The sequence below is a fragment of the Streptomyces sp. CB02058 genome (genome assembly GCF_001905505.1).
Taxonomy (GTDB): domain Bacteria; phylum Actinomycetota; class Actinomycetes; order Streptomycetales; family Streptomycetaceae; genus Streptomyces.
Genome location: NZ_LIPG01000001.1, coordinates 1,186,513 through 1,244,183, shown reverse-complemented (window position 1 = coordinate 1,244,183; position 57,671 = coordinate 1,186,513). Strand labels below are relative to the sequence as shown.

At 71.6% G+C, this 57,671-nt stretch carries 41 protein-coding genes and 1 pseudogene (2 of these 42 only partly in view); 19 read left to right on the top strand and 23 right to left on the bottom strand.

Going from position 1 to position 57,671, the window contains the following annotated elements; genetic code table 11:
- On the bottom strand, positions 1-1,075 hold the 5' portion of the coding sequence (locus AMK10_RS05785; protein WP_073745391.1) for a L,D-transpeptidase. Its footprint begins 146 nt before the window's first position; the window shows 1,075 of its 1,221 coding nt (coding positions 1-1,075); the start codon lies at positions 1,073-1,075; the stop codon falls past the left edge of the window.
- A gap of 268 nt (positions 1,076-1,343) precedes the next feature.
- On the opposite strand from AMK10_RS05785, the gene glgX reads away from it, so the two are divergent.
- A complete protein-coding gene (gene glgX / locus AMK10_RS05780; protein WP_107428373.1) occupies positions 1,344-3,464 on the top strand; it encodes a glycogen debranching protein GlgX in 2,121 nt (706 codons plus the stop codon).
- Between the two features lie 15 nt (positions 3,465-3,479).
- On the opposite strand, the gene AMK10_RS05775 is transcribed toward glgX, so the two are convergent.
- Genes AMK10_RS05775 through AMK10_RS05760 form a run of 4 tightly spaced genes read right to left on the bottom strand, consistent with a single transcriptional unit; the run spans position 3,480 to position 7,154 of the window.
- Positions 3,480-4,133, bottom strand: a complete 654-nt coding sequence (locus tag AMK10_RS05775) for a response regulator (RefSeq protein WP_073745387.1) — start codon at positions 4,131-4,133, stop codon at positions 3,480-3,482.
- Between the two features lie 22 nt (positions 4,134-4,155).
- Entirely contained in the window at positions 4,156-5,409 is a 1,254-nt protein-coding gene (locus AMK10_RS05770; protein ID WP_073745385.1) for a sensor histidine kinase, read from the bottom strand.
- A 49-nt stretch (positions 5,410-5,458) separates the two neighbouring features.
- Positions 5,459-6,241, bottom strand: coding sequence for an ABC transporter permease (locus AMK10_RS05765; RefSeq protein ID WP_073745383.1), 783 nt, complete (start codon positions 6,239-6,241; stop codon positions 5,459-5,461).
- A 1-nt stretch (position 6,242) separates the two neighbouring features.
- Entirely contained in the window at positions 6,243-7,154 is a 912-nt protein-coding gene (locus AMK10_RS05760) for an ABC transporter ATP-binding protein (protein ID WP_073745381.1), read from the bottom strand.
- Positions 7,155-7,307: 153 nt separating this feature from the next.
- Between AMK10_RS05760 and AMK10_RS05755 the strand changes: the two genes are divergently transcribed.
- From AMK10_RS05755 to AMK10_RS05745, 3 genes are all read left to right on the top strand, one after another.
- On the top strand, positions 7,308-9,110 hold the full coding sequence (locus AMK10_RS05755; protein WP_073745379.1) for an ABC transporter ATP-binding protein: 1,803 nt from the start codon (positions 7,308-7,310) through the stop codon (positions 9,108-9,110).
- Entirely contained in the window at positions 9,107-10,978 is a 1,872-nt protein-coding gene (locus tag AMK10_RS05750; protein ID WP_073745377.1) for an ABC transporter ATP-binding protein, read from the top strand. Before AMK10_RS05755 ends, AMK10_RS05750 begins: the two co-directional genes overlap by 4 nt.
- Positions 10,979-11,490: 512 nt before the next feature.
- Positions 11,491-13,539 (top strand): M4 family metallopeptidase, encoded by a 2,049-nt coding sequence (locus AMK10_RS05745; RefSeq protein ID WP_073745375.1) that lies wholly within the window; start codon positions 11,491-11,493, stop codon positions 13,537-13,539.
- A 122-nt stretch (positions 13,540-13,661) separates the two neighbouring features.
- Here the strand turns inward: AMK10_RS05745 and AMK10_RS05740 are convergent, their stop codons facing one another.
- A complete protein-coding gene (locus AMK10_RS05740) occupies positions 13,662-15,449 on the bottom strand; it encodes a SpoIIE family protein phosphatase (RefSeq protein WP_382563709.1) in 1,788 nt (595 codons plus the stop codon).
- Positions 15,450-15,640: 191 nt separating this feature from the next.
- Complete coding sequence (gene glgP / locus AMK10_RS05735; protein ID WP_073745371.1) at positions 15,641-18,319, bottom strand: alpha-glucan family phosphorylase; 2,679 nt, start codon at positions 18,317-18,319, stop codon at positions 15,641-15,643.
- A gap of 709 nt (positions 18,320-19,028) precedes the next feature.
- Between glgP and AMK10_RS05730 the strand changes: the two genes are divergently transcribed.
- The 6 genes from AMK10_RS05730 to AMK10_RS05705 all read left to right on the top strand — a co-directional run bounded on the left by AMK10_RS05730 (position 19,029) and on the right by AMK10_RS05705 (position 29,728).
- Positions 19,029-21,134: an alpha-1,4-glucan--maltose-1-phosphate maltosyltransferase gene (locus AMK10_RS05730; protein ID WP_073745369.1), complete on the top strand. Its 2,106-nt coding sequence runs from the start codon at positions 19,029-19,031 to the stop codon at positions 21,132-21,134.
- Positions 21,131-22,837 carry a maltose alpha-D-glucosyltransferase gene (gene treS / locus AMK10_RS05725; protein WP_073745367.1) on the top strand — a complete coding sequence of 569 codons (1,707 nt, stop codon included), beginning with the start codon at positions 21,131-21,133 and terminating at the stop codon, positions 22,835-22,837. The genes AMK10_RS05730 and treS overlap by 4 nt, the downstream gene beginning before the upstream one ends.
- 271 nt (positions 22,838-23,108) lie before the next feature.
- Positions 23,109-24,551 carry a maltokinase N-terminal cap-like domain-containing protein gene (locus tag AMK10_RS05720; protein WP_073745365.1) on the top strand — a complete coding sequence of 481 codons (1,443 nt, stop codon included), beginning with the start codon at positions 23,109-23,111 and terminating at the stop codon, positions 24,549-24,551.
- Between the two features lie 47 nt (positions 24,552-24,598).
- Positions 24,599-27,016: a 1,4-alpha-glucan branching enzyme gene (gene glgB / locus AMK10_RS05715; RefSeq protein ID WP_073745363.1), complete on the top strand. Its 2,418-nt coding sequence runs from the start codon at positions 24,599-24,601 to the stop codon at positions 27,014-27,016.
- A 182-nt stretch (positions 27,017-27,198) separates the two neighbouring features.
- On the top strand, positions 27,199-27,948 hold the full coding sequence (locus AMK10_RS05710) for a hypothetical protein (protein ID WP_241839479.1): 750 nt from the start codon (positions 27,199-27,201) through the stop codon (positions 27,946-27,948).
- Positions 27,949-28,048: 100 nt separating this feature from the next.
- Positions 28,049-29,728 carry a sel1 repeat family protein gene (locus tag AMK10_RS05705; protein ID WP_241839478.1) on the top strand — a complete coding sequence of 560 codons (1,680 nt, stop codon included), beginning with the start codon at positions 28,049-28,051 and terminating at the stop codon, positions 29,726-29,728.
- A 572-nt stretch (positions 29,729-30,300) separates the two neighbouring features.
- Here AMK10_RS05705 and trxA read toward each other — a convergent pair.
- Both trxA and AMK10_RS05695 read right to left on the bottom strand, forming a co-directional pair.
- Entirely contained in the window at positions 30,301-30,645 is a 345-nt protein-coding gene (gene trxA / locus AMK10_RS05700) for a thioredoxin (RefSeq protein ID WP_073745359.1), read from the bottom strand.
- Positions 30,642-31,061: a MerR family transcriptional regulator gene (locus tag AMK10_RS05695; protein ID WP_073745357.1), complete on the bottom strand. Its 420-nt coding sequence runs from the start codon at positions 31,059-31,061 to the stop codon at positions 30,642-30,644. Before AMK10_RS05695 ends, trxA begins: the two co-directional genes overlap by 4 nt.
- Positions 31,062-31,301: 240 nt before the next feature.
- On the opposite strand from AMK10_RS05695, the gene AMK10_RS05690 reads away from it, so the two are divergent.
- A complete protein-coding gene (locus AMK10_RS05690; RefSeq protein ID WP_073745355.1) occupies positions 31,302-32,762 on the top strand; it encodes a family 16 glycosylhydrolase in 1,461 nt (486 codons plus the stop codon).
- Positions 32,763-32,769: 7 nt separating this feature from the next.
- Here AMK10_RS05690 and AMK10_RS05685 read toward each other — a convergent pair whose 3' ends face one another.
- Together AMK10_RS05685 and AMK10_RS05680 are read right to left on the bottom strand one after the other, a co-directional pair.
- The gene (locus AMK10_RS05685) at positions 32,770-33,972 is read right to left on the bottom strand and encodes a hypothetical protein (RefSeq protein WP_241839477.1); all 1,203 of its coding nucleotides are present in this window, start codon (positions 33,970-33,972) and stop codon (positions 32,770-32,772) included.
- A 290-nt stretch (positions 33,973-34,262) separates the two neighbouring features.
- Positions 34,263-35,630, bottom strand: a complete 1,368-nt coding sequence (locus AMK10_RS05680) for a cation:dicarboxylate symporter family transporter (protein WP_073745351.1) — start codon at positions 35,628-35,630, stop codon at positions 34,263-34,265.
- Between the two features lie 154 nt (positions 35,631-35,784).
- On the opposite strand from AMK10_RS05680, the gene AMK10_RS05675 reads away from it, so the two are divergent.
- The 3 genes from AMK10_RS05675 to AMK10_RS05665 all read left to right on the top strand — a co-directional run bounded on the left by AMK10_RS05675 (position 35,785) and on the right by AMK10_RS05665 (position 38,923).
- Positions 35,785-37,437, top strand: coding sequence for a sensor histidine kinase (locus AMK10_RS05675; RefSeq protein WP_073745349.1), 1,653 nt, complete (start codon positions 35,785-35,787; stop codon positions 37,435-37,437).
- Between the two features lie 23 nt (positions 37,438-37,460).
- A complete protein-coding gene (locus AMK10_RS05670; protein ID WP_073745347.1) occupies positions 37,461-38,135 on the top strand; it encodes a response regulator in 675 nt (224 codons plus the stop codon).
- Positions 38,136-38,299: 164 nt separating this feature from the next.
- Entirely contained in the window at positions 38,300-38,923 is a 624-nt protein-coding gene (locus AMK10_RS05665; RefSeq protein ID WP_241839495.1) for a helix-turn-helix domain-containing protein, read from the top strand.
- Positions 38,924-39,032: 109 nt separating this feature from the next.
- Here the strand turns inward: AMK10_RS05665 and AMK10_RS05660 are convergent, their stop codons facing one another.
- Positions 39,033-40,058, bottom strand: a complete 1,026-nt coding sequence (locus AMK10_RS05660) for an ATP-dependent 6-phosphofructokinase (RefSeq protein ID WP_073745343.1) — start codon at positions 40,056-40,058, stop codon at positions 39,033-39,035.
- A 242-nt stretch (positions 40,059-40,300) separates the two neighbouring features.
- On the opposite strand from AMK10_RS05660, the gene pta reads away from it, so the two are divergent.
- The 3 genes from pta (at position 40,301) to pyk (ending at position 45,122) form a co-directional block, all read left to right on the top strand.
- The gene (gene pta / locus AMK10_RS05655; RefSeq protein WP_073745341.1) at positions 40,301-42,373 is read left to right on the top strand and encodes a phosphate acetyltransferase; all 2,073 of its coding nucleotides are present in this window, start codon (positions 40,301-40,303) and stop codon (positions 42,371-42,373) included.
- Positions 42,370-43,620, top strand: coding sequence for an acetate kinase (locus AMK10_RS05650; RefSeq protein WP_107428372.1), 1,251 nt, complete (start codon positions 42,370-42,372; stop codon positions 43,618-43,620). Before pta ends, AMK10_RS05650 begins: the two co-directional genes overlap by 4 nt.
- Before the next feature lie 74 nt (positions 43,621-43,694).
- Positions 43,695-45,122, top strand: coding sequence for a pyruvate kinase (gene pyk, locus AMK10_RS05645; protein WP_073745337.1), 1,428 nt, complete (start codon positions 43,695-43,697; stop codon positions 45,120-45,122).
- Between the two features lie 93 nt (positions 45,123-45,215).
- Here pyk and AMK10_RS05640 read toward each other — a convergent pair whose 3' ends face one another.
- The 4 genes from AMK10_RS05640 to AMK10_RS05620 all read right to left on the bottom strand — a co-directional run bounded on the left by AMK10_RS05640 (position 45,216) and on the right by AMK10_RS05620 (position 49,373).
- Positions 45,216-46,517, bottom strand: a complete 1,302-nt coding sequence (locus AMK10_RS05640; protein WP_073745335.1) for a hypothetical protein — start codon at positions 46,515-46,517, stop codon at positions 45,216-45,218.
- A complete protein-coding gene (locus AMK10_RS05635; protein ID WP_073745333.1) occupies positions 46,507-47,064 on the bottom strand; it encodes a DUF6114 domain-containing protein in 558 nt (185 codons plus the stop codon). Before AMK10_RS05635 ends, AMK10_RS05640 begins: the two co-directional genes overlap by 11 nt.
- A 96-nt stretch (positions 47,065-47,160) precedes the next feature.
- Complete coding sequence (locus tag AMK10_RS05630; protein WP_073745331.1) at positions 47,161-47,805, bottom strand: DUF6230 family protein; 645 nt, start codon at positions 47,803-47,805, stop codon at positions 47,161-47,163.
- 599 nt (positions 47,806-48,404) lie between these two features.
- Entirely contained in the window at positions 48,405-49,373 is a 969-nt protein-coding gene (locus tag AMK10_RS05620) for a tetratricopeptide repeat protein (protein ID WP_073745329.1), read from the bottom strand.
- A 317-nt stretch (positions 49,374-49,690) separates the two neighbouring features.
- On the opposite strand from AMK10_RS05620, the gene AMK10_RS05615 reads away from it, so the two are divergent.
- Positions 49,691-50,326, top strand: a complete 636-nt coding sequence (locus tag AMK10_RS05615) for a TetR/AcrR family transcriptional regulator (protein WP_073745327.1) — start codon at positions 49,691-49,693, stop codon at positions 50,324-50,326.
- A 14-nt stretch (positions 50,327-50,340) separates the two neighbouring features.
- Here AMK10_RS05615 and AMK10_RS05610 read toward each other — a convergent pair whose 3' ends face one another.
- The 4 genes and pseudogenes from AMK10_RS05610 to AMK10_RS05595 all read right to left on the bottom strand — a co-directional run bounded on the left by AMK10_RS05610 (position 50,341) and on the right by AMK10_RS05595 (position 54,462).
- Positions 50,341-52,041, bottom strand: coding sequence for an acyl-CoA mutase large subunit family protein (locus tag AMK10_RS05610; RefSeq protein ID WP_073745325.1), 1,701 nt, complete (start codon positions 52,039-52,041; stop codon positions 50,341-50,343).
- A gap of 105 nt (positions 52,042-52,146) precedes the next feature.
- On the bottom strand, positions 52,147-52,479 hold the full coding sequence (locus tag AMK10_RS05605) for a DUF3817 domain-containing protein (RefSeq protein ID WP_073745323.1): 333 nt from the start codon (positions 52,477-52,479) through the stop codon (positions 52,147-52,149).
- 89 nt (positions 52,480-52,568) lie between these two features.
- A complete protein-coding gene (locus AMK10_RS05600; RefSeq protein ID WP_073745321.1) occupies positions 52,569-53,081 on the bottom strand; it encodes a MarR family winged helix-turn-helix transcriptional regulator in 513 nt (170 codons plus the stop codon).
- A gap of 9 nt (positions 53,082-53,090) precedes the next feature.
- Positions 53,091-54,462 (bottom strand): annotated as a pseudogene (locus AMK10_RS05595) (MFS transporter).
- Between the two features lie 69 nt (positions 54,463-54,531).
- On the opposite strand from AMK10_RS05595, the gene AMK10_RS05590 reads away from it, so the two are divergent.
- Positions 54,532-55,518: an ArsR/SmtB family transcription factor gene (locus AMK10_RS05590; RefSeq protein ID WP_073745318.1), complete on the top strand. Its 987-nt coding sequence runs from the start codon at positions 54,532-54,534 to the stop codon at positions 55,516-55,518.
- A gap of 5 nt (positions 55,519-55,523) precedes the next feature.
- Here the strand turns inward: AMK10_RS05590 and AMK10_RS05585 are convergent, their stop codons facing one another.
- The 3 genes from AMK10_RS05585 to AMK10_RS05575 all read right to left on the bottom strand — a co-directional run.
- Entirely contained in the window at positions 55,524-56,831 is a 1,308-nt protein-coding gene (locus AMK10_RS05585; protein WP_073745317.1) for a hypothetical protein, read from the bottom strand.
- 255 nt (positions 56,832-57,086) lie between these two features.
- A complete protein-coding gene (locus tag AMK10_RS05580) occupies positions 57,087-57,380 on the bottom strand; it encodes an MTH1187 family thiamine-binding protein (protein WP_073745316.1) in 294 nt (97 codons plus the stop codon).
- Positions 57,377-57,671 carry the 3' portion of a DUF3817 domain-containing protein gene (locus AMK10_RS05575; protein WP_073745315.1) on the bottom strand. Its footprint extends 56 nt past the window's final position, so only the last 295 of its 351 coding nucleotides appear in the window; its start codon lies beyond the right edge, outside the window; it ends in the stop codon at positions 57,377-57,379. Before AMK10_RS05575 ends, AMK10_RS05580 begins: the two co-directional genes overlap by 4 nt.

The window sequence follows — 57,671 nt, the reverse complement described above, 5'->3', positions numbered from 1 at the left end:
GGGTGTCCGAGCTTCCGCCCTTCACGTCACGCAGCCCGATGCAGCCGTGGCTGGTGTTCTCCGAACCGAAGATGTCCGGGGACTCCCAGTAGTTGCCGTGCAGGAAGGTGCCGGACCTGGTCAGCCTGATGGCGTGCGGCACGTCCTTGATGTCGTACTCACCGCCGAAGCCGACGGTGTCGCCGTTCATCCGGGTCACCTCGTGCAGCTCGGAGACCACCATCTTCCCGTTGTACGTGGTCCTCTTCTCGGCGCCCGCCGAGATCGGCACGGTGCTGACGAGCTCGCCGTCCCGCCGTACCTCCATGGTGTGCGCCCTGGCGTCGACCAGTGACGTCTGGGAGCGCCCGACGCGGAAGGTCACCTTCTTGCGCTGGCTGCCGTAGACCCCGGGGGCGCCCTCCACATCGCGCAGGCCCACCTCGACGGTGACCTCGGTGCCCGGCTCCCAGTAGGTGGCGGGGCGGAAGTCGAGCCGGTCCGCGCCGAACCAGTGGCCGACCACCTCCACCTCGGGTTCCGTGGTGATCCTGATGGCCTTCTCGACGGCGGCACGCTTGGTCACCGGCCGGTTGAAGTCGAAGGAGACGATCATGCCGGTGCCCACCGTGGAGCGGTTCTCCGGCTTGAAGTAGCCGATGAAGCGGTCCTTGGGGACCAGCGTGGTGAAGGTGGTGCTGCGGGCCGAGCGATGGCCGTCGCCGTCGACCGCGACCGCCTCGACGGTGTACCTCCCGGCCAGCCCGAGCCGGTACCCGCTGTCCCGGGGGGCCCACGACCGGCCGTCCTGTGCGATCCGGCCCGGCACCTCCTGGTGTTCCGCGTCCTCGATCCGTGTGACCTTCACCCGTTCGAGCCGTCCGTCGGGGACGGTCACGCCCAGCCGGGTGCCGGCGCCCACGTTCTCGGCGCCGTCCTCGGGGACGATCCGGATCGCGTCCCCGGGTGCGCGGTCGTCCCCGAAGAACGGTGTCGTCCCGGTGCAGCCCGTCAGTACGGCAAGCACGGTGAACAGTCCTGCCCATGTCCGCACGGCGGCCGAACCCGCCCGTGCTCTCTTCGCTACGTGGTTCACGCTCCCCCAACGATGCCGTCGCCCCGGGGAAACGTGAGTGCGGGGCCCGCCGTGGGCAGAACAAAGGGGGAGGACCACACCAGGAAGGCCGCGGCCGGGACGCCGTACGCCCTCTCTCCGGGTACCGGTCCGAAGAGCCGCAGGAGGCCGAGAGGTGTCGAGCACAGCCGAGCAGGAGGAAGCGCCACGCACCGCGGGGCGGGTGGGGGCGTCCGGACCGGCCCCCGGGAACGATTCCGGCAGACCACCCGTATGGCCGGGTGCACCGATGCCGCTGGGTGCCCGCTTCCGGGTCGGCCCGGACGGTGTGGCAGGCACCAACTTCGCCCTCTGGGCGGGCGGGGCCGAGGCCGTCGAGCTCTGTCTCTTCGACGAGCACGGCGCCGAGACCCGGCTGCCGCTGACCGAACTCACCCATGAGATCTGGCACGGCTTCGTCCCCGGCGTACGCCCGGGGCAGCGGTACGGCTACCGCGTGCACGGCCGCTGGGACCCCTGGACCGGCGCCCGCTGGAACGCGGCGAAGCTGCTCCTCGACCCGTACGCCCGCGCGGTGGACGGTTCGTTCACCCTGCCGCCCGAGGTGTACGGCCATATGAGGGACTGGCCCGACCAGCACGTCGCGGACACCGTGCGCGACGACCGCGACTCCGCGCCCTTCGTGCCCAAGGCCGTCGTCGTCCATGACGACGACGACTGGGCCGAGGACCGCAGGCCCAAGACGCCGTGGGCGGACTCGGTCATCTACGAACTGCATGTGCGCGGCTTCACCAAGCTCCACCCGGACATCCCCCCGGAGCTGCGGGGCACCTACGCCGGGCTCGCCCATCCCGCGGCCGTCGGCCATCTCCGGCGCCTCGGGGTGACGGCCGTCGAGCTGCTCCCGGTCCACCAGTTCGCCCACGAGGACCATCTGCTCAGGCGCGGGCTGCACAACTACTGGGGCTACAACTCCATCGGCTACTTCGCCCCGCACGCCGACTACGCCGCGAACGGCACGGCGGGGGCGCAGGTCGGCGAGTTCAAGCAGATGGTGCGCGCCCTGCACGACGCCGGGATCGAGGTGATCCTCGACGTGGTCTACAACCACACGGCGGAGGCCGGTGAGCTCGGCCCGATGCTGTCCCTGCGCGGCATCGACAACCGGGGCTACTACCGCCTCCAGCCGGACGCCCGCCGCTACGCGGACTACACGGGCTGCGGCAACACCCTGCACGTGGTGCAGCCGCAGGTGCTGAGGCTGATCACGGACTCGCTGCGCTACTGGGTGACGGAGATGGGAGTCGACGGCTTCCGCTTCGACCTGGCGGCGGCGCTCGCCCGCTCCATGCACGACGTCGACATGCTCTCCCCCTTCCTCGCGGTGATCGCCCAGGACCCGGTGCTGCGCCGGGTCAAGCTGATCGCCGAGCCGTGGGACGTGGGCAACGGCGGCTACCAGGTGGGCGCGTTCCCGCCGCTGTGGACCGAGTGGAACGACCGCTACCGCGACGCCGTGCGCGACTTCTGGCGCGGCGCGCTGCCGGACGTGCGCGACATCGGCTACCGGCTCACGGGGTCGAGCGATCTGTACGCCTGGGGCGGCAGACGACCGTACGCCTCCGTCAACTTCGTCACGGCGCACGACGGTTTCACCCTCCGCGACCTGGTCAGTTACGAGCACAAGCACAACGAGGCCAACGGCGAGGGCAACCGCGACGGCACCGACGACAACCGCTCCTGGAACGGCGGCGCCGAGGGCGAGACCGACGACCCGGACGTCAACGCCCTGCGCCGCAGGCAGCTGCGCAACCTCCTGACCACGCTGCTCCTGTCGACCGGCGTGCCGATGCTGGTGGCGGGCGACGAGATGGGCCGTACGCAGGGCGGCAACAACAACGCCTACTGCCAGGACAACGAGGTCAGCTGGCTGGACTGGTCGCTCCTGGAGGACCCCGGGTGGCGGGAGCTGACCGAGCTGACCGCGCGGGTGCTGGCGCTGCGCCACCGCCACCCGGTGCTGCGCCGCCGCGCGTTCTTCGCCGGGACACCGCAGGCCCCGGACGGTCTGCGGGACCTCGCGTGGTTCACCTCGCAGGGCGCGGAGATGACCGAGGGCGACTGGTACGCCCCCGCGGCGACCCTCGGCCTCTATCTGTCGGGGCGCGACATCCCGGGACGCGACGCCCGGGGCGGGCAGATCACCGACGACAGCTTCCTGGCCGTCCTGCACGCGGACCACCGGCCCTGCGACTTCCGGCTGCCGGGCCCGCCCTGGGCCCAGTCCTACGAACTGGTGCTGGACACCTCGCGCGAGGACCAGTCCGAGGCACCGGGCAGCGTCCACCAGGGTGGTGCGACACTCGCGGTGCCCGGAAGGTCGGTGCTGCTGCTGCGTGTGACGGGGTGACGGGACGGCGGGGGCTCAGCCGAGGATGCCGCGCTGGTAGGCGACGGCGACGGCCGCCGCGCGGTCCTTCGCGCCGAGCTTGGCGAAGACATGGGTGAGGTGGGTCTTCACGGTCGCCTCGCTGATGAAGAGCTCGGCGGCGATCTCGCGGTTGGAGGTCCCCCGGGCGACGAGTCCGAGCACCTCGCGCTCGCGCGCGGAGAGCGGTTCGTGGCCCGGAGCCGGGGCGCGCACCCGCGAGACGAGGCGTGAGGCGACGGCGGGTGACAGCACGGTGCGGCCGTCGGCCGCCGCGCGTACGGCGGTGAAGAGCTCGTCGCGGGGCGCGTCCTTGAGGAGGTATCCGGTCGCGCCCGCCTCGATGGCGGGCAGCGTGTCGGAGTCCGTGTCGTACGTGGTGAGGACGAGCACCCTGGACCGGGCACCGAGCCTGGCGAGTTCGGCGATGGCGGCCACTCCCCCGCCGCCCGGCATCCGCAGGTCCATCAGGACGACGTCGGGGTCGAGCCGGGTCGTGAGCTCCACGGCGGCGACACCGTCCGCCGCCTCGCCCAGCACCTCGAATCCGGGCGCCGCCGCGAACATCCCGCGCAGACCGTCCCGTACGACCGGGTGGTCGTCGACGACGAGCAGGGTGATGACGCGCGCGCTTCCGGTGGCCTCAGTCATGTCCGGGCCAGGTTACTGCCCGTCAGGCGCGCCGGACCAGCGGCACCCGTGCGGAGACGGCCGTGCCCAGGCCGGGTTCCGACTCCACCTCGACCGTGCCCGCGATCCGTTCGGCTCGGGCCCTCATCCCGCCGAGCCCGAAGCCGCCCCTGCCGCTGTGCGGGGGGAGGGCGGCCGGGTCGAAGCCGCGGCCGTCGTCGCGGACGTCCAGGGTGATCTCGTCGCCCATGTACGAGAGGGTGACGCCCGCCCGGGCCGCGTCCGCGTGCCGCGCGGCGTTGGCGAGGGCCTCCTCGGCGATGCGGAGCAGGGTGGCGCCGACCTCGTCGTGGAGCGGCTCGACGGTGCCGGTGACGGTGAACTCCGCCCGTACGCCGGTGCGTTCGGACCATCCGGCGACCGTCTTCTTCAGCGCGCCCGGCAGGTCGTCGTCCTCCAGGGCGGCGGGCACCAGGTTGTGGACCGAGCGGCGGGCCTCGCCGAGGCTGTGCCGGGCGAGCGCCGCCGCCCGGTCGACGTGCTCGCGGGCCCGGGCGGGGTCGGCGGTGGAGGTGTGGGCCTGGAGCTGGGCGATGATCCCGGTCAGGCCCTGGGCGAGGGTGTCGTGGATCTCGGCGGCGAGGCGTCGGCGCTCGTCGGCGACCCCCGCCTCCCTCGCCTGGAGCAGGAGCTGGGCCTGGAGGGCGGCGTTCTCGGCGAGGGCCTGCTCCAGCCGGGTGTTGGCGCGTTCCAGCTCGGAGATGGTCTCCGTCTGCCGCTCGGTCCGCTCGGCCTCCCGGGCGCTGATGTTGCCGAAGAGGAGGGCGAGGGAGAAGTGCAGGACGAACAGAGCGCCGAAGGCTGCCCAGTTGGTGGGTGAGGCGGGCGGCATGCCGCTCCCGGACTGCGAACCGGCCATCGTGACGGCGGTGCAGAGCAGACCCACGCGGAAGAGGCGTTTCGGCAGCAGTTCCCCGACGTCGAAGTAGCCCATGATCGCGTAGATGGAGAAGAACGGGTTGGCCCAGCACAGGGCGAAGGCGGTCAGGGTCCGCAGCAAGTAGTAGACCTGCCCGGCCGGCGTCCCCGGGGCGAGCCCGGGCCGGGTCCGGTCCCACCACAGCTGGAGGGCGCAGGCCACGCCGACGAGGGCCGCCGCCGCGTACTTCTCGCCGCCGGTCATCCCGATGAGGTCGGCGGAGAGGACGGCCATCACGACGGAGATGCCGAGCAGGGTGAACGGGCCGTACCTGAAGAACGCCTGCCAGCGCTGTTCGACCGTCATGCCGTCGCTCATCGTGCCCCTCCCCGTCCCGGCCCCAGTCTCCCCTGCCCCGGCGCCCGGGTCACTCCCAGCGGAAGAGCCGGGTCGATCCGACGCCCAGCGCGGCCGTCCACACCACCATGACCGCGAGGTGCGTCCATTCCGGCCAGCCGCCCGACGCGGCCTGGTCGAGCGCCTGGGAGGCGGCGCCGAGCGGGGTGAACTCCACGATCCCGCGCAGCAGGCCGGGCATGGTCTGGACGGGCACCCAGACCCCGGCGGTGAACATCATCAGCAGGTACACCACGGAGCCGACGGCGGTCGCGATCTTGGCGGTCCTGGACAGCGCGCAGATGGTGGCGCCCAGGGCCAGGACGCAGACGACCGCCAGGACCAGGGCCAGCAGGTAGCCGGCCGCCTGCTCCGGCAGCGGTACGCCGAAGGCGGTCCTCCCCACGGCGATGACGAGCAGGGCGGAGCCCAGGGACGCCGCGCCGTGCAGCACGATCTGCGCGGCGAGCAGGGCGGACGGGCGCACGGGGGTCGCCGACATCCTGCGCAGGATGCCGCGTTCGCGGTAGCCGGTGAGGACGGGCGGCATGGCCTGGAGCCCGGCCATGATCATGGAGAGCAGTACGGCGACCGGCACGTACAGGTCGATGACGCTGCGCCCGCCGAGGGCCTCGTCGTCCTCCCGGAAGGAGGGGATCAGGCCGAGGATCGTCAGGAGGACGGCCGGGAAGACGAGGATCCAGAAGAGACTGCCCGGTTCACGGAGGAAGAGGCGGGTCTCGGCCCTGAGTACGGCGGTGAGCGGGCCGTTCGCCCTGGTGGCCGGGGCCGGGGTCGCTGCGGTCGTGGTCATCTCAGGCGTCCTGCTCCGTGAGGTCGAGGAAGGCGTCGTCCAGGCTGGTCTCCAGGACGCGCAGATGGCGGGCGGTGATGTCGAGTCCGGCGAGCAGGGAGATCACGGCCACGGCGGTGTCGTCGTCGCCGTGGACGGTGATCCTGCCGTCCGCCTCCTCGGCCGAGACGGACACGGCCCCCGGCAGCCGGGCGAGTTCGCCCAGGTCCGGGAGGGGTCTCGACGGGGTGAAGGCGATCACCGTGGAGCCGGCGGACCGGTCGATCAGGCCCGCCGGGGTGTCGAGCGCGGCGACGCGGCCCTTGTCGATCACGGCGACCCGGTCGCAGAGCCGCTGGGCCTCCTCCATGAAGTGGGTGACGAGCAGGACGGTCACCCCGCTGTCCCGGATCTCCTCGATGAGGCGCCAGGTGTCCCTGCGGGCGCGCGGGTCGAGGCCGGTGGTGAGTTCGTCCAGCACGACGATCCGTGGATTGCCGATGAGCGCCAGGGCGATGAACAGCCGCTGCTTCTGGCCGCCCGACAGCTTCGCGAAGCGGCGGTCGAGGTGCGCGTCGAGGCCGAGCCGTTCGGCGAGGGCGTACGGGTCGGCGGGGTCGGGGTAGAAGGCGCTGTAGAGCTCCAGCGCCTCGCGGACGGTCAGCTTGGGCTGGAGCTCGCTCTCCTGGAGCTGCGCGCCGAGCAGCCGGGTGACCTGGTCGCGGTCGGCGGCGGGGTCGAATCCGGCGACGCGGACGGTGCCCGCGTCGGGGACCCGCAGTCCTTCGACGCATTCGACGGTGGTGGTCTTGCCCGCTCCGTTGGGGCCGAGAATCCCGAAGATCTCCCCCTCGTCGACGGTGAAGCTCACCCCGTCGACCGCGGGGCGGCCGCCGTAGGCCTTGTGGACCCCGTGTACTTCGATGATTGCCATGCCCGCAAGGATTCCGGCGGGCGGGCGGCGCCGGTATCCGCCGTCACGCTCGGAACGGCATCAGCCGATCGGTTGATGGCGTACTCCGACCCAGGGCTCCCGGCCGGAAAACCACGTGAGCGATGTCAGTGGTGAACCTTAGGCTCGGTCCTGATGCCCGAAGAACCTGCAGAGCCCACGGACCGGTCCGCCGTGCGCTCCCTTCTGCGACTGTGGCCCTATGTCAGACCGGTGCGCGCGCGCTGGATCGGCGCAGCCCTCGTGGCGATACTCGCCTCCTGCCTCGCCCTCGTGATCCCCCTCGTACTGAAGTGGATGGTGGACGGGCCGGTCGCGGACCGCGATCCGGGCGGGGTCTGGCTGGGTGCGGTCTATCTGCTGCTCCTGGGAATCGCCGAGGCGCTGCTCTTCGGGCTCAGGCGCTGGCTGGTGGCACGGCCGCTGGCCGGGGTGGAGGCGTCGATGCGCGCCGACCTCTACCGCCATCTCCAGCGGCTGCCCGTGGCGTTCCACGACCGCTGGCCCTCGGGCCAGCTGCTCTCGCGCGGGACCACCGACCTGATGCTGCTGCGGATGTTCCTGGCCTTCCCCCTGACCTTCCTGCTGGTCAACGGGACGACGATCCTGGTCGGTTTCGTCATCCTCTTCGCCCAGGAGTGGTCGCTCGGGCTGGTGCTCCTGGCGCCCGCTCTCCCGCTGATGATCCTGTGCTCCCTCTTCGAGACGAAGTACTCGCTGGTGGCGCGCCGGGCCCAGGACCAGGTCGGTGATCTGACGACGGTCGTCGAGGAGAGCGTGCTCGGCATCCGCATCGTCAAGGGCTTCGGCCGCCACCGCAGCCAGGCCCTCGCCTTCCGCGCGCTCGCCCGGCGGCTGCGGGCCACGGAGCTCGGCAAGGCCCGGCTGCTCGCGGGGATCTGGGCGCTCATCACCGCCATTCCGGAGCTGGCGATCGGCGCGGCGCTGGTGCTCGGCACGATCGAGGTCGCGGACGGGAACCTGTCGGCCGGGACGCTCGTCGCGTTCCTCTCGACGGCCCTGGCGCTGCGCTGGCCCGTCGAGTCGATCGGCTTCCTGCTGGCGATGAGCCAGGAGTCCGCGACGGCCGCCGACCGCTACTTCGAGGTGATGGACGCCGCCGAGGAGCCGGAGCCCGAAGCGGCTGGAGAGGCGGCCCGGGAGGGCGACCGGGGCATCCTCCTCGACGGGGTGGAGTTCCGCTATCCCGACGCCGATCCCGGCTCCCCGCCGGTGCTCGCCGGGATCGATCTGCACATCCGTCCGGGCGAGACCCTGGCCCTGGTGGGGGCCACGGGTTCCGGGAAGACGACGCTGACGGCGCTCCTGCCCCGGCTGCACGATCTGACCGGCGGCCGGATCCTGCTGGACGGCGAGGACATCGCCGCCATGGAGCGGCCCCGGCTGCGCGAGCTGGTGTCGGTGGCCTTCGAGGAGCCGACGCTGTTCTCGGCGAGCGTCGGCGAGAACGTGCTGATGGGCGCGGAGGGCGCGAGCGCGCAGCAGCTGCGCCGGGCGCTGTCGGTCGCGCAGGCCGACTTCGTGCACGACCTTCCGCAGGGCGTGGACACCCAGGTGGGCGAGCAGGGCCTGAGCCTCTCGGGCGGCCAGCGGCAGCGTCTGGCGCTGGCCCGTGCCGTCGTGGGCGAGCCCCGCTTCCTGGTGCTCGACGACCCGCTCTCGGCCCTGGACGTGCACACGGAGGCACTGGTGGAGGCGGCCCTGCGGCGTGTGCTGGAGGGGACGACGGCCCTGGTCGTCGCCCACCGGCCGTCCACGGTGATGCTGGCCGACCGGGTGGCTCTGCTGTCCGGCGGCCGGATCAGCGCCGTGGGAACCCATCAGGAACTCCTGCGCACCGACGCCGAGTACGCCTGGCTGATGTCCGGTGACCGGGGCGCCGGCGCCCTGGTCCCCGAGGAGGGCAGCACCCGATGACCAGTACGACTGCCGACGGACCCGCCCTGGCCGACGACGACCTGCCGGAAGGCGGGGCGGGGCGGGCGCCGGCCGACGGGGACGCGTTCGACCACGACGACCTGCCCACCCCGCGCGGAGCGACCTGGGCCCTGCTGACCTCCCTGCTCGCCCCGATGCGGGCCAGGGTGGTCGTGGCCTCCCTCGTCCTGCTGCTCCAGCAGGCCGCCGTGCAGGCGGGACCACTGCTGGTCGCGTACGCCATCGACAGCGGTGTGCCCGCGTTCCGGGACCACGACTACGGTCCGCTGGCCGCCGTGGGCATCGGGTACGCGGTGTGCTCGGTGGGGGCGGGGCTCCTCCAGTACGTCTTCATCCGGGCCGCCGCGCGGATCAACCAGGACGTGCTGCTGGATCTGCGCGGCCGGATCTTCCGGCACGCGCAGGCGCTGAGCGTGGACTTCCACGAGCGCTACACCTCGGGCCGGCTGATCTCCCGCTCGACCACGGATGTGGAGTCCCTGCGCGAGCTGCTGAGCGAGGGGCTCCAGGAACTGATCGGCGTGGTCCTGTCCTTCGTGTCGATCTCCCTGATGCTGCTCTGGCTCGACCTCGGCATCGGCGCCATCGCCGTGGCCTCGTTCGTGCCGCTCTACGTCCTGGTACGCACCTACCGGCGGCGTGCGGCGACGGCCTATTCGGCGCGTTCCTCGGCGATCGCCTCGGTCATCGTGAAGTTCGCCGAGACGATGAACGGGATCCGGCCGGTGCAGGCGTTCCGCCGGGAGCGCGCCAACGACGAGGGCTTCGCGGTGCTCAACCACCGCCACGAGCGGACGAACGGCGACGCCCTGCTGGAGATGGCCCGCTATGTCGTCGGCTCCCGCCTCGTCGCCAACACGGCGGTCGCCGCGATGGTGCTCTGGGGCGCCCACAGGGTGGCGTCGGACACGCTGGCACTGGGTGTGCTGGCCGCGGCGGTGCTGTATCTGCGCCGGCTGTACGACCCGATCGACCGGCTCGCGATGTTCCTCAACTCCTACCAGTCGGCGGCCGCTTCGCTGGAGAAGATCGCCGGACTGCTGGCCCAGACGCCGACCGTGCCCGAGCCGGCCGCGCCGAAGGAGCTGCCGGCCCTGACCGGTGACCACCCGGGCCGCGAGGTCACCTTCGACAAGGTCCGGTTCGCGTACCGGACGGGCGGCGAGGTCCTCCCCCGCTTCGCCCTGACGATCCCGGCGGGCCAGACCGTGGCCGTGGTCGGCTCGACCGGCGCGGGGAAGTCGACGCTCGCCAAGCTGCTGGCGCGCTTCTACGACCCGACGGAGGGCCGGGTCCTGCTGGACGGCACCGATCTGCGCGATCTGGCCACGCCCGAGCTGCGCCGGGGTGTGGTGATGGTGACCCAGGAGGCGTTCCTGTTCTCGGGGACGATCGCCGAGAACATCGCGATCGGCCGGCCCGAGGCGACACCCGAGGAGATCGAGCACGCCGCGAAGGCCATCGGAGCGCACGACTTCATCAGCGCGCTGCCGGACGGGTACGACACGGACGTCCGCAAACGGGGCGGCCGGATCTCCGCCGGTCAGCGCCAGCTCGTCGCGTTCGCACGGGCGTTGCTCGCGGACCCGGCCGTGCTGATCCTCGACGAGGCGACCAGCTCGCTCGACATCCCCGGCGAGCGGGCGGTGCAGCGGGCCATGGACACCGTCCTGCACGGGCGCACGGCGGTGGTCATCGCCCACCGGCTGTCCACGGTCGAGATCGCGGACCGGGTCCTGGTGATGGAGCACGGCCGGATCGTGGAGGACGGCACCCCGGCCGAACTCATCAGCGGCGAGGGCAGGTTCGCGGGCCTGCACCGCGCCTGGCGGGAGAGCCTGGCCTGAGCGGACGGGACACCGTACGGCGAAGGCTCCCCGCACGGCGCGGGGAGCCTTCGCCGTGCGGGGGCAGCCGTTCCGCAGGCGGGAGCCGCGCCCGTCCGGTCGGCCGGCGCCTCGCCGAGCCGCCCCTGGACACGGGCCCGCACGGTCTCGATCGGTGCGAACGGGACGGCGCGGAACTGGCCACAGTTCCGCGCCGTCTCAGCACGTGGTCCACCGCCGCCCCGCGTCTGCCGGTTCGAACGCCTTACATTCGAACGGAATCTCAACTCACCCTGCGACGCAAGGCCCGACGGCCTCTCGGCACGCCCCGCACGGCGTCCGGATGACACACGGTGAAACGTCCGCTTAACGAACACGGCTCTTCCGGCAACGGACGACTTCCGGCCAATGTGTTGACGCGGTCCTGACATAGCCGTGCTCCGGCTGGCACTCTTCCCCCGTTCCGCGCACCGCCTGCTCTGCCCGGCCGGCTCACCCAGTCGGCCGTCGCCCCCCTCGCAGAAGGAGTCCGCGTGAGACCCACGCCCAGCCGTCGTGCCACCGCGACCGGCGCTCTGATTGCCGCAGCAGCCCTCCTCGCCGTCGGAATCCAGGGCGGTGCCGCATCGGCCGCCCCCGAAGGCTCCACCGCGGCACCGGCCGCGGCGGTGAAGGGAGCCGACCCCGGCGCCCTCCCCGCGAAGCTCTCCCCGGCGCAGCGCGCCGAGTTGCTCAAGGAGGCCAACGCCACCAAGGCGGCGACCGCCGAGGAGCTCGGACTGGGAGCCACGGAGGCACTCGTCGTCCGCGACGTCACCAAGGACGTCGACGGCACGACCCACACCCGCTACGAGCGCACGCTGGGCGGCCTGCCCGTCCTCGGCGGCGACCTGGTCGTCTCCGAGACGAAGGCCGGGACGACCGAAGGCGTCACCAAGGCGTCCAAGGCGACCGGCGCGCAGCTGAAGGCGGTCGGCACCTCGGCCGACGTGGCCCCGGCCACCGCCGAGAAGCAGGCGCTCACCGCGGCCCGCGCCGACGGCTCGAAGAGCACAGAGGCGAGCAAGGCCCCGCGCAAGGTCGTCTGGGCGGCGAGCGGCACCCCGCAGCTCGCGTACGAGACCGTCGTCGGCGGCCTCCAGCACGACGGCACCCCGAACGAGCTGCACGTCATCACGGACGCCTCGTCGGGTGCCAAGCTCTACGAGTGGCAGGCCATCGAGAACGGCACCGGCAACACCCAGTACAACGGCACGGTGACACTGGGAACCTCCGGCTCCGGGACCTCGTACAACCTGACGGACACCGCGCGCGGCAACCACAAGACGTACAACCTCAACCGGGGTACGTCCGGCACGGGCACGCTCTTCTCCGGCACCGACGACGTCTGGGGCAACGGCAGCGCGTCGAACCTGGAGACCGCCGCGGCCGACGCGCACTACGGCGCCGCGGAGACCTGGGACTTCTACAAGAACGTCATGGGCCGCTCCGGCATCAAGGGCGACGGCGTGGGCGCGTACTCCCGTGTCCACTACGGCAACAACTACGTCAACGCCTTCTGGTCCGACAGCTGCTTCTGCATGACCTACGGCGACGGCAGCGGCAACCTCAAGCCCCTGACCTCGCTGGACGTGGCGGCCCACGAGATGACGCACGGCGTCACCTCCAACACCGCCGGCCTGGTCTACAGCGGTGAGTCCGGCGGCCTCAACGAGGCGACCTCGGACATCTTCGCGGCGGGCGTGGAGTTCTACTCCAACACCGCCCAGGACCCGGGCGACTACCTCGTCGGCGAGAAGATCGACATCAACGGCGACGGCACACCGCTGCGTTACATGGACCAGCCGAGCAAGGACGGCGCGTCCAAGGACTACTGGTACTCGGGCATCGGCTCGGTCGACGTCCACTACTCCTCGGGCCCGGCGAACCACTTCTTCTACCTGCTCTCCGAGGGCAGCGGCGCCAAGACCGTCAACGGGGTGTCCTACAACTCCCCGACCTCCGACGGGCTCCCGGTGACCGGCATCGGCCGGGACAAGGCGCTGCAGATCTGGTTCAAGGCGCTCACCACGAAGTTCACCTCCACCACGAACTACGCCGCCGCCCGCACCGGCACCCTCGCCGTGGCCGGTGAGCTGTACGGCACGACCAGCGCCGAGTACACCGCGGTGGCCAACGCGTGGGCGGGCATCGCCGTGGGCTCCCGCCCCGGCGGCGGCACCGACCCGGACCCGGGCGGCACGGTCTTCCAGAACACGACCGTCAGGGCACTGGCCGACCGGAGCACCACGAACATCCCGGTCGTCGTCAGCGGCGTCACCGGCAACGCGCCCAGCGACCTGTCGGTGGCCGTCAACATCACCCACACCTACCGCGGTGACCTCGTCATCGACCTGGTGGCCCCGGACGGTACGGCGTACCGGCTGAAGAACTCCTCGTCGAGCGACTCCGCGGACAACGTGGTGGCGACCTACACGGTCAACGCCTCGTCCGAGGTGGCCAACGGCACATGGAACCTGAGGGTCCAGGACGCCTACTCGGGCGACACGGGCACCTTCAACAGCGTCAAGCTCACCTTCTGAGGACGGTGTCCGGACGCTGAGCGAAAGGCCCGGGGGAGCAACCCTCCCCCGGGCCTTTGCGGCGTTCCGGCGCTCGGGCCTCTCCGGCGCCTCGCGGCCACCGCCGGGCCGGCGCGCGCCGCTCAGCCCGGGATGTTCTGCTCGGCCCAGACGACCTTGCCGGTCGCCGTGCGGCACGAACCCCACCTGCGGCAGAGCAGGTTGATGAGCTGGAGTCCCCGGCCGCCCTCGTCGCTGACGTCGGCGTGCTGGATCTGCGGCAGGTCGGGCCCGGTGTCGGCGAGCTCCACCTGGAGCCGCTCGTCGTACAGCAGCCGGAGCCGGCCGGGGCCGCCGCCGTAGCGCAGGGCGTTGCCGACGAGCTCGCTGACGACCAGTTCCGTCACGTCCGCGAGCTCTTCGAGGCCCCACCGGGTGAGCTGCTCGGTGACCAGCTTGCGCGCGGTCGAGGCGGGGTTGCCCTCCGTGGGCAGGTCCCACTCCGTCAACCTCACGTCGTCGGCGAGCTCATGGCCGGCCGCGACCAGCAGCACCGCCTCGTCGAACCGGCCGTCGTCCCGGCGCGGCGCGGTGAGCGGACCTCCGGCGTCGAGCTGCTCGGGCTCCATCGCGGCCACGGCGGCACGCAGCCCCTCCAGCTGTACGTCCACGTCGTCGGCCCTGGTCTTGATCAGCCCGTCGGTGTAGAACACCAGCCGCCCGCCCGCCGGGCCGCGCAGCCTCAGCGGGTCGTACGGGATGACCCCGGCGCCCAGCGGCGCCCCGACCGGCACGTCCGGATAGCGGGCGGTGCCGTCAGCCTCGACCAGCAGCGGTGGCGGGTGACCGGCGCTCGCGATGGTGTAGCTGGAGTCCGCCGGGTCGTAGACCGCGCAGAGGCAGGTGGCGACCTGGTCGTCCTCGAGGTCGCGGGTCGCGAGGTCCAGCCGGGCGAGCACCCGGTCGGGCGCGATGTCCAGGGTCATGAGCGTCCGGGCGACGGTCCGCAGCCGGCCCATCGTCGCGGCGGCGGGCAGGCCGTGTCCCGTGACGTCACCGACGACCAGCGCCGTGCGCCCGCTGGGCAGCGCCACCACGTCGTACCAGTCGCCGCCCACCCCGTGCGCGTCGACGGCGGGAGCGTAGTGGGCGTGCACCCGCAGGCCCGGGGTGTGGGGTGTGGCACGCGGGAGCAGGGACCGCTGCAAGGAAACGACATGCTCGCGCTCGCGCCCGTAGAGCCGGGCGTTGTCGATGAACACCGCTGCTATGGAGGCGAGTTGACCCGCGAGATCCAGATCGGCGCGGTTGAAGGGCGGGCTGTTCCCGGCGCGTACGAAGTCGGCGGAGCCCAGCAGGACGCCACGGGCGATCAGCGGCACCGCCATGTAGCTGTGCACGCCCTGGCGCCGCATCGCCCGCGCCGCGCTCTCGGTGGGCGTGACGCGCTCGTAGTCCTCCAGGGTCATCCGGCTGACCAGCACGGGCCTTCCGTTGCGCAGGCACTCGGTGGTCAGCAGCGTCTCCCGGCGCTCCCTGCGGTCGACCACCTCGCCGACCGGAGCGGGTTCGAGGCCGCTGAGCGCGGCGATGGCCCGGACCGCCATGGCGCGGGTGACGGGGACGGCCGAGCCGGTGACGCGCTCGCCCTCCTCGCCTCGCAGCACGGACTCCAGTACGTCGACGGCGGCGCCGTCGGCCAGTCTCGGGACGCTGAACCCGGCCAGTTCCTCGGCCGTGCGCTCCAGGTCGAGGGTGGTGCCGATCCGGGTGCTCGCGGCGTGGAGCCAGCGCATCCGGGCCGCGGTGGTGAAGCGGTCGGGCTTCGGCGGGTCGGTTTCCGGCCGCCGGATGTGCAGCGGGCGGGAGGTGCCGTTCCGCGCGGCCAGCCGACGCGTCAGGCGTCTTGCTCGGCCACCGCCGCCGTTCACCGTGCTGACCTCCACTCGCGCCCCGGGGAACGCCTCGCCGTCACATCGGCGCTGCTGGGCAGCACCGGCACGGCTGTCATGTTAGCGAGATCACGGCGAAAACACCCCTGCCGGTTCTCACGGGCGGGACCGGTGGGCACGGCAGTGGGCCCGGCGCCGCACACGCGCCGGGCCCACCGGTGGCCGTGGTCTCAGCGCAGGACCACCCCGCCGCCCTCGACCGTGGCCGCGTTCGGCACCGCGACCAGGCCGAGTTCCGCGCCCGAGGCGAGCAGCGGATGGGCGGGCAGCACGCGCACGGTGTAGCCGTAGGGGCCCGTGCGGTCCAGGGCGAGCGGGCCCTCGTACAGCCAGCGGTCCTCCAGGTCGTGTCCGCCGGCCGGCTTCAGCGGGAACGTCTGCGCCTCCGCGATGGCGTCGCCGGAGTCGACGCGCCCGGCGACCACCTGCACCTCGACGTCGTCCGGGTCGAGTCCGCCCAGGGCGATCCGGACCCGGAGCGCCAGGGTGGACCCCAGCTCGGCCGAGCCCCCGACGACCGTGTCGGCCGTGGCCTCCACATGGTCGACGGCCACCTGCGGCCAGGCCGCGCGGATCCTGGCCTTCCAGGCGGCGAGCTCACGGGCCGTGCCCGGCTCCAGGGCACGGCGGGCCAGTGCGGCGGGGGCGTAGAGCCGCTCGACGTACTCCCGGACCATGCGGCCCGCGAGGACCTTGGGGCCGAGGGTGACCAGGGTGCGGCGGACCATCTCGATCCAGCGCTCGGGCAGGTCCTCGGCGTTGCGGTCGTAGAAGCGCGGAGCGACCCGGTCCTCGATCAGCGAGTAGAGCGCGCCGGCCTCCAGCTCGTCGCGCCGCTCCTCGTCGGTGGCGGAGCCGTCGGCGGTGGGGATCGCCCAGCCGAAGTCCGGCTCGAACCACTCGTCCCACCAGCCGTCGCGCACGGAGAGGTTGAGGCAGCCGTTGAGCGCGGCCTTCATCCCGCTGGTGCCGCACGCCTCCAGGGGGCGCAGCGGGTTGTTCAGCCAGACGTCGCAGCCCGGGTAGAGCTTCTGCGCCATCCCCATGCCGTAGTCGGGCAGGAAGACGATGCGGTGGCGCACCTTCGGGTCGTCCGAGAAGCGCACCAGCTCCTGGACCAGCCGCTTGCCGCCGTCGTCCGCGGGATGGGCCTTGCCCGCGACGACGATCTGGATGGGGTGTGTCGGGTGGAGCAGCAGCTCCCGCAGCCGGTCGCGGTCGTGGAGCATCAGCGTCAGCCGCTTGTACGAGGGCACCCGCCGGGCGAAGCCGATGGTCAGCACGTCCGGGTCGAGGACTCCGTCGATCCAGCCGAGCTCCGCGGTGCCCGCGCCGCGCCTGCGCCAGGAGGCGTAGAGCCGCTTGCGGACCTCGGTGACGAGCTGCTCGCGCAGTCCCCTGCGCAGGTCCCAGATCTCGCGGTCGGGCACGGCGGTCACCGCGTCCCAGCGCCTGGGGGTGCCGGCCGCCCCTCCGCCGGTGCGGTCGGTCGTGCCGACCTCGGCTCCGGCGAGTGCGTTCTCGGCCCGTTCGGTGCCGAATCTGCTGGCGCCGAGCCGGAGAACCTCGGGGGCGACCCACGTCGGGGCGTGCACCCCGTTGGTCACCGAGGTGATCGGCACCTCCGAGGGGTCGAATCCCGGCCACAGTCCGGAGAACATCTCCCGGCTGACGGAACCGTGCAGGGTGGAGACGCCGTTGGCGCGCTGGGCGAGCCGCAGGCCCATCACGGCCATGTTGAAGAGATCGGGCTCGCCGCCGTCGTAGGTCTCCATCCCGAGGCGCAGGATCTTCTCCACGGGGACGCCGGGCAGCTCGCCGTCGTCACCGAAATGACGGGAGACGAGCTGGCGTTCGAATCGGTCTATCCCGGCGGGGACCGGGGTGTGGGTGGTGAAGACCGCGCCGGCCCGCACGACCTCCAGGGCGGCCTCGAAATCGAGTCCGGTCTCGGCGAGTTCCCGGATGCGTTCGAGGCCGAGGAATCCGGCGTGGCCCTCGTTGGTGTGGAACACCTCGGGGGCCGCGTGCCCGGTCAGCCGGCAGTAGGTGCGCACGGCGCGCACCCCTCCGATGCCGAGCAGCATCTCCTGGAGGAGCCGGTGGTCGCTGCCGCCACCGTAGAGCCGGTCGGTGACGTCGCGCTCGCCCGGCGCGTTCTCCTCGACGTCGGAGTCGAGGAGCAGCAGCGGGACACGCCCGACGTGGGCCTGCCAGACCGAGGCGTACAGGGAGCGTCCGCCGGGCAGGGCGAGCACCACTCTGCTGGGCGTGCCGTCGGCCTCCCGCAGGAGGGTGAGCGGCAGCTCGTTGGGGTCCAGGACGGGGTAGTGCTCCTGCTGCCAGCCGTCCCTGGAGAGGGTCTGGCGGAAGTAGCCGTGGCGGTAGAGCAGCCCGACCCCGACGAGGGGCACGCCCAGGTCGCTGGCGGCCTTGAGATGGTCGCCGGCCAGGATCCCGAGCCCGCCCGAGTACTGGGGCAGGGCGGCGGTGACCCCGAATTCCGGGGAGAAGTAGGCGATGGCCGCGGGGAGCTCCGCGCCCTGGGAGAGCTGGTTCTGATACCACCTCGGGCCGTCGAGGTAGGCCCGCAGGTCCTCGGACACCTCGGTGAGACGGCGCAGGAAGGGCTGGTCCGCGGCCAGCTCGGCGAGGCGCGCGGCGGAGACGGCGCCGAGCAGGCGCACGGGGTCGGCGTCCGCGGGCCGCCAGCCCTCCGGGTCGACGGCCTGGAAGAGCTGTTGGGTCTCGGTGTGCCAGGACCAGCGCAGATTGCGGGCGAGGTCGCTGAGCGGTCGCAGGGGTTCGGGGAGGACGGGACGCACGGTGAATCGACGAATGGCCTTCACGTATCCCACCTTTACAGGGGACGTACGGATCCGAGGGGACGCACGACGGTGGGCGCCCTCTCCGTCACCCTCGACGGTAGCGGTGTGCCGCTGTACGCAACCACGGCGCACGACCGGCTCAGTGGGCCCGCCCCGGCATGATCCGCCCGCCCTCGCTCCCCGTACGGCACCGGGCGCGCCCTCCTCGATCCGCCTCCCGGGACACTCCCGCCACGCGAACCACACGCGTACCTCCGGCCTCTGACGTCCCCTGGGCCAGATGCGCCAGTTGTGCCCCCTTCTGTCACGGGCGATATGGCTGATTTCCCCTCCTCGCTCGGACTTGTGGCACCCCCCGTCGCAGGGAAGGCTGCGGAGGTGCCCACGTGCCGGCCGGGGGAACGGCGCGCGGCCCACAGCGCGTGCACCCGTTGCACCCAGGAGTTAACACGCCGCCGGGTTGGCCGCCCGAAAACGGTGGGAAGGCTCCCCCGGTACACACCCCCCGCGCTGCACATCCCAGGTGCCCCGGTCCGAGGTCGAACCCCCGTGCACCTGCCATTCGAGTCCATTCGAGTGAACGCGGACAGGAGCGGCCATGCCCACAGCCCGCCAGCCGACGACCGAGCAGCTACAAAGGACGCAACCCCACCATCGCGGCGCGCGCGGTCAGCCCTTCACGCCCATGTCGCGCGCCGTGCATGCCGAGCTCCGACCCCCAGGTGATTCCATGATCGGTCGCATTCCCGTCCTGGACGTCCGTCCGCTCGTCGACTGCGGCAGACGGCCGGCCAAAGCCGTCGCGGGCGAGACCTTCGAGGTCAGCGCCACCGTGTTCCGCGAGGGGCACGACGCGGTGGCCGCCAATGTCGTCCTGTGCGATCCGAGCGGACGGCCCGGCCCCTGGACGCCGATGCGTGAGCTCGCCCCCGGCACGGACCGCTGGGGCGCGGATGTGACCCCGGAGTCCGAAGGCCGCTGGACCTACACCGTCGAGGCGTGGAGCGATCCGGTCACCACCTGGCGTGCCCACGCGCGGATCAAGATCCCGGCGGGCATCGACGCCGCCCTGGTCCTGGAGGAGGGCGCCCAGCTGTACGCCCGCGCCGCCGAGGGCGTGCCGAAGAAGGACGGGCGCGAGGCGGTACTGGCAGCCGTGGACGCCCTGCGCGACACGAACCGCGCCGCGGAGTCCCGGCTCGCCGCCGCGCTGGCCCCCGACGTGGACGAGGCACTCGGCCGCCACCCCCTGCGGGAACTGGTCACCGCCTCCCGCCCGATGCCGCTGACCGTCGAGCGCCGGCGCGCCCTCTACGGCTCCTGGTACGAGCTGTTCCCCCGCTCCGAGGGCGCACGCCTGGAGGAGCCGGCACCCCCGAAGCCCGCCCGCAAGCCGCGCGCCACGAAGACGGCGAAGACCGCCAAGACCGCCGCCGCCACGCGGAAGAAGAGCCCGGCGGTCACCGCGGAGCTCCCCCCTCAGGCCCCCAGGCTCGTCAGCGGCACCTTCCGGACGGCCGCCGAGCGGCTGCCCGCCGTCGCCGCGATGGGCTTCGACGTCGTCTACCTCCCGCCGGTGCACCCCATCGGGACCACGCACCGCAAGGGTCCCAACAACAGCCTGACCCCCGGCGCCGAGGACCCGGGGGTGCCCTGGGCGATCGGCTCGGCCGACGGCGGCCACGACGCGATCCACCCCGATCTCGGCACGATCGAGGACTTCGACCACTTCGTCGCGACGGCCCGCACCCTGCGGATGGAGATCGCGCTGGACTTCGCCCTCCAGTGCTCCCCCGACCACCCCTGGGTGACCGAGCACCCGGACTGGTTCCACCACAGGTCCGACGGGACCATCGCCTACGCCGAGAACCCGCCCAAGAAGTACCAGGACATCTATCCGATCGCCTTCGACACGGACATGAGCGGGATCGTCGCCGAGACGGTCCGCATCCTCCGGTTCTGGATGGACCACGGCGTACGGATCTTCCGCGTCGACAACCCGCACACCAAGCCGGTGGTCTTCTGGGAGAAGGTGATCGCCGACGTCAACCGCACCGATCCGGACGTGATCTTCCTGGCGGAGGCCTTCACCCGCCCGGCGATGATGCGCACGCTGGCCTCGGTCGGCTTCCAGCAGTCCTACACCTACTTCACCTGGCGTAACACGAAGCAGGAACTCACGGAGTACGTCACCGAGCTCTCGGGCGAGAGTTCCTCGTACATGCGGCCCAATTTCTTCGTGAACACGCCCGACATTCTTCCCGGTTACCTCCAGGAGGGCGGCCGTCCCGCCTTCGAGGCCCGGGCCGTGCTGGCCGCGACGCTCTCCCCCTCCTGGGGCGTGTACGCGGGCTTCGAGCTGTACGAGAACACCCCGGTGCGTCCCGGGAGCGAGGAGTACCAGGACTCGGAGAAGTACCAACTCAGGCCCAGGGACTGGGAGTCGGCGGAACGTGAGGGCCGCTCGCTCGCTCCCCTGATCACCTCCCTCAACCGGATCCGGCGTCGCCATCCGGCGCTCCAGCAACTGCGCGACGTGCACTTCCACTCGGTCGACAACGAGGCGCTGATCGCATACAGCAAGCGCTCCGGTTCGAACATCGTTCTGGTGGTCGTCAACCTCGACCCTCACCACACCCAGGAGGCCACGGTCTCGTTGGACATGCCGCGTCTCGGCCTCGACTGGCACGAGAGCGTGCCGGTGCGCGACGAGCTCACCGGCGACACCTATCACTGGGGCAGAACCTTCTATGTGCGCCTCGAGCCGGGCGTCACGCCCGCGCACATCGCGGTTCTGCGACCGTCCCCGCCGACCGGAGGGTCACCCACGCCATGATCGTCAATGAGCCTGTCCACGACCTGTTCGAGGACACTCCCGCCAAGGACCGCGATCCCGACTGGTTCAAGCGCGCCGTCTTCTACGAGGTACTCGTCCGGTCCTTCCAGGACTCCAACGGAGACGGCGTCGGTGACCTCAAGGGCCTCACCGCCAAGCTGGACTACCTGCAGTGGCTGGGCGTCGACTGCCTCTGGCTGCCGCCGTTCTTCAAGTCGCCCCTGCGCGACGGTGGTTACGACGTCTCCGACTACACCGCGGTGCTGCCCGAGTTCGGCGATCTCGCCGACTTCGTGGAGTTCGTGGACGCCGCGCACCAGCGCGGCATGCGCGTGATCATCGACTTCGTCATGAATCACACGAGCGACCAGCACGACTGGTTCCAGCAGTCCCGCACCGACCCGGACGGGCCCTACGGCGACTACTACGTCTGGGCCGACGACGACAAGCAGTTCCCGGACGCGCGGATCATCTTCGTCGACACGGAGACGTCCAACTGGACCTTCGACCCGGTCCGCAAGCAGTACTACTGGCACCGGTTCTTCTCGCACCAGCCCGATCTCAACTACGAGAACCCGGCGGTGCAGGAGGAGATCATCTCGGCCCTGCGCTTCTGGCTGGACCTCGGCATCGACGGCTTCCGGGTCGACGCCGTGCCCTACCTCTACCAGCGCGAGGGCACCAACTGCGAGAACCTCCCCGAGACCCACGGCTTCCTGAAGCGGGTCCGCAAGGAGATCGACGCCAACTACCCGGACACCGTGCTGCTGGCCGAGGCCAACCAGTGGCCCGAGGACGTCGTCGACTACTTCGGCGACTACACGGCCGGCGGCGACGAGTGCCACATGGCGTTCCACTTCCCCGTGATGCCACGGATCTTCATGGCCGTACGGCGCGAGAGCCGCTACCCGGTCTCGGAGATCCTGGCAAAGACCCCGGAGATCCCGTCCGGCTGCCAGTGGGGCATCTTCCTGCGCAACCACGACGAGCTCACGCTCGAGATGGTCACGGACGAAGAGCGCGACTACATGTACGCGGAGTACGCCAAGGACCCGCGGATGCGGGCCAACATCGGCATCCGCCGCCGCCTCGCGCCGCTCCTGGACAACGACCGCAACCAGATCGAGCTGTTCACGGCGCTGCTGCTGTCGCTGCCCGGTTCCCCGATCCTCTACTACGGGGACGAGATCGGGATGGGCGACAACATCTGGCTGGGCGACCGGGACGCCGTGCGCACCCCGATGCAGTGGACGCCGGACCGCAACGCCGGTTTCTCCTCCAGCGATCCGGGGCGGCTCTACCTCCCCACGATCATGGACCCGGTCTACGGCTACCAGGTCACCAACGTCGAGGCGTCGATGGCCTCGCCCTCGTCGCTGCTGCACTGGACGCGGCGGATGATCGAGATCCGCAAGCAGAACCCGGCGTTCGGCCTCGGCTCGTACAACGAACTGCCGTCGTCGAACCCGGCGGTGATCGCGTTCACCCGTGAGTACAAGGACGATCTCGTGCTGTGCGTCCACAACTTCTCGCGGTTCGCGCAGCCGACGGAGCTCGATCTGCGGGCCTTCAACGGGCGTCATCCGGTGGAGCTGATCGGCGGGGTGCGCTTCCCCGCGATCGGTCAGTGGCCCTACCTGCTGACCCTCGCGGGCCACGGTTTCTACTGGTTCCGCCTGAGGAAGGAAGCTCCGGTCGCCTGACCGCCGGTGACGGTCGGCTGACGGCGCCTCATCGGTGAGGCGCCACCCGCGGGGCGGTTTCCGCCGCCCCGCACGGGGCACTCTCCCCCATATCGAGCCCTTCCGGGCTCCCTGTCGAGCCTCACGGGCTCCCTCGGGCTCTCCGTGGCCCAATGATCGAGTCCATCGGACTTTTCCTCACCCGACACGTCCCGCACAGCCGGACAGCCATTGCCGCAATCCGGGACACTCTTCGCATCCTGTGGTGTGCCCGGGGAAAGGACGCGATGCCATGTCGGAGGCTGCATCCACTCGAGTCGCCCTGGCGAAGAGCACAACATCACGAAAGACGACCAGAAGACATACGACGAGCGCCACGGGCACCACGGCGCTGCTGGCGTCGCTCGCCCCACTGCTCCACGAGTGGGTGCCCCGGCAGCGGTGGTTCGCGGGCAAGGGGAAGCCCGTCACCGGGTTCTCCCTGGTCGCGGCCACCGAGATACTGCCACTGGACTCCGCGAGCACGGGCCCGGGACTGCTGCATCTGCTGGTCAGGGTCCACCAGCCCGACGGGCGTTCCGCACAGCCCCAGGGCGACTGCTACCAGTTGCTGCTCGGCGTGCGCGCCACGCTGCCGACCCGTCTGGCCGAGGCACGCATCGGCCAGGTCGCGGAAGGGCCGCTGGCCGGCCGCATCCTGTACGAGGGGCTGCACGACCCGCGCGTCGCCGATCTCCTGCTGGAGCGCTTCCGGCATCCCGGCTCGCTCGGCCCGCTCCGCTTCGACCGCGCCGAGCCGATCCCGCCGGGGCTCACCCCGCGCGTCCTGGACACCGAGCAGTCCAACTCCTCGCTGGTCTTCGGGGACGCCTTCATCCTGAAGATCTTCCGACGGGTCTTCCCCGGCACCAACCCCGATCTCGAACTGCCCCTCGCCCTCGGCCGTGAGGGCTGCGGCCGGGTCCCCGCCCCGGTGGCCTGGTTCGAGGCGACGACGAGCCCCGAGCCGCTCACGCTCGGTGTGCTCCAGCCGTTCCTGCGCGGCGCGCAGGACGGCTGGCAGCTCGCGCTCGCCGCCCTGGCCGCCGGGCGGGACTTCGTCACGGAGGCGCACGCCCTCGGCCGGGCCACGGCCGAGGTGCACACCGCCCTCGCCGCCGCCCTGCCGACGCCGCCCCTGGCCCACGACAGGACCCGGCACCTGGTGGCGGGGATGGTGGAGCGCCTGGAGGCCGCCGCCCAGGCGGTCCCGGCACTCGTCCCCCACGTACCGGGGCTGCGTGCCGCGTTCGACGCCGTCGCGGCGCTCGGGGAGACGGGACGCGGCTGGGCGGCTCAGCGGGTCCACGGCGATCTGCATCTGGGCCAGACCCTGCGCGGGAACGACGGTTTCTGGTCACTGATCGACTTCGAGGGCGAGCCGGCCAGACCGCTGCCCGAACGCCGCAGCCCGCAGCCGACGGTGCGGGACGTCGCGGGGATGCTCCGGTCCTTCGACTACGCGGCCCGCTCGCACCACCCGTGGAACCCCGAGTGGGCGGCCCGCTGCCGTGCCGCCTACTGCGAGGGCTACGCCGCCGCGGCCGGCGCCGATCCGCGTGCCGAGCCCGAACTGCTGCGCGCCCATGAGACCGACAAGGCGGTGTACGAGGTGCTGTACGAGGCCCGGCACCGCCCCGACTGGCTGCCGGTGCCGATGGCCGCCATCCAGCGCCTGGCCGCCGCGCCCGTGTGACCCGCGCTCCCCTTCCACCCTTCGAGCCTTTCGAGGAGGCAGTCTCTGTGACCGCCCGCAAGCCGTCCCGCAAGTCGCCCGAGCCCATCGAGGTCCCGCCCACGGCCCAGCCGGTGACCACCGAGGTCACCGCCCCGGCGGCGGCCCCCGCACCCGCCGCGGCTCCCGTCCCCGCGGACGCGCCTGCCGACGCGCCCCCGCCGCCCCCGGCCAAGCGCGCCCGGGCGAGGAAGACGGCGGCCACCGGCACCCCGCCCCGCCCCCGGCGCGGCGGGGGCAGCAAGAACGTGCTGCCCGCCACCGCGCTGGACGGCGCGGACCGGGGCCGGCTGCTCGCCGGTGACCACCACGATCCGCACGGGGTGCTCGGCGCCCACCCGGTCCCGGGCGGGGTGCTCTTCCGGGCGCTGCGTCCCTTCGCGCGCTCCGTGGCCGTCCTGGCCGGCGGCAAGCGTGCCGAACTCCAGAGCGACGGCGACGGCTTCTTCTCCGGCGTCCTGCCGCTGCCCGCCGTGCCCGACGGGTACCGCCTCCAGGTCGCCTACGAGGACAACACCATCGAGGTGGACGACCCGTACCGCTTCCTGCCCGCCATCGGCGAGCTCGATCTGCACCTGATCGGCGAGGGCAGGCACGAGGAGCTCTGGAAGGCACTCGGTGCGCGCCCGATGGAGCACCAGGGCGTCACGGGCACCCGCTTCACCGTCTGGGCGCCGAACGCGCGGGGGGTGCGCGTCACGGGCGACTTCAACTACTGGGACGGCACGGCCTTCCCGATGCGCTCGCTGGGCTCCACGGGCGTGTGGGAGCTCTTCGTGCCGGCCGTGGGCGAGGGCACCCTCTACAAGTTCGACATCTGCCGTCCCGACGGCTCGCACACCGAGCGGGCCGACCCGATGGCCCGCCACACCGAGGTGCCGCCCTCGAACGCCTCCGTGGTCACCGTCTCGCGCCACGAGTGGCAGGACGCGGACTGGATGGCGCACCGCGGCGACCGCCCGGTCCACGAGGCTCCCTTCTCGGTGTACGAGGTCCATCTCGCCTCCTGGCGACCGGGCCTGACGTATCGTCAACTGGCTTCGCAGCTCCCGGCCTACGTACGGGAACTGGGCTTCACCCATGTCGAGCTGATGCCGGTCGCCGAGCACCCCTTCGGCGGCTCCTGGGGCTACCAGGTCACCGGGTTCTACGCGCCGACGTCCCGGATGGGCGGTCCGGACGACTTCCGCTTCCTGGTCGACGCGCTGCACGCGGCGGGCATCGGCGTCCTCATGGACTGGGTGCCCGCACACTTCCCGCGCGACGACTGGGCGCTCGCCGAGTTCGACGGCCGCCCGCTGTACGAGCACTCCGACCCGAACCGGGCCGCGCACCCGGACTGGGGCACCCTGGAGTTCGACTACGGCCGCAAGGAGGTGCGCAACTTCCTCGTCTCCAACGCCACTTACTGGTGCGAGGAGTTCCACATCGACGGCCTGCGGGTCGACGCGGTCGCCTCCATGCTCTACCTCGACTACTCCCGCGAGGACGGCCAGTGGTCGCCGAACGAGTTCGGCGGCCGGGAGAACCTGGACGCGGTCGCCTTCCTCCAGGAGATGAACGCGACGGTCTACCGCCGCAATCCGGGTGTCGTCACGATCGCGGAGGAGTCCACCGCCTGGGACGGCGTCACCCGTGCCACGGACTCCGGCGGCCTGGGCTTCGGCCTGAAGTGGAACATGGGCTGGATGCACGACTCCCTCGTGTACGTCTCGAAGGAGCCCATCCACCGCAAGTACCACCACAACGAGATGACCTTCTCGATGGTGTACGCGTACAGCGAGAACTACGTGCTGCCGATCTCGCACGACGAGGTGGTGCACGGCAAGCAGGCCCTGGTCACCAAGATGCCGGGCGACTGGTGGCAGCGGCGGGCCAACCACCGCGCATACCTCGGCTTCATGTGGGCGCACCCGGGCAAGCAGCTCCTCTTCATGGGACAGGAGTTCGCCCAGGGCGCCGAGTGGTCCGAGGGCCACGGCCCGGACTGGTGGCTGCTCGACGAGACGTACGAGGCCTCCGGCGACCACCGCGGTGTGCGCAGCCTGGTCACGGACCTCAACGCGGTCTACAACGCGCTGCCCGCGCTCTGGCAGCGCGACACGGATCCGGGCGGCTTCTCCTGGATCGACGGCGGCGCGGCGGAGGACAACGCGTTCTCGTTCGTCCGCTACGACGCGGACGGCTCCCCGCTGATCGCGATCTCGCACTTCTCACCGGTGGTGCGCAACGACTACCGCATCGGCGTACCGGACGGCCCCGAGGCCTGGGTGGAGGTCATCAACACGGACGCGGCGCGCTACGGCGGCGGCGACGTGCGCAACGAGGAGCCGCTGAAGCCGGAGACGGTGCCGGCGCACGGCAGGGACACCAGCATCACGCTGACGCTCCCGCCGCTGGCGACGGTCTGGCTGCGGCCGGCCTGATCCACGGCAGCCGCTCCCGGGGCCCGCACCACGATCATGTGGTGCGGGCCCCCGGCGTCTGCAAGCCTTTCCTGCCGGGGCGTCATCTCAGCCTGAAAGATGCTTATGGCCGCCTCGTCCCTCCGGTTGAATGCATCCGGCGGGGCCTCCTCGGCGCCCGCGCCCAGGGGGGTGGGAAGACGTTGAGCAGCGGCGGCGACGGATCGGGCTCCGGACGGCGGATCGGCGAGGTGGCGGCGCTGGTCTCGGCGGCGGCAGCCGTCATCGGGCTGCTGCTGGCGGTGTTCGGCATCCCGTCGATCGGAGGCTCCTCGGTCAACAGGAGCATCGCCGAGGGCGCGGCGGCGGCACCGGCCTCCTCCTCCCCCTCCCCCGTGCCCTCCCTCTCTTCCTCGCCCTCCTCCCGCGCCCCGTCGTCCGCCTCGTCATCGGCTCCTCCGCCGACGGAGTCCGCGGGGCCTCTGCCGAAGGGCTGGCGCCCGGTCGACGCCCCGGCTCTCCGGGCGGACTTCGCCGTACCCGAAGGCTGGAAGAAGAAGCGGGACACCGACATCCAGAGTGAGTGGCACTCCCCGGACGGCGTGCACTCCATGACCGTCAAGCGGGACAGGTCCTACGGTTCGACCGCCGACGCGGCGGCCGACGGCCAGCTCGCCTGGTACCGGAACACCGCTGAATCGTCGATGGCTGATCTCACGGTGACGACCCACCCCACCCGGCAGAACGGGCAGGAGGCCCTGTGGCTGGAGATCGACTACCACTGGGCACGGCAGAGCGAGCCCCGTAAGCGGGTCGAAGTCTTCGTCGCGGGCCGGTCGGGCGATGTCTACCAGCTGCTGTTCGACACCGTCGACACCCCGGACCGGATCGCGGAACAGCAGCGGATGTTCACGACGGCGCGCTCCCGGCTGCTGATCGACAGGGCACGGTGACCGGCCTGCGGACAGGGACAACCGGAGCCCTCTCCGGGCGCGAGAGGCGCCAACAGCCCTGTTCTGCACCGCATATGAGCCGCGTGGCACGATGCGGGGCATGACTGAGGCAATACAGGCTCGCGGTGAGGCGCTCGTCGCCGCCGCCCATGCCGGTGACGACGAGGGTGTGCGGCGGGGAACCGACTTCTTCGTGTTCGGGAAGCACATCGACGAGGGCATCCCCTACTGGGAACAGGCTGTGGCAGCGGGGGACGCCTACGCGCACTACACGCTCGCCCGGTACCGGAAGGTCCGGGGCGACCGGCCGGCCGCGGACACGCTCTACCGGGCCGTCGCCGAGCGGCACTCGGGGTGTGCGTACGGGCTCGGCGTGCTGTTGAAGGAGGACGGGGACCCGGAGGCCGTCGAGTGGTTCCGGCGGGGCTGGGAGGACTGGCGGCACCTGGACTGCAAGATCGAGCTCGGGAAGCTCATGGCCGCCGAGGGGCGGGTCGACGAGGCGTCCGAGTTCCTGATGAGCGACATCGAGTTGGGCGATATCGCCGTCTACCGCTGGTCCCAGCTCTTCGACTCGTTCCGGGCGGCGTTCGACGCCACGGCCGAGGGCCTCGAAGCCGCCGAGGCCGAGGGGGTCGAAGAGGGCCGGGAGGCCGCTGTGAAGGCGGTCCAGTCGCTCTTCGAGCTCGACAAGCACTTCGCGGACTACCCGGGTCTGACCTCCGAAGCCGACGCCCTCTACCGCCGGGCCTCCGCGCTCAGCGCGCGGGCGGGCCTGTACTACGCCATGTTCCTCACCGAGACCGGTGGCGACGAGTCCTGGCCGCGCGCCCGCGACCTGCTGCTCCGGGCGCACGAGGACGGGTGCGAGCAGGCCGCCGCCCTCCTCGGGATCAAACACGAGCAGCGCGGCGAGCTGGAGGAGGCCGAGCGGAGCTACCTGCTCGCCGTCGACGCGGGCGAGGAACCGCCCAAGTGGAACCTCGCGATGCTGTGCAAGCGGCTGGCCCGCTACGAGGAGGCCGAGCGCTGGTTCTCCGAGTTCGGCGACGACAACGACGCCGCCCAGCAGCTCGCCCGGATCGCCGCGCTGCGCGAGGGCGGCCCCCTGGCCGCGGACGAGACGGACTTCCGCCTCCTCCCGGGGCTGCGCGAGCGGGCCGCGGCGGGGGACGCACGGGCCGGTTACGAGTACGCCGCGATGCTCAACGACTGGAACGGCAAGAACGCCCGCCACCTGCTCCGCTGGATGGAGCCCGCCGCCAGGGCGGGGGACGCGGAGGCGGCGTACGACGTGGCAGAGCTCCACGCGGCACTGCGCCGCTTCCCGCTGCGCGACTCGTGGCACCGCACCGCGGCCGAGGCCGGGGACCACCACTCCTGCCACTACATGGGCTGGCTCTCCGAGCACCACCGCGACTACCAGGAGGCCGAGCGCTGGTACGTGCGCGCGGCCGACGGCGGCCTCCTGCTGGACTCGATGCTCGCGGGCAAGCTGAAGGCCCAGCGGGGCGCGTACGCCGAGGCGGAACCGTTCCTCCGCGCCGCCTGGGAGGACGGCGAAGGCTCCTCGTTCTGGACGGAGGCCGCCGGCTACTACGGCCTCGTCCTGCACCGGCTCGGCCGCTCGGAGGAGGCCGTCGAGCCGCTGGAGGAGGCCGTGGACCGGTGGGAGGAGGACGTGAGCCGCCGCTACGATCCCGACGACCTGGACCTCCGGTCCCGCATGGTCCGTCCGGACGAGGTACTGGAGGAGGTGGAGGCGGCCCTCTCGGCGTGAGGCCGGTGGCCGCGCGGGCGGGGACGCGCTGCCGGGACGCGGGCGGGCCACGGAGGCCTCGCCCCGGACCGTCCCGGCCGGTGCTTCCAACACCGTGCCGGGGGCCGTTTCGGTGTGGGCACCGCAAGCGCCCGCGCCCTCACGTCGTGAGTCGGGCATCCGACGCTCGGTCCCCGGCTGCCAGGAACCGATTTCCGGGACTTCCGCGTTGGGGTGGGTTTACGAACTTCCGCCCTCGCGCAAGGCTATCGCGGAGTGCGCAACCACCAACAGCGTGTAATGCGCCGCCTGCGCGACCGGGAAACCCACTCCGACGGCCCGGAAACCCGTTGGACTCGAGGGCGCTCTTTCGATTCACGGCAGCAGAAAAAGCACAGTCGGGCAGCGCGTGTCCGCGCCACAGGCCTCACTTCGTTCGATCCGCACGAGATCCGGAAGCCCGGAGGGGTACCGGATCGGCCGGAACGTCGAGCACACCACGTGGCCGCGATGGTTCAGGGTGAGGCCGAACCGGTCGAAGCCTGGCCAACCCTGATCCGATCCCGATTCCCGTGCCCATGGCCGCCCGACGGTCAGACCGCCGCCGGCAGCACCTCCTCCAACTCCTGGAGCAGCCGCCGCTTCGGGCGGGCGCCCACCATGGACTTCACCGGTTCGCCGTCCTGGAAGACCATCAGCGTCGGCATGGACAGCACCGCGTAGCGGCTGGTGATGTCCGGGTTGTGGTCCACGTCGATCTGGACGACCTTCAGCCGGCCGGCCTCCTCCCTGGCGATCGCGCTGAGCACCGGGGCGAGCTGACGGCAGGGGCCGCACCAGTCGGCGGTGAACTCGACCAGGACCGGGAGGCCCGTCCCCAGCACCTCCTCGTCGAATGTGGTGTCGGTGACCTCGGCTACACCCTCTGCGTGGATCATCGTTCCTCGTCCTCCCAGTTGAGTTCGCATCGTGGCTCGGGGCCGCCCGGCACGTCGGCCGACGCCTCCAGTTCGGCACGGGCCAGCTGCGCCCCCACCTCGGCGCGGACCGACTGCAACTGACCGATGAGCGCGTCCAGTTCGCCGATCTTGCGTCGGTACACGGCCAGTGAGGCCGGGCAGGAGTCGCCCGCCGGGTGGCCCGCGCGCAGACAGTCGACGAAGGGGCGGGTCTCCTCCAGGCCGAACCCGAAGTCCTGAAGGGTCCGGATCTGCTGGACCATCCGCAGGTCGCCCTCGTCGTACGTGCGGTAGCCGTTCTCCGCGCGGCGCGCCCGCAGCAGGCCGCGCGACTCGTAGTACCGCAGCGTCCGTGTCGTCGTTCCGGCGCGTTCGGCCAGTTCCCCGATTCGCATACCGCGACCGTAATCCTTGACGTCGGCGTCAAGGCAAGCGCCGAAGGCCCGACCGCGGACGGAGAAGCCACGAAGGCCCGACCACGGGCGGGAAGCATGGGCGGTCCGGCGCGAGGGCCGCCGCCGGGAAGTGGAGCCGCCGGGGCCATTGACGGCCGCCCCGGGCGCGTCTAAAAGGTTTGAGAGCGCTCTCAAAGACACGGCCACCCGTCCCGGCACCGCCCACACCGGAGGTCTCCTTTGCGTACGAGCCGCACCATCCCCCACAGACGTACGACCGTCCTCGCGGTCCTCACCGCCCTGACCCTGGTCCTCGCCGGAGCGATCACCGTCGCCGGTTCGGGCCCCGCCCGAGGCGACGTGCCCTCCACGCCCGGCTGGAACCTCCAGTGGAGCGACGACTTCAACGGCGCGAACCGCTCCCTGCCGTCCTCCGCGAACTGGCAGATCGACACGGGCCACGGCTATCCCGGCGGCCCGGGCAACTGGGGCACCGGTGAGATCCAGAACTACACCGCCAGCCCCGACAACGTCAGCCTCGACGGCAGCGGCAACCTCCGCATCACCCCGCTCCGCGACAGCGCGGGCAACTGGACCTCCGGCCGCATCGAGACCAGGCGGGCCGACTTCAAGGCCCCGGCCGGCGGCACCCTGCGCATCGAGGGCCGCGTCCAGATGCCGAACGTCACGGGCAACGCGGCCCTGGGCTACTGGCCCGCCTTCTGGGCCCTCGGTTCCCCCTACCGGGGCAACTACTGGAACTGGCCCGGCATCGGCGAGTTCGACATCATGGAGAACGTCAACGGGATCAACTCCGTCTGGGGCGTGCTCCATTGCGGCGTCAACCCGGGCGGCCCCTGCAACGAGACCACCGGGCTCGGCAACAGCCTCACCTGCCCCGGCGCGAGCTGCCAGTCGGCGTTCCACACGTACCGCTTCGAGTGGGACCGCGCCGTCACCCCCAACGCCCTGCGCTGGTACGTCGACGGCCAGCTCTTCCACAGCGTCACGCAGAGCCAGCTGGACGCCACGACGTGGGCCAACATGACGGACCACGCCGGGTACTTCCTCCTGCTGAACCTCGCGATCGGCGGGGCCTTCCCGAACGCGCTCGGCGGCTCGACGCCGACCGCCGCCACCGTCCCGGGCAGGCCCATGCTGGTCGACTACGTGGGCGTCTGGACCAAGGGCGGCAGCGGGACCACCGACCCGCCCACCAACCCGCCCTCCGGCTCCTCCACCCTCGTACTGCGCAGCGGCGGCGGCCTCGGGGCTGCCCAGTCCGCCGCCTCATCGGTGACGGTCGCGTCGGCGGGAGGCGCCAACCACGACGGCGCCCCGCACAGCCCGCAGACGTTCACGGCCACCGGCATCACCCGGACGTACGACGGCGGCTCCACCCAGTTCGACGTGTTCGCCGACTCGGGCACCACCATCGCCAACGGGCAGCAGGTGCGGGTGAGTTACGACCGCACCGATGACGGCACCTGGGACCGCACGGAGACGTACAACTACTTCGCCACCGACCCCGTCAACGGGTACGAGCACTACACGCAGACCAAGGGGCTCAAGTCGTCAACCGGCAGCCACGGCAACCTCGTGAACGGCTCGGTGAAGGTGGAGGTCTGGAACGCCATCGGCAACGGATCCAGCACCGTGGGGGTCGGGAACCAGTCGGCCGTCCACATCCCGTTCGGCTGACGCGGCGTCAGGAGGCCCTGAGGAAACAGGTGTAGTCGCCTGCCACCGTCGTCCCCGCCCCGTCTCCCCCCATGCGGAACGTGCTGCCCACCTGGGAGGAACCGACGAGACCGAAGCCCTGAGCGTATGCGCCGCCGCGCTGCCAGTCCTCCGGCGCGGCGGCCAGTGCCCGCTCGCACTCCACCCTGGCGTACGAGTCACCGTTGGCGATGTCCTGCTTGCCGGGGAGCACCCGGTCCACCTTCACCTGGGCCAGCACCCGCAGGTCGTGCCGGTCCGCGCAGTCCACGGGCCGGACGACCGTCCTGGTGCCCAGTCCCGTGTCGCCGGTGGCGGCACACCGGCCGTCGTCGAGCGTGCCGATGGGGGCCAGCACCTTGCCGGCGTCCTCGACGGGCCGGCCGCCGGGGACCCCGGCCCTGACCGGCTCACCGAAGGCGCTGAGCTCGTACGAGGCGCGCAGCCGCTTCACCTCGCCGAGGACCTTCCGCTCGTGGAGCCTGGCCAGGACGGGGCCGAGGTCGGCGGTCACCGAGGCCAGCCTCCCGTCGGCGTCCAGGCCCACGGTGAGCTGGACGGGCTCCGTGCCCCAGTCCCTCTGGAGGCTCTGCAGGTCCCGGGGGAGCAGCTCCGCCGCGACCTCGGGAAGCGCGGTCACCCGGTAGACACGGCTGCCGTCCTCGCGGCGCTCGGGCTTCTCCCGGGGGATCACCCGCGGTACCAGGTCGGCGAGGGTCCCGCTGTACGGGGCCGTGTCGCCGGCGGCGTGCGCGGCGATCACACCGATGGTCTCGCCGAGCTCGTTGACCGCTTCGGGGGTGTAGCGCAGCCAGGCGGAGTCGCCGTTCCGGACGTAGACGTCGTCCTCGGCGGTGGCCACGGTCTGCTTCCCCTCCGGGGCGGATCTCCGCAGGAGCTCCAGGTCCTCCGCCGGGAAGTGGCGTCCGGCGGTCAGGCTCAGCGTCGCGCGTGACGTGCCCCGCCCGTAGTCCTGGCTCCCCTTCGCCTCGTGCACGGCGTCGCCGCCGGCCGCCCCGTAGACCAGCGTCGACAGGAACCCGGCGGTGCCCGCCTCGCGGGTGGCGTCCGTCGCCGCCTGGAACTGTTCGGCGAGCGGCAGCCCGTAGACCGCCTCCCCCGGCTCCGGCCGGTCCTCGGGGGCGGCGCACGCGGCCGCGCCGATGAGGGCCGGCAGCAGCAGTGCGGCCACGGGTCTCCAGTGCCATCCGGTTTTCAGCGTCCCCACCCCTTGTGTCTGGTCAGGACACCCTTCGCGCCTGGTCAGGAGAGCGATACTGCGCGGGGCGGAGACTCGGCGCCAGCACGGAATGATCACGTCGTCGCCGGCCGGCCCGAGCGGTCCCGCGCGAGCGGCCGGTCGCAGGGCGCCGTACCTGCCTGCGAGAGGGTTCGCTCGCGGAACGCCGTACGCGCATACGCGAGCGGCCGGCACGGGGACGGATCCCGTGCCGGCCGCTCCGGCCGCTTTCTCGCGCCTCGTTACGCCTTCACCAGCGAGGGCTGCTCCTCGCCGCCTTCCCTGGCTTCGGGGACCTGCGGCTCGCCGTTGTGGATGTCGTCGGTCATGGTCTTCTCGTCGAAGGGGAGGCCGCCGGAGAGGACCAGGTCCACCCGGGCCCGGTCGATCTCCTTGGTCCAGGTGCCGACCAGCACGGTGGCCACCGCGTTGCCCGCGAAGTTCGTCAGGGCGCGGGCCTCGCTCATGAAGCGGTCGATGCCGACGATCAGGCCGACGCCGTCGACCAGTTCGGGGCGGTGCGACTGGAGGCCGCCGGCGAGGGTGGCGAGGCCGGCGCCGGTGACACCCGCCGCGCCCTTCGAGGCGATCACCATGAAGACGAGCAGCGAGATCTGCTCGCCGATGGTCAGCGGGTCGCCCGTCGCGTTGGCGATGAAGAGCGAGGCCATCGTGAGGTAGATCGCGGTGCCGTCGAGGTTGAAGGAGTAGCCGGTCGGCACGGTGATGCCGACGACGGGCTTGCTGACGCCCATGTGCTCCATCTTCGCGATCAGCCGCGGCAGGGCCGACTCGGAGGAGGAGGTGGAGAGGATCAGCAGGAACTCGCGGCCCAGGTACTTCAGCAGCGTGAAGATGTTGACCCCGGCCACCAGGCGCAGGATCGCGCCCAGGATGAGGAACACGAAGAGCGCGCAGGTGACGTAGAAGCCGATCATGATGATCGCGAGGGACTTCAGCGCGTCCACTCCGGTCTCGCCGACCACTGCCGCCATCGCGCCGAACGCGCCGACCGGAGCCGCCCACATGATCATGGCGAGGATACGGAAGACGAGGCGCTGGATGTGGCCGATGCCCCGGATGACCGGCTCTCCGGCCGAGCCCATGGCCTGGAGCGCGAAGCCCGCGAGCAGGGCGATCAGCAGGGTCTGGAGGACCTCGCCCTCGGTGAACGCCGAGACCATGGTGGTGGGGATGATGCCGAGCAGGAAGTCCACGGTGGACTCGCTGGCCCCGGACGCCTGCTCCTCGCCGGCGGCACGGGCCGCCTCGGTGAGGTGGAGGCTGGAGCCGGGCTCCAGGAGGTTGCCGACGACCAGGCCGATGGCCAGGGCGACCGTCGACATCACCAGGAAGTACCCGAGGGCGAGACCGCCGACGGCACCGACCTTGGCGGCCTTCCGTACGGAGCCGACCCCCAGCACGATCGTGCAGAAGATGATCGGCGAGATCATCATCTTGATGAGGTTGACGAAGCCAGTGCCGATCGGCTTGAGCTCGACGGCGAAGTCCGGCACCACAAGGCCCACCGTGATGCCCAGCACCACGGCGGCGATCACGGCCAGGTAGAGATAATGGGTACGGTCCCGGCGAGCGGCTTTCTCTGCCACGGGGGTCTCCTCGGATATACGACGGCTCCCCGTCCCTGGGGGCCCCGGTGACTATTCACTTCCCTGTGACCGCCGTCACCCTTGCGTTCATATCGTTCACGGACGTTTTCGAGCCACCTTGGGCCGCGGGTCGGCGGCAGGCAGACTGGGGGCCATGCGCCTGCCCCGTACCCTCCCCCGCAGCCTGGCCGGACAGCTGTTCGCGATGCAGGCCCTGCTCGTGGCGGCGGTGGTGGCCGGGTGCGCCTTCTTCGCGTACGCCTCCGGCCGGTCCCAGGCGGAGGAGACCGCCGCCCGCCAGGTGCGGGCCGCCGCCCTCGCCATGGCCGGATCGCCGTCCGTGCGGGAGGCGATCCGTACCCCGGACCCGTCCGCCGTACTCCAGCCGTACGCGGAGCGGGTCCGCGAGGACACCGGGATCGCCTTCGTCACGATCATGAACCCGCAGGGCGTCCGCTGGACCCACCCCGACCCCGGCGAGATCGGCAGGAGCTTCATCGGGCACACCGAGCGCGCGCTGCTCGGCGAGACCTTCGAGGAGACCTACACCGGCACGCTGGGGCCCTCGATACGGGTCGTCACCCCGGTCAGGGACGAGGGCAGGATCGTCGGCCTGGTCAGCGCGGGCATCACCGTCGAACGGGTCTCCACCCAGGTACGGGAGCAGCTCGGCGCCCTGGGGACGGCGGCGGGCGCCGCGCTGCTGATCGGCGCGCTCGGGACGTACGTGATCAACGCCAGGCTGCGCAGGCATACGCACGGGATGAACGCCCGGGAGCTGAGCCGGATGCACACGTACCACGAGGCGACGCTGCACGCGGTGCGCGAGGGGCTGCTGATGCTGGACGGACAGCGCCGGGTCGCCCTGATCAACGACGCGGGCCGGGAGCTCCTGGGCCTGGCGCCCGGGGCGGTCGGGCGCGGGGTCGACGAACTCGCGCTGCCCGCGCCGCTGACCGGGGCGCTGCTGGCCTCCGAGCCGCGGGTGGACGAGGTCCATCTGACGGCGGACCGGGTGATCGTCGTCAACACCAGCCCGGTGGTCGGCGGCGAGCGGCGCGGCACGGTGGTGACCCTGCGGGACCACACCGAACTCCAGGCGCTGTCGGGCGAACTGGACTCGGAGCGCGGCTTCACCCAGGCGCTGCGTTCGCAGGCCCACGAGGCGGCGAACCGGCTGCACACCGTGGTGTCGCTGATCGAGCTGGGCCGGGTCGACGAGGCGGTGGAGTTCGCGACGGCCGAGCTGGAGCTCGCGCAGGAGCTCACCGACCGGGTGGTGGGAGCGGTGGCCGAGCCGGTGCTCGCGGCGCTGCTGCTCGGCAAGGCGGCGCAGGCCAACGAGCGGGGCGTGGAGCTGGTGCTCGCACGGGACAGCCTGATCGACGACGGGGCGCTGCCCCGGACGCTGGCCGCGCGGGATCTGGTCACGATCCTCGGGAATCTGATCGACAACGCGGTGGACGCCGCGTCGGAGTCGGCGCAGGGGGACGGCGGCGGCCCGGTCCCCGCACAGCGCACCGCGACGCGCGCCCTGGTCACCGTCACCGCGCGCACGGAGGCCGGCGAGCTGCTGCTGCGGGTGGCGGACACCGGCGACGGGATCGGCCCGGACGAGGCGGACGAGGTCTTCCGCCGGGGCTGGAGCACGCACGGCGCGGGCCGCGGTCTGGGCCTGGCGCTCGTGCGGCAGGCGGCCCACCGCAACGGCGGGACGGTGACGCTCGGCCGGATGCCGGACGGCGGCGCGGAGTTCACGGTGCGGCTGCCCCTCACCGGCCGTGCGGCGAAGGTGGTCGCGCCATGAGGGGGACGGGCGGGGCGGGAGGCGTGATCCGCGTACTCGTCGTGGAGGACGACCCGGTGGCCGCCGACGCGCATCAGCTGTACGTCGGCCGGGTGCCGGGCTTCGAGGTCGCCGCGGTCGCCCACTCCCGGGCCCAGGCCGTGCGCGCGCTGGACCGCACCGAGGTGGATCTGCTGCTGCTCGATCTGTATCTGCCCGACGGGCACGGTCTGCAGCTGCTGCGCTCGCTGCGGGCGGCGGGCCACGGCGCCGACGTCATCGCCGTGACGTCGGCCCGTGATCTGGCGGTGGTGCGGGAAGGCGTGTCCCTCGGCGTCGTGCAGTACGTCCTGAAGCCGTTCACCTACCCCACCCTGCGGGACCGGCTCGTGCGCTACGCCGAGTTCCGGGCGGCGGCAGGGGAGGCGAGCGGTCAGGAGGAGGTGGACCGGGCGCTGGGCGCGCTGCGCGTCCCGGACCCCGCCACGCTGCCCAAGGGGCTGAGCGGCCCGACGCTGGAGGCGGTCACCGGGGCGCTGCGCGAGGCGCCCGACGGGGTCACCGCGGCGGCGGCCGGGGAGGAGCTGGGGATGTCCCGGATCACCGCGCGCCGCTATCTGGAGCACCTGGTGACGGCGGGCCGGGCCGTGCGGCGGCCCAGCTACGGTCAGGTCGGCAGGCCCGAGCTGCACTACCACTGGGTGGCTGAAACCCGCTGATGCTCCGGGGTACCAACCGAGGCCACCCTAGGAGGATCATACGAAGGGTGAACCGATAGGAACAGCCTGTAGCCAGGGGGTTCCGGGCCTTCTACGGTGGGGCCGTGCACCCCACCCCGCCCTTCAACGCCCCCGCCGCGCGCCGCCTGCGCGAGGCTCTGGGAATGGCTCCCGGACATGTTGCGTACGGTCTCGGCGCCCAGTACGGACTCAGGATCACGGCCGAGACGGTGATGGCCTGGGAGCGCGGTACGGCGCTTCCCGGCGAACGCGAACTCATGGCGCTGGCAGGGGTGTTGTGGTGCGCCCCGGGCGAACTGCTGTCCGCGGCCAGCACGTTGCGCGAGCACCGGATGGCCCGCGACATCGCGGTGGACGATCTGGCGCGGACGCTCGGGATGACGGCCTCGGCGTACCAGCGGATCGAGGAGTCCGGCCGCTGGCGGGGCAACGAGCGCCAGGCGGTGGCGCTCTGCGACGCACTGGACATGTCGGCGGCGCAGTTCCTTACGGCGACCGGCCGCAACGAGGAGCTGGCCGACCTGCTCACGCGAGCGGTGACGACGCGCTGGCAGGCGTACGTACGGCCGGTGGACAAGCTCGTACCGCTCGACCGGATCCTGGTCCAGGACGTGCTGGAACAACTGCACGCCGACTACCAGGCGCTGATGGTGTCGACACTGAGCTGGAACACCACGGGCCGGGACCGGGCGGGGAGCGGCGGCGACGCGGGACGGGAGTTCCTGGACCGCGTGGTCGAGGAGTTCTGGCGGACGGCGGGGATCTGAGGAGCCCTCCCCCGACGGGGAACGGCCGCGGCCCCGGCCGTCCACGGGGGACGGCCGGGGCCGTGCGCGCCACCGGTCCGGGACCGGCGGGGGGATCGGGGCGACCGGATCAGAACACCGACTCGGCCTCGTACATCCGGTCGCTGGGGACGGTCTTCAGCCGGGTCACGGCGTCCGCCAGCGGGGCCATCACGATCTCGGTCCCGCGCAGTGCCGTCATCCGGCCGAAGTCGCCGCGGTGCACGGCCTCCACGGCGTTCCACCCGAAGCGGGTCGCGAGCACCCGGTCGTACGCCGTCGGCGTGCCTCCGCGCTGCACATGGCCGAGAATGACCGGCCGCGCCTCCTTGCCGAGGCGCAGTTCCAGCTCGGCGGCGAGGCGGTTGCCGATGCCCTTGAAGCGCTCGTGGCCGAACTGGTCGATCTCGCCCTTGGCGTACGGCATGGAGCCCTCGGCCGGGTGCGCGCCCTCGGCGACGCAGATGACGGCGAACTTCTTGCCGCGCGCGAAGCGTTCCTCGACCATCTTGACCAGGTCGTCGACCTGGAAGGGGCGCTCCGGCAGGCAGATCCCGTGGGCACCGCCGGCCATGCCGGACTCCAGGGCGATCCAGCCCGCGTGGCGGCCCATGACCTCCACGACCATGACCCGCTGGTGCGATTCGGCCGTGGTCTTGAGGCGGTCTATGGCCTCGGTCGCGACGCCCACGGCCGTGTCGAAGCCGAAGGTCCGGTCGGTGGCGGAGATGTCGTTGTCGATGGTCTTCGGGACGCCGACGACGGGCATCCCGGCGTCGGACAGCATGCGGGCCGCGGTGAGCGTGCCCTCTCCGCCGATCGGGATCAGCGCGTCGATGCCGTAACGGAGGGACAGCTCCGCGCAGTTCTCCGCGGCCTCGCGCAGCCGGTCCCGCTCCAGTCGCGCCGAGCCGAGGATCGTGCCGCCGCGGGCCAGGATGCCGCTGACGGCGTTGAGGTCGAGCGGCCGGAAATGGCCGTCGAGCAGCCCCTTGAAGCCGTCCTCGAAGCCGATGACCTCATCGCCGTGGCCCACCACGGCGCGGTGCACGACCGACCGGATCACGGCATTCAGGCCTGGGCAGTCGCCGCCTGCGGTGAGAATTCCGATGCGCATCCTGCTCTGTCTCCTGCTCGCTAGTGCCATGCATTCCGGGGACCCGTCGAGAAACCCCCGTACCGTGAGCCACGACGATTGTCCCACGCCGGGCCGCACCCCCGCGCTTCCGGCCTCGCCGGTACGGGACCGTTCGGGGTCCGGCCGGGGCCGGACGGGCACTCGGCCCGGCGGGCGGCATACCTGCCCCGGTGGGTATCGTCAAGAGGACAATGCCAGCCATAGAGGACGGGAGACCACGCGTGACGCGCAGCGTGTACGTGACCGGCATCGACCGGGGGGACGGCCGCCAGGTCGTCGATCTGGGAGTCATGGAACTACTGACGCGTCAGGTGGACCGGGTCGGCGTCTTCCGGCCGCTGGTCCACGACGGCCCCGACCGTCTGTTCGAACTGTTGCGGGCGCGCTACCGGCTCTCGCAGAGCCCGGAGACCGTGTTCGGCCTGGACTACCAGGAGGCCTCCGCGATCCAGGCGGAGAAGGGCACCGACGAGCTGGTCTCCCTGCTCGTCGAGCGCTTCCACCGGGTGGCCCGCGACTACGAGGTCGTGCTGGTCCTGGGCAGCGACTTCGCGGCCACCCAGCTCCCCGACGAGCTGGCCCTGAACGCCCGGCTCGCCAACGAGTTCGGCGCCTCGGTGATCGCGGTGGTCGGCGGCAAGGACCAGGACGCCGAGTCCGTACGGGCCGAGACGCGCAACGCCTACCGCGCTTACGCCGGCCTGGGCTGCGACGTCCTGGCGATGATCGTGAACCGGGTGGCCTCCGAGGACCGGGAGGAGATCGCGGACCGGCTGAAGCCGCAGCTGCCGGTGCCGTGCTCCGTCCTGCCCGACGATCCGGCGCTCTCCGCGCCGACCGTCGCCCAGATCACCACCGCACTGGGCGGAACGGTTCTGCTCGGTGACGACTCCGGTCTCGCCAGGGACGCGCTGAACTTCGTCTTCGGCGGCGCGATGCTGCCGAACCTCCTGAAGGCCCTGACCCCCGGCTGCATGGTCGTCACCCCCGGGGACCGCGCGGACCTGGTCATCGGTTCGCTCGCCGCGCACAGCGCGGGCACACCGCCCATCGCGGGCGTCCTGCTGACCCTGGACGAGCGCCCCGGCGAGGAGATACTCCGGCTGGCGGCACGCCTCGCGCCGGGCACCCCGGTCGTCGCGGTCTCCGGCGGCTCCTTCCCCACGGCCGGTGAACTCTTCGCGCTGGAGGGCAAGCTGAACGCGGCGACGCCCCGCAAGGCGGAGACCGCGCTCGGCCTGTTCGAGCGCCATGTGGACACCGGCGCCCTGCTGGAGCGGGTCTCGGTGGCCCGCAGCGGCCGGGTCACCCCGATGATGTTCGAGCACGAACTGCTGGAGCAGGCCCGCTCCGACCGGCGCCGCGTCGTGCTGCCCGAGGGCACCGAGGAGCGCGTCCTGCGCGCCGCCGACGTGCTGCTGCGCCGCGACGTCTGCGACCTGACCCTCCTCGGCGACACCGACGTCATCCGCAAGAAGGCCGCCGACCTCGGCATCGACCTCGGCGAGACCCAGCTCGTCGACCCGCAGACCTCGGAGCTGCGCCAGAGCTTCGCCGAACGGTACGCGGTGCTGCGCGCGCACCGCGGGGTCACGGTGGAGCTGGCGTACGACGTCGTCTCGGACGTGAACTACTTCGGCACCCTCATGGTCCAGGAGGGCCTGGCGGACGGCATGGTCTCGGGCTCGGTGCACTCCACCGCGGCCACGATCCGGCCGGCGTTCGAGATCATCAAGACGAAGCCGGACGCCTCGATCGTCTCCTCGGTCTTCTTCATGTGCCTCGCCGACAAGGTCCTGGTCTACGGCGACTGCGCGGTCAACCCGGACCCGGACGCCGAGCAGCTCGCGGACATCGCGGTGCAGTCGGCGGTCACCGCGGCCCGCTTCGGTGTGGACCCCCGGATCGCGATGCTCTCGTACTCGACGGGAACCTCCGGCACGGGCGCGGACGTCGACAAGGTGCGGGAGGCCACGGAGCGGGTGCGCGCCTCACGGCCCGACCTGCGGATCGAGGGCCCGATCCAGTACGACGCGGCGGTCGAGCCGTCCGTCGCCGCGACCAAGCTGCCCTCCTCGGAGGTGGCGGGCCGGGCGACGGTGCTGATCTTCCCGGACCTCAACACCGGCAACAACACCTACAAGGCGGTCCAGCGCTCGGCGGGCGCGGTCGCGGTCGGCCCGGTCCTCCAGGGGCTGCGGAAGCCCGTCAACGACCTGTCGCGCGGCGCGCTGGTCCAGGACATCGTCAACACGGTGGCCATCACGGCGATCCAGGCGCAGGGCGAGGAATGACCGCGATGACCACCGACCCCACCAGCGAAGGTTCGCGCTCCATGAATGACGCCCACCGCGTACTCGTGCTCAACTCCGGCTCCTCGTCGGTGAAGTACCAGCTGCTGGACATGCGGGACCGGTCGCGGCTGGCCACCGGCCTGGTCGAGCGGATCGGCGAGTCGTCGTCCCGGCTGGTCCACACCCCGCTGAAGGGCGGGGAGCCCCGCGAGCGCACCGGCAGGATCGCCGACCACGAAGAGGCGCTGAAGGCGGCGGCGGCCGAGCTGGCGGCCGACGGGCTCGGCCTGGACTCCCCCGAACTGGCCGCGATCGGGCACCGGGTGGTGCACGGCGGGCTGCGGTTCAGCGAGCCCACGGTGATCACCGACGAGGTGCTGGAGGAGATCGCGCGGCTCGTCCCGGTGGCCCCGCTGCACAACCCGGCGAACATCACCGGCATCCGTACGGCGCAGGCGCTGCGCCCGGACCTGCCGCAGGTCGCCGTCTTCGACACGGCGTTCCACACGACGATGCCGGAGTCCGCCGCGCGGTACGCGATCGACGTGGAGACCGCCGACGCGCACCGCATCCGCCGCTACGGCTTCCACGGCACCTCGCACGCGTACGTCTCGCGCAGAACGGCCGAGCTGCTGGGCCGGCCGGTGGCCGAGGTGAACGTGATCGTGCTGCACCTGGGCAACGGCGCGTCGGCCTCCGCGGTGGCGGGCGGCCGGTGCGTGGAGACGTCCATGGGACTGACCCCCTTGGAGGGGCTGGTCATGGGTACGCGTTCGGGAGACATCGACCCGGCCGTCACCTTCCACCTGAAGCGGGTGGCGGGGATGTCGGCGGACGAGATCGACGTCCTGCTGAACAAGAAGAGCGGGCTGGTCGGCCTGTGCGGCGACAACGACATGCGGGAGATCCGGCGCCGGGTGGACGAGGGCGACGAGCGGGCCGCGCTCGCCTTCGACATCTACATCCACCGGCTGAAGAAGTACATCGGCGCCTATTCGGCCGTCCTCGGCCGGGTGGATGCCGTCGTCTTCACGGCGGGTGTCGGGGAGAACTCGGCGCCGGTGCGGGAGGCTGCGCTCGCGGGACTGGAGGGTTTCGGCCTGTCCGTGGACGCGGACCGCAACGCCGTACGGTCCGGCGAACCGCGGCTGATCTCGCCCGACGGCGCGCGGGTGGCGGTCGCCGTCGTGCCTACGGACGAGGAGCTGGAGATCGCCGGTCAGACCTTCGACCTGGTCCACAACTGAGCGGACCCGCGCCCCTTTGTATCTTCCACCAGACGGAATATTCCGCAGTGAAACAAACCGATAGGATCCGCCTCATGCGCCGTTCCAAAATCGTCTGCACCCTCGGTCCCGCCGTCGACTCCCATGAGCAGCTCGTCGCTCTGATCGAGGCCGGCATGAGCGTGGCCCGTTTCAATTTCAGTCACGGTACCCACGAGGAGCACCAAGGCCGTTACGACCGGGTCCGCAAGGCCGCCGCCGAGACCGGCCGCGCGGTCGGTGTGCTCGCCGACCTGCAGGGCCCCAAGATCCGCCTCGCGAAGTTCGCCGAGGGTCCTGTCGAGCTGGTCCGCGGGGACGAGTTCGTCATCACCTCCGAGGACGTCCCCGGCGACAAGTCGATCTGCGGCACCACCTACAAGGGGCTGCCCGGCGACGTCGCCAAGGGTGACCCGATCCTGATCAACGACGGAAACGTCGAGCTGAAGGTCGTCTCGGTCGACGGCCCCCGGGTCACCACCATCGTCATCGAGGGCGGTGTCATCTCGGACCACAAGGGCATCAACCTGCCGGGTGCCGCGGTCAACGTCCCGGCCCTGTCCGAGAAGGACGTCGACGACCTGCGGTTCGCCCTGCGGATGGGCTGCGACCTGGTCGCGCTGTCCTTCGTGCGGGACGCCGAGGACGTCAAGGACGTGCACAAGGTGATGGACGAGGAGGGCCGCCGGGTCCCCGTCATCGCCAAGGTCGAGAAGCCGCAGGCCGTCGAGCACATGGAGGGCGTCGTCGCCGCCTTCGACGGTGTCATGGTCGCCCGCGGCGACCTGGCCGTCGAGTATCCGCTCGAGAAGGTCCCGATGGTGCAGAAGCGCCTCATCGAGCTGTGCCGCCGCAACGCCAAGCCGGTGATCGTGGCGACCCAGATGATGGAGTCGATGATCACCAACTCGCGGCCGACCCGCGCCGAGGCGTCCGACGTCGCCAACGCGATCCTGGACGGCGCGGACGCGGTCATGCTCTCGGCGGAGTCCTCCGTCGGCGCGTACCCGATCGAGACGGTCAAGACGATGTCGAAGATCGTCGTCGCCGCCGAGGAGGAGCTGCTGTCCAAGGGCCTCCAGCCGCTGGTGCCGGGCAAGAAGCCCCGCACGCAGGGCGGTTCGGTCGCCCGTGCGGCCTGCGAGATCGCGGACTTCCTGGACGGAAAGGCCCTGGTGGCCTTCACCAAGTCCGGTGACACCGCCCGCCGTCTGTCCCGCTACCGCACCGCGCAGCCGATCCTGGCCTTCACCACGGAGGAGTCGACCCGCAACCAGCTCGCGCTGAGCTGGGGCGTCGAGTCCTACGTCGTGCCGCACGTGAACAACACGGACGCCATGGTCGACCTGGTGGACGCCGAGCTGCTGAAGCTGAACCGCTACAGCGACGGCGACACGATGGTCATCACGGCCGGTTCGCCCCCCGGCGTCCCCGGCACCACCAACATGGTCCGGGTGCACCACCTGAGCGGCGAGAACGCCTGACGCCCCGCCCGCCACGACGATGGCCCGCACCCCGTGTCCTCGGGGTGCGGGCCATCGTCGTCATGCGGCTCCCGGACTGGTCCGGATCACCGGTCAGCTGCCGCCACCGGTGAAGTAGTTCTGCAGTCCGGGGACCTTGAGCGAGCCTCCGAACTGGCCCGCCTGCTTCACCGTGGCATCGGTGAAGAAGGCGAAGGGCACGTTCAGCGGCGGCGGGGTCTCCGGGCTGAAGGTGACGGGGATGATGCCGAAGAGGTTGCCCTTCAGCTCCTCCGTGTACATCGTCACCGTGCCGTTGCGGATGGTGGAGGTCGAGCCCGCCTCCGCCTTGACGTGGCCGGTGGTGCCGGCCGTCGGACCCTCCGTCAGCTGGTGCAGGTCCTTGATGTCGACGGTGTCGGCGGTGAACTTCAGCGCCTTCTTGACGGTGCCGTTGACCGTCTTCACCTCGACGATGCCCTTGTAGTCGAGCCCGGTCAGCGTGAGCTTCGAGGTCTCCAGGGTCCACGGGGCGTCCGGGAGCAGCGGGATGCCCTGCTCCAGATCGGCCGCGGCGAGCGCCTCGGGGTCGGCGGTCGGGCAGGGGAAGCGCTCCTTGGCGCCGTCCGGGATGTCCTCGTCCTTCACCGGGTCGAGGCCCTTGACGTCCTCGTCCAGCTCCTCGACGTCCTCGCCGGCCTTCTCCGCCGCGTCACGGATGGCGTCGGTGGTCTCGTCGACCGTGTCCTTCGCCTCGTCCGCGGTGTCCTTCGCCTCGTCCGCGGCTTCCTTCGCGGGCTCGGTGGCGGACGCGGACGTGGAGGGCTCCGGGGTCCCCTCGGTGGCGGACGCGGACGGCTCGGCCGTCGCCTCGTCCTTGCCGTCGAAGAGGTCCTTGAGCGCGTCGCCGACACCCAGCGGGTCGAGGGGGTTGGTCGACTTGGTGGGCGTGGGCGTGGGTGCGGCGTCGGCCTTCTGCTCGGTGGCCTCGGCCGTCGAGTCCTGCGCGGAGGCGCTCGGGCTCGCGGAGGGCTCCGGTGCCGCGGTCTCCTCGTCCGAGCCGGCGTCGTCCTTGCCGGTCCCGTCCTTGCCCTTGTCCTTGTCCGCGTCCTCGGACGCGGTGGCGCTCGGAGTGGGCTCCGGCTCCTGCGACTCGGAGGGCTCGTCGGAGCGGGTGACACAGGGGCCCGGCGCGAAGGGGATGTCCGTGCTGTCGTCGGCCATGGCCAGCTTGGGAGTGAGTCCCATGCCCACGAAGACCGCCGTCGGCATCGCGGCGAGCGCGAACGCCTTCTTGCCCGCGGGCATGTGCAGCTTCGTCAGCAGCGACTTCCTGGGCGCCGCGTGGCGGGGCCCTCTTCGCTCCGGAAGGTCCTCCGCGCCGATCTCGTTCGTCCGCGTCTCGTCACCCCGCACGATGCCTCCCGCCGTCGCCCTCGGCCGCCACGTCGAACAGCAGCGGCTTCCGCGGGGCCTGGGCGGTGTCGTGGACACCCTGGCTCTGCTCCGGCACCTCGTCGCCGTGGGCCTGCGTGTGCGCCCCCTCGGACTCCGGGGTGCCCTTGGCCTCTCCCGGTGCCCAGGCGATGGAGAGCGCTCCGCCGAGGAGGGAGAACAGGAAGCCGATGATGAAGCCGCCGATGTTGGCGACAGGTATGGAGATCAGTGCGAGCAGGATCGCGGCGACACCGGCGAACACCCGCACGATGTGGTGGAACCACATCGTCATGCCCAGCGTGATGAGCAGGATCCCGATGATCAGCGACCCCGCACCCGCAGTGGTGGACATCGCGATCGTCATGTTGCCGAGGTGCATGTTCGCGTACGGGAAGTACGCGATGGGTAGACCACCCAAGATGGTGAACAGGCCCGCCCAGAACGGCCGGTTACCCCGCCAGGTGCGGAATCCCCGCCGGTAGACGGTGAGGTAGTGCTCGTTCTGCCCTGTGGACTCGGGGCTCATGGAAAACAGCTCCCTGGAACCGGTACTGCTGTGAGAAGAGAAGGGGTGGGCGGCCGGAGGCCCGCGCTCGCGGGGCTCCGGCCACCCGGGCGAGTGCTAGAAGCACTCCTTGACGCCCTTGTGCAGCTTCAGGCTCAGGTTGCTGAGCTTGAACGTACCGGCGGTGGTCGCCCACGCCGTCTGCTCCACGTTGGTGAGCGTGGCCTTCTTGGCGCGCTGCGAGAAGCCGCCCTGCTTGACCGCCTTCTCGGTGCCGGGCTGGATGCCGGGCGTACCGACCGATCCGGCACCGACGCCGATGTCGATCTGCTCGAAGTACGCGTCCGCGTCGAGCTGGGCGACATCCAGGTAGAGGTTGGTCGCCACGACCGGCTTCTCCGGGTCGGTACCCGCGTTCAGCTCGAGGCTGACGCTGCCGAGGCCGAAGGGCAGGTTCGGCGTCACGACCGACTGGCACATGTTCGTGATCGTGGCCCTGCTGAACCCGGACACGGCCACCGGGTGGGCCTGAGCCTTCTCACCCTCGATGTCCGTACCGACAGCGACGCTGCCGTACTGGATGAAGTCCTCACCGACGAGCTTGTCGGTGCTGACCTTGAAGCTCTGGCCGGAGACGCTGAACGACGCTGCGAGCGCGCCCTGCGCCAGGCCGACGCCGACTGCCGCGGTCGCGACGACGCTCGGCACCATGACCAGAGCGAAACGCTTCCATCTGGTACCACCGCGAACCTGCGAACTCATAAATTTCCTCCTTCTCGGACGTACATCTCCGGTACGGGCATGTGCCCGCCCTGGGATGGGAGAAGTGCTACGTCCTCGGGAAGGAGAGCGCCCGGACCGGAGGCGCGTACCGCATCCGAATCACCGGCGATCACCCCCGAGCGACAACCACTGGCCGCGCGTCTGCGCGGCCGGTCCGGACAGGCCCTGCCCAGGGGCAGGAACCCCCCTGTCCGCGATCGGCGCCACTGCCGCCGACCACCCGGTGGGGACCCAACGGACCCACCTGCTCCGACTGGCCGTCGGGCTGGTGGGTATTGGACCGAGCGTGGCCGATCGTGGTGCATTCGCGGCCGTGACACAAGGGGGGTCGTTACTGACTAGTAACGACCCGATAACCGGGACGCGACAGGGGGGCACCGTCCGGCCACACAGGGTGGCACCAAAGGGACACAGGAACAGGGAGATTACCCCCCGAAACGGGACAGACCCGAGAAGGCGATTTACTGCGAGTAACAGGGCGTTCTTTTATCAAGTTTTGGTAAAGCGGAGGCCTACCTTGTCGTTCACCCGCGAAAACGGCCGTGGGGCCCGGCGGACTCCACGGCCGCGTTGTCACATCAGAACAAGACGCGCGCCAGCGCGGTCCGGGCCGCCGTGACCCTCGGGTCGTCGGGGCCGATCACCTCGAAGAGTTCGAGGAGGCGCACCCGCACGGCGTCGCGGTCGTCGCCGAAATTACGGCGGACCGTCTCGACGAGCCGGCCGAAGGCGTCCTCCACATGACCGCCCACGAGGTCCAGGTCGGCGGCGGCCATCTGCGCCACCGGCTCGGCCGGGTTCTCCGCGGCCTCCTTGCGGACCTGCTGCGGGTCCATGCCCGCCACCCGGCCCAGCAGTTCGGCCTGGGCGAGGCCGAGCTTCGCCTCGGTGTTGACCGGGTCGTCGGCGAGGACGCTCCTGTACGCGGCGACCGCACCGTCGAAGTCGTTGGCGTCCAGCGCCTGCGCGGCACTCTCCAGCTGCGCGTCGTACGGACCGGCGGGCACCTCGGCGGGGGCGCTCTCGGCTCCGGCCTCCTGGTCCACGACGATCCCGGTGAGCCCGAAGCGCTCCTCGCCGACCTGGATCAGCTGGTCCAGCGTCTGGCGGATCTGGGCCTCGGGGGCGGCACCCTGGAAGAGCGGCAGCGCCTGCCCGGCCACCACGGCGAAGACCGCCGGGATGCCCTGGACACCGAACTGCTGCATCAGCATCTGGTTGGCGTCGACATCGACCTTGGCCAGCACGAAGCGGCCGTTGTACTCGACGGCGAGGCGCTCCAGGAGGGGGCTGAGCTGCTTGCACGGCTCGCACCACTCGGCCCAGAAGTCGATGACGACGGGGACTTCGGTGGAGCGCTGGAGGACGTCGTTCTCGAAGCCCGCCTCGTCGACGTCGATCACCAGGGAGGCGGGCGACACGGCGCCACCGCCCCCCTGCCGGGCAGACTCCGCGCGGGCCTGCTCCGCCTTCGTCTTGGCCTCGCCGGCCGCCTTCACAGCGGCGAGGTCGACGACGCCGCTCATGGACATGTTCCTAGGCTGCATACGTACATCCTCCCCCCTGAGCCCACTGTTCCGGAAAGCGATCCGTGAACCGCCTCCGTCCACAGCCGCGCCGGTGTGCGCGGCGCGCGGACGGAAACGGCCCCGGGGCCCTGAAATACCCCGCGTTCGGCACCGGGTCCCCACCCGGCGCCTGTGGCTGTCGATCGGTCGTGGCGCCACGACGGCGGACCGTCGCTTCTTACGCTACGACCCGTAGCGTAACTGCCCGCACCCCCTGCGGGGCAAGAGCGCCCGGTGATCTGTCTCACGGGCTCCGGGCCCGGTCAGCAGTACTTACCGGCCGGTATGGTCGCCGCATGCTGAGCCGCAGTCCTACCGAACCAGCCCGATCCGGACGTCCTCGCAGCGCCGAGGCCGACGCCGCGATCCTGGAGGCGACCCGTGCGTCACTGGTCGACCTCGGCTGGTCGAAGCTGACGATGGGTGATGTGGCGACGCGGGCGGGGGTCGCCAAGACGACGCTCTACCGCCGCTGGGCGGGCAAGAACGAGCTGGTCGTGGACGCGGTCGCGGTGCTCTTCGACGAGCTGGAGCTTCCCGATCTGGGGAGCCTGGGGGCCGATGTGGAGGCCGTGGTGCTGCAGTTCGCGGCGCTGCTGGAGCGGCCGGAGACGAAGACGGCGCTGATGGCGGTCGTCGCCGAGTCCACGCGCGACGAGGCGCTGCGGGACCGGATACGCAATTCGATCGTGGCCCGGCAGAAGCGTCTCGTGCTCCAGGGCCGGGAGCGCGCGCAGGAGCGCGGCGAGCTCCCCGTCGAGCCGGACCCCGAGGTGGCGGCCCGCACCGTCGACCTGATCTTCGACGTGATCGCGGGCGCGGTGGTGCACCGCGCGCTGGTGAGCGCCGAGCCCGTCGACGCCGACTGGGCCCAGCGCTTCACCCTGCTGCTGCTCTCCGGACTGGGGGCGGCCTCCTCGCCGGAGGACTGACCGCCGCCCGTCCCTCAGAAGCCGGGCGGCTCCGTGTAGACGCCCCACTCGTCGCGCAGGACCCCGCAGATCTCACCGAGGGTCGCCTCGGCGCGTACGGCGTCGAGCATCGGGGCAATCATGTTCGAGCCGTCACGGGCGGCGGCCAGCATCGCGCCGAGCGCGCCGCGCACCTTCGCGTCGTCCCTGCCCTGCTTGCGCTCGGCGAGGGCGCGCACCTGCTCCCGCTCGACCTCGTGGCTGACGCGCAGGATCTCCAGGTCGCCGGTGACGGAGCCGTGGTGGACGTTGACGCCGACGACCCGCTTCTCGTCCTTCTCCAGCGCCTGCTGGTACCGGAACGCCGACTCGGCGATCTCACCGGTGAACCAGCCGTCCTCGATGCCGCGCAGGATGCCCGAGGTCATCGGCCCGATGGGGTGCCTGCCGTCCGGATGCGCCCGGGTGCCCCGCTCCCTGATCTGCTCGAAGATCTTCTCGGCGTCGGCCTCGATGCGGTCGGTGAGCTGCTCGACGTACCACGAACCGCCCAGCGGGTCGGCGACGTTGGCGACGCCGGTCTCCTCCATCAGCACCTGCTGGGTGCGCAGGGCGATCTCGGCGGCCTGCTCGGACGGCAGGGCCAGCGTCTCGTCCAGGGCGTTGGTGTGCAGGGAGTTGGTCCCGCCGAGGACGGCGGACAGGGCCTCGACAGCGGTGCGTACGACGTTGTTGTACGGCTGCTGGGCGGTGAGCGAGACTCCGGCGGTCTGGGTGTGGAAGCGGAGCCACTGCGCCTTGTCGGTCCTCGCACCGTAGGTCTCCTTCATCCAGCGGGCCCAGATGCGCCGGGCCGCGCGGAATTTGGCGATCTCCTCGAAGAAGTCGAGGTGCGCGTCGAAGAAGAAGGAGAGCCCGGGGGCGAAGGTGTCGACGTCCAGGCCCCGGGAGAGGCCGAGCTCCACGTAGCCGAAGCCGTCGGCGAGGGTGTACGCGAGCTCCTGCGCGGCCGTGGCCCCGGCCTCACGGATGTGGTACCCGGAGACGGAGAGCGGCTTGTAGGCGGGGATGTCGCGGGCGCAGTGCTCCATCAGGTCGCCGATGAGGCGCAGATGCGGCTCGGGCTGGAAGAGCCACTCCTTCTGCGCGATGTACTCCTTGAAGATGTCGGTCTGGAGCGTGCCGTTGAGCAGCGCGGGATCGACGCCCTGGCGCTCGGCTGCGACCAGGTACATGCAGAAGACGGGGACGGCGGGCCCGCTGATCGTCATCGACGTGGTGACGTCGCCGAGCGGGATGTCCCGGAACAGGACCTCCATGTCGGCCGCGGAGTCGATGGCGACCCCGCAGTGCCCGACCTCGCCGAGCGCACGGCCGTCGTCGGAGTCCCGGCCCATCAGCGTCGGCATGTCGAAGGCGACGCTGAGCCCGCCGCCGCCGTTGGCCAGGATGGTCTTGTACCGCTCGTTGGTCTGCTCGGCGTTGCCGAAGCCGGCGAACTGGCGGATGGTCCAGGTGCGGCCCCGGTAGCCGGTGGGGTGGAGTCCCCGGGTGAAGGGGTACTCGCCCGGCCAGCCGATCCGTTCGAAGCCTTCGTACGTGTCACCGGGGCGGGGCCCGTACGCCGGCTCCACCGGGTCCCCGGAGAGCGTGGTGAAGTCCGCGTCGCGCTTGCGGGCCTTGTCGTAGCGGGCCTGCCAGCGACGGCGGCCTTCCTCGATCGCTGATGCGTCCATGGTTCAAATTTACTAGGACGTCCTAGTAAATGTCGATGGCAAACCGCCCGGCGCGAGGCGGGGGGCGGTTCGGGTCGTGCGGACCGGGCCTCGGCGGCCCGGGGATCAGACCTTGACGGCCTGCGGGCCGGCGTCGGCGATCAGCGGCTCGACCTCGCGGACGACCTTGCGCTCGACGAAGAACGCGGCCGTCGGGATCGTGCCGGAGATCAGCACCCAGAGCAGCTTTCCGACCGGCCACTTCGCCTTGGAGCCGAGGTCGAAGGCGAAGACCAGGTAGATGATGAAGAGGACACCGTGGAGCTGGGAGACCACGAGGGTCAGGCCCTCACCGGTGTCGAATCCGTACTTGAAGACCATGCACACGCACAGGATCATCAACATGACGGCGGTGACGTAGGCCATCACCCGATAGCGGGTCAGCACGCTGCGTTTCATGGCATCGAGCCTAACCGGACGGCCGGAGCGATCTTCCGGCGCCCCGGCCCCCACCGGACGGCCCGCCTCCGCGCCCGGCGCTCCGCCCGTCAGGGCTTGTCGTCGAAGTCCTGGGCCGCCACCCGCAGCGGCCGGAGCATCGCGAAGATCTCGGCGCACTCCTCGTCGTCGTACACCCCGAGCCCGAAGTCCATCGCCATGAGGTCCTGGCTGGCCGCCTCGACGACCTCGCGGCCCTTGTCCGTGATGGAGGCGAGCGTCCCGCGCCCGTCGTTGGGGTTGGGGCGCTTGTCGACCAGCCCCGAGCGCACGAGTCGGTCCACGGTGTTCGTCACGGAGGTGGGGTGCACCATCAGACGCTCGCCGATCTTGGACATCGGCAGCTCACCGGCCTGCGAGAAGGTGAGCAGGACGAGCGCCTCGTAGCGGGCGAAGGTCAGTCCGTACGGTTTGACCACCGCGTCCACCTCGGCCAGCAGGATCTGCTGCGCACGCATGATCGAGGTGATCGCGCCCATGGAGGGCACCGGCCCCCAGCGCCGGTGCCAGAGTTCCTCGGCGCGGGCGATGGGATCGAAGGGGAGGCTGAGCGGCTTCGGCACGGGACGACCTTACCCACTGGTCACATGGCGGTCAGCACTGTCTCGCACTTCGGTACCGGACACGCGTTCTACGCACCTCCACGATCAGCAGGAGGGTGCAGACGGTCCCGATCGCCCCCGAGTACGCGACCACCTGGTGCACCGGGAGGAATTCCGCGGCCAGTCCCGCGAGGGCCATACCGAGGCCCTGGACCGTCATCAGACCGGCGGTGAGCAGGGTCATGGCCCGGCCCCGCAGCTCCTCGGGCACCGCCTCGACGAACCACTGGTCGAGCCCGATGACGTACGCCGCACCGGCCCCGGCCAGCACGAGGGCTCCGACGGTCAGGGCCATGCCGGGGCGGAAGGCGTAGAGCACCAGCGGCAGCAGCCCGAGGGCGGCCACCGGCAGGACGATCCGGGAGCGGGCGCGGGGGCCGAGGGCCGTGCCCACGTACAGTTCGGCGCCGATGTGCCCGACGGCCATCGCGCACATCAGCAGCCCGAGCGCGGCCGGGCCCGCGCCGATCGCGTCCGCGTACGGGGCGGCGAGCGCCTCCGGGGCGACCACGAAGAAGGCGGGCACCCAGAACAGGAGCAGCAGCCCCCGGACGCGCCGGTCCCCCAGGACGGCGCGGGCCCCGGCGAGCGACTCCCCGAGCAGCGCGCCGCCCCCGGTGGTGCGGGCGGGCCGGTCCAGGGTGCCCAGGCGCAGCAGCGCGGCCGAGCAGAGGAAGGTGAGCACGGTGACCGTGATCGCCCCGCGCGGGGACAGCGCGGCGAGCAGCACCCCGCCGGCCCCGAAGCCGACGAGCAGGGCGCTCTGCGAGACGAGGCGCAGCAGCGAGCGCCCGAGGACGTAGAGATCGCCCTCGCCGAGGATGTCGGCGAGGGCGGCCGTCCGCGTCCCGGTGAAGACGGGCGCCACGGCGGCCACCACGCAGCGCAGCACGAGGAGCCCCCAGACGGGTGTCGCGGGAAACACCATCACGGCGACGCAGCCGGCGCAGACCAGGTCGCAGGTGACCAGGACGCGACGGGCGGGGTAGCGGTCGGCGACCCCGGCGAAGAGCGTGCCGCCGACGATGTACGGCAGGAAGCCGAGCGCGAAGGTGAGGGCGGAGAGCAGGGGCGAGCCCGTGAGGTCGTAGACGAGCACGGTGAGCGCCAGTTCGCTGACCACGACGCCGAGGAGGGAGAGCAGATGGGCGGCGAAGACCGCCCTGAACTCCCGTACGGCGAAGACCGCGCGGTATCCCCCGGGGCCGCCGGGCCGTGGAGCTGCCTCCGGAGCGTGGCCCGGGTCGGAGGAGGCACGCTCCGGAGGCAGGGCCGGGGACGGTCCCTCGGCGGCGGACGGGTCGCGGGGTGTGCCCGCCGTGGTGGTGCTGTCGCTCGGCATGGACGCAGCTTGGGGGCTCGGGCGGGTTCGCCCGTAGACTTTCGTCTGACGCCGAAAGTTGGGTGGCCCATGCCGTTCCATCTGCACTTCGAGGAGCGTGATCTGCTCCGCTGCCGCTTCGCGCTCTCGCCGCTCTGGGAGACGCAGGAGGCGGTGCGCACCCTGAACCGCCCCGGACGGCACGGCTACCACCTGCCCTGGCTGCGGCGCATCGCGCAGGACGCCGCCGGGCTGGACCTCCGGCCGCTGTGGGCGCTGATGCCGGACGGCGGCCACAACCCCGACTTCATCTGCCCGCCTCCGCTGGGGCCGCTCGCCACCTTCGCCGAGGAGATCGCGGCCCTGCGCGCGACGGACCCAGCGACCGCCCGCGACGACATGGCGCTCGCCCTCGCCGACACCCCGGGCGGCCCCCACTCCCCCGCCGGGCGGCGGATGCTGGCCGACCCGGCACGGACGGTCCAGGAGCTGGCGGACCTGCTGGAGCGCGCCTGGCAGGTGATGATCGAGCCGCACTGGCCCCGGCTGCGCGCGCTGCTGGAGGCGGATGTCGCGTACCACTCGCGCCGCCTCGCCGAGGTGGGCTTCGAACGGCTGCTCGGCGAGATCAGCCCGCAACTGCACTGGGCCGGCTCGACCCTGACCGTGGTGGGCACCCGGGGGAACCACAGCCGGACGCTGGGCGGCCAGGGGCTCGTGCTGATGCCCAGCGCCTTCGTATGGCCGGATGTCGTGGGCGGCTACGAGGCTCCCTGGCAGCCCGCGGTGATCTACCCCGCGCGGGGCATCGGCGGGCTCTGGGCGCGGTCCGCCGACCGTACGCCCGACGCGCTGGCCAGGCTGCTGGGGCGGGCCCGTGCCGATGTGCTGTGCGCGCTCGCGGAACCGGCCGGGACGAGCACGCTCGCGCATCTGCTCTCGCTCGCCCCGTCCTCCGTGTCGGCGCACCTCTCGGCGCTGCGCGGGGCGGGCCTGCTCACCTCCCGGCGTTACGGGCACCAGGTGCTGTACGAGCGCACACCGCTGGGCATCGCCCTGGCGGCGCAGGAGACCTGAGCGGCTCAGCTCCCGCCGGCGGGTCCGGCGAGCGCGTGATCCGTGTCCTGGACGGGACGGACCACGGGGGCCCGGCCCTTCGCGACGCGGCGTGCACGGGGCAGCGCGAAGGAACGCGCGGCGGCCGGCGCGAGGACGATCACCAGCGCGGTCACCGCCCAGGGGCGGGCGGCCGGGTGGACGGCGGCCGACAGACAGCTCAGCACGGCGAGCAGCCAGGTGACGGCCGCCACGGGCCGGTGGACGAGCACCAGCGTGTAGCTGAGGAGCCGGCCGGGCGGCACCCGGAACAGCGCCGTCCCGTACCGCCGCAGCAGCGCTCCCCCGGAGCGGTCCTCCAGAGGTCCGGCGTCCTGCCCGACGGCCGGGACGTCCGGGGTGTGGACGGAGCGCCAGTGGCGTCCGGTCAGCGGGTTGCGGTGGCGGTGGATCTCGAAGCCGGTGACCGGCTCCCGGGCGGCCGGACCCTGGAAGCCCCCGGCCTGGCGCAGCGCGGTGATGCGTACGACGCTGCCGGGGCCCGCGAGCACGGGCGTCCCGTAGCGGTTGCCCGCGTGCTGGACCAGCGCGTGGAAGTCCTGGTCGCCCCGGACCGAGGGGCCGACGACGAAGGCGGTGTCCGGATCGCGGAAGTAGCCCATCGCCCGCTCCAGGAAACCGGGCAGCGGGATGTGCGCGGTGTCGACGGAGGCGGTGAAGTCGTAGGCGTCACCGTGCTTGGCGATCCAGGCGTTGAGGTTGCCGTGCTCCCTCCCGGCCCGGTGCGGGCCGTCCTGCGTGTTCCACTCGGGCACCCCGAGGCGGGTGAAGTGGTGCACGCCCAGTTCGGCGCAGAGCATCCTGGCCTCCGGGTCGTCGCCCTCGTCGAGCAGCCAGACGTCCAGCGGCCCGGGGTGCCGCATGCGTACGGCGCCCTCCAGGGTGGCCCGGACGGCCGAGAGGGGCTCCCGGCCGGGGACGTACGCGGCGAGGAAGGCGACCCTGGTGCCGGGCTCCGGCGTCATGGGGACCGGGTCCCGGGCGACCGCCGCGGCGTACGCGGTCAGGGCCAGCCAGGACAGGGCGAGCAGCGCGGTGAGGCCGAGGGAGACCAGCGCCACGGAGTCGGCGACGAGCAGTGCCCCGCCGTCCTCACGCCCGGCCGTCCGGTGCGCGGGCAGCACCAGCAGGAGCAGCAGCAGCCCCGCGGGCACCGGGGCGAAAGCGAGCGGGGAGACCGCTCGTATTCGGCGCCATCCGGTGCGGAGGGGGGCGCCGTGGCGCACCCGGTACCCGGCCGCGGGCGGCTCGTGGTCAAGTCTGTCCGACGGCATCGCGCCTCCAACGGTCGAATATGCCGGTACGCCCACAGAAGGGGAGATTCGGCAAGCTGTCGACCCGGCAGGTCCGTGCGAGCGCATTTCTTCGCCCGAACGCGACGGACGCGCGCCCGGGAGGCCCCCGGACGCGCGTGGCCGCGTACGCGGGAACCCGCCCGGACCCGGGAGGCGGGGCCCGGACACGCGAAGGCCCCCGGCGCCGGTGGGCGCGGGGGGCCTGTGTCCGTAGGGCGGGGGCCGGACGGGGCGTCAGCCCGCCAGGTGGCGTTCCACCGTCTCGACCTTGGAGGTCAGGCCGTCGGTCACGCCCTGCCGGATGTCGGCCTTGAGCACCAGGGACACCCGGCCGGCGCGGGCCTCGACGGCGGCGACGGCGCGCTTGACGACCGCCATGACCTCATCCCACTCGCCCTCGATGGAGGTGAACATCGCGTCCGTACGGTTGGGCAGCCCGGACTCGCGGACGACGCGGACGGCGTCGGCGACGTACTCCCCGACGTCCTCACCGACGCCCAGCGGGCTGACGGAGAAGGCGACGATCATGCGTTGACCTTGCCTTCCGCGCGGGCGCGGGCGGCGATGACGCCGTCGGCCTCGTACTTCTTGAGCAGCTTCTCGCCGTAGAGCCCGCCGAAGGGGACGACCGCGAGGAGGAAGAACAGGGCGACACGCTTGAGCGGCCACTTCGCCTTGACCCAGACGTCGAGCAGGAACACCACGTAGATCGTGAAGAGCAGGCCGTGCAGCGCGCCGAGCGGCGGCATCAGGAAGTCGATGTCCGAGACCCGCATGAGCAGCGAGCCGAAGATGAGCAGCGCCGGGAAGGAGAGCGCC

Coding starts and splice junctions, on each gene's coding strand:
- glgX (WP_107428373.1), top strand. CDS start 1,344: ATGCCGCTGGGTGCCCGCTTCCGGGTCGGCCCGGACGGTGTGGCAGGC.
- AMK10_RS05775 (WP_073745387.1), bottom strand. CDS start 4,133: ATGACTGAGGCCACCGGAAGCGCGCGCGTCATCACCCTGCTCGTCGTC.
- AMK10_RS05770 (WP_073745385.1), bottom strand. CDS start 5,409: ATGAGCGACGGCATGACGGTCGAACAGCGCTGGCAGGCGTTCTTCAGG.
- AMK10_RS05765 (WP_073745383.1), bottom strand. CDS start 6,241: ATGACCACGACCGCAGCGACCCCGGCCCCGGCCACCAGGGCGAACGGC.
- AMK10_RS05760 (WP_073745381.1), bottom strand. CDS start 7,154: ATGGCAATCATCGAAGTACACGGGGTCCACAAGGCCTACGGCGGCCGC.
- AMK10_RS05755 (WP_073745379.1), top strand. CDS start 7,308: ATGCCCGAAGAACCTGCAGAGCCCACGGACCGGTCCGCCGTGCGCTCC.
- AMK10_RS05750 (WP_073745377.1), top strand. CDS start 9,107: ATGACCAGTACGACTGCCGACGGACCCGCCCTGGCCGACGACGACCTG.
- AMK10_RS05730 (WP_073745369.1), top strand. CDS start 19,029: ATGATCGGTCGCATTCCCGTCCTGGACGTCCGTCCGCTCGTCGACTGC.
- treS (WP_073745367.1), top strand. CDS start 21,131: ATGATCGTCAATGAGCCTGTCCACGACCTGTTCGAGGACACTCCCGCC.
- AMK10_RS05720 (WP_073745365.1), top strand. CDS start 23,109: ATGTCGGAGGCTGCATCCACTCGAGTCGCCCTGGCGAAGAGCACAACA.
- AMK10_RS05705 (WP_241839478.1), top strand. CDS start 28,049: ATGACTGAGGCAATACAGGCTCGCGGTGAGGCGCTCGTCGCCGCCGCC.
- trxA (WP_073745359.1), bottom strand. CDS start 30,645: ATGATCCACGCAGAGGGTGTAGCCGAGGTCACCGACACCACATTCGAC.
- AMK10_RS05695 (WP_073745357.1), bottom strand. CDS start 31,061: ATGCGAATCGGGGAACTGGCCGAACGCGCCGGAACGACGACACGGACG.
- AMK10_RS05675 (WP_073745349.1), top strand. CDS start 35,785: ATGCGCCTGCCCCGTACCCTCCCCCGCAGCCTGGCCGGACAGCTGTTC.
- AMK10_RS05665 (WP_241839495.1), top strand. CDS start 38,300: ATGGCTCCCGGACATGTTGCGTACGGTCTCGGCGCCCAGTACGGACTC.
- AMK10_RS05660 (WP_073745343.1), bottom strand. CDS start 40,058: ATGCGCATCGGAATTCTCACCGCAGGCGGCGACTGCCCAGGCCTGAAT.
- AMK10_RS05650 (WP_107428372.1), top strand. CDS start 42,370: ATGACCGCGATGACCACCGACCCCACCAGCGAAGGTTCGCGCTCCATG.
- pyk (WP_073745337.1), top strand. CDS start 43,695: ATGCGCCGTTCCAAAATCGTCTGCACCCTCGGTCCCGCCGTCGACTCC.
- AMK10_RS05635 (WP_073745333.1), bottom strand. CDS start 47,064: ATGAGCCCCGAGTCCACAGGGCAGAACGAGCACTACCTCACCGTCTAC.
- AMK10_RS05630 (WP_073745331.1), bottom strand. CDS start 47,805: ATGAGTTCGCAGGTTCGCGGTGGTACCAGATGGAAGCGTTTCGCTCTG.
- AMK10_RS05620 (WP_073745329.1), bottom strand. CDS start 49,373: ATGCAGCCTAGGAACATGTCCATGAGCGGCGTCGTCGACCTCGCCGCT.
- AMK10_RS05615 (WP_073745327.1), top strand. CDS start 49,691: ATGCTGAGCCGCAGTCCTACCGAACCAGCCCGATCCGGACGTCCTCGC.
- AMK10_RS05610 (WP_073745325.1), bottom strand. CDS start 52,041: ATGGACGCATCAGCGATCGAGGAAGGCCGCCGTCGCTGGCAGGCCCGC.
- AMK10_RS05605 (WP_073745323.1), bottom strand. CDS start 52,479: ATGAAACGCAGCGTGCTGACCCGCTATCGGGTGATGGCCTACGTCACC.
- AMK10_RS05590 (WP_073745318.1), top strand. CDS start 54,532: ATGCCGTTCCATCTGCACTTCGAGGAGCGTGATCTGCTCCGCTGCCGC.
- AMK10_RS05585 (WP_073745317.1), bottom strand. CDS start 56,831: ATGCCGTCGGACAGACTTGACCACGAGCCGCCCGCGGCCGGGTACCGG.
- AMK10_RS05580 (WP_073745316.1), bottom strand. CDS start 57,380: ATGATCGTCGCCTTCTCCGTCAGCCCGCTGGGCGTCGGTGAGGACGTC.